Consider the following 56453-nt stretch of genomic DNA (forward strand, 5'->3'; position numbering starts at 1 on the left):
GTGATTAGCTCTGCCGAAGATCTCTGGCACCAAATTTTGGAGCGGTTGCAACTGTTGCTCAGTCGCCCGACGTTTGAAACTTGGATTAAGACAGCAACGGTGCAGTCCTTTGATGGCCAGACCCTGACGATTTGCACCCCCAATCCCTTTGCCCGCAATTGGCTGCAAAAGTACTATTTGAAAACCATTGCCGATGTGGCACGGGAAATTGTCGGTGAGGCGGTGGAGATTGAGCTGGCGATCGCCCAAGGGGCAGAGCATGACACCAGCATTCGCCCCACCAGTCGTGCTGAAGTAGAGGCTACCACCCCGCCCGCTCGTCATCGCGGCAGTGAACTGAATCCCAAGTATGTCTTTTCCCGCTATGTCGTTGGCCCCAATAATCGCATGGCCCATGCGGCCTGCTTGGCAGTGGCGGAATCACCGGGGCGGGAGTTTAATCCTCTCTTTCTCTGTGGCGGCGTTGGCTTGGGCAAGACCCATCTCATGCAGGCGATCGGTCACTATCGCTTGGAAATTGATCCCAATGCCAAGATTTTCTATGTCTCGACCGAGCAGTTTACGAATGATTTGATTGCCGCCATCCGCAAAGACAGTATGCAGAGCTTTCGCGAGCACTATCGGGCGGTGGATGTCATGCTCGTGGATGATATTCAATTTATTGAGGGCAAGGAATACACCCAAGAGGAGTTTTTTCACACCTTCAATACACTGCACGAGGCCGGTAAGCAGGTGGTTTTGGCCAGCGATCGTCCCCCCAGTCAAATTCCCCGCCTGCAAGAGCGCCTCTGCTCCCGCTTTTCCATGGGGCTGATCGCCGATATTCAACCCCCGGACTTGGAAACCCGCATGGCCATTCTCCAGAAAAAAGCGGAGTACGAAAATATCCGCCTGCCCCGCGATGTGATTGAGTATATTGCCGCCAGCTACACTTCCAATATTCGGGAACTAGAGGGGGCACTGATTCGAGCGGTGGCCTACATTTCCATTTCTGGGTTGCCGATGACGGTGGAAAATATTGCCCCCGTTCTGAGTCCAGCCATCCGCAAAATTGAGACCTCCCCAGAGGTGATCCTGAATGTGGTCTCTGAAGCCCTGAATGTGTCTATTAGTGATCTCAAGGGCAACTCCCGCCGTCGCGAAATTAGCATGGCGCGTCAAGTGGGTATGTATCTGATGCGCCAATACACGGGCTTGAGTCTGCCGAAAATTGGTGAAGAGTTTGGCGGCAAGGATCACACCACCGTCATGTATAGCTGTGACAAGGTGGCCGAACTGCAACGTACCGATCCAGAAATGGGCAGCCTGCTGCGACAACTCAGCGATCGCATTAACTTGGCCAGCCGTCCCACAGAGCCATAGTGCGCAGAGCCTTCCTATGCCAAGATAAAAACAGTCTTGAAAGGGGTATGAATGCACATCCTCATTCCCGCCGCCGGCATGGGTAAACGCATGGGGGCAGGCCACAATAAACTGCGCTTGCAACTCTTGGGTAAACCCCTGTTGGCATGGACATTGGCAGCGGTGGCTGCTGCGGAAGCGATTGAATGGATTGGCGTTATTGGCCAGCCAGAGGATTTTCCCACTTGGGAAGCACTCCTTGGGGACTTGAACCTACGGCAGCCCGTCCAGCTCATCGAAGGGGGTGAGACCCGTCAAGCCTCCGTTTTTAATGGGTTACAGGCACTTCCCGAAAGGGCTGAGCAGGTGCTGATCCACGATGGTGCCCGCTGCCTTGCCACCCCCGATCTGATCAACCGCTGTGCCCAAGCCCTAGAGACCTATGCCGGACTCATTGCCGCCGTGCCGGTCAAAGATACGATTAAAATCGTCAACCATGAAGGGGTTGTTGTCCAAACCCCAGAGCGGGACTCCCTGTGGGCGGCTCAAACTCCCCAAGGCTTTCGCGTCGAACCCTTGCGTATTGCCCATGAAATGGCGGTGGTCAAAGGCTGGGAAGTTACAGATGATGCTGCCCTCTTTGAACGCCTAGGCTATGCCGTACATATTGTCTTGGGCGAAGAAACCAATCTCAAGATCACCACTCCCAGCGATCTCCCCCTTGCAGAACGAATCTTGCAGCATCGCCGGGAGCAAGGCCAAGGGGACACGATGCCCTAGGCCAAGGTTTCGGGACAGTAGCCCAAGCCTTGAATGAACTGCTTGCGAAACGCTTCGATGTCATCGTAGTTGGGGTAGCCGTGGGAAACAATCGCCACTTGATAACGGCGCATCACCTCCACCATTGACTGTCCGGTTTCCAGTGCCCACAGTGCCATTTTCAGCGAAATCCCCGGTGTGTAGGGGAATCCCAATTCGTTCAAGAAGGCGCGGAAATTCCCTGCTTGTTCGTTGGAGAGGGGCGAATGCATTTTAATGCGAATCACCCACCCATCCACTTGATGAATGACTGTAACAAACTGTATTGGTAGCTTGGCGTATTCATGCAAGAATTGCACAACCCGCAGGGTAAGGCTGGCATTGCTGAGGTGATAGATGAAATCCATGGTGTTGACCTCTTACCCTTGATACTTTTATTGTCGGTGGCACCTAGAGCGATCGCCTAGGGGAATTGTCCGCGATTTGCTGGGGGAACCCCCCTATCCTCAAGATTGAGATAATCGCTGCTGCGGCGTGCCACTGAGCAGATCATGGGCTGCCTGCAAAATCCTTGGAATCTTCTGCCGATGGGGACTCTTTTGCAAACAGGGGTCTAAATCCAAGTGCTTGACTTGGGCTGCATTGGCTCCAGGAAACCAGTGGCCGCCGTTGCCAAGCAAGTTATAGCGCATCCGCGCATAGTCCAGCAAATCGTAGGCCTGCACCAGATTCCACAGCCAGAGAATGGTGGGGATATTCACCTCACCGGGGGTGTGGCGATAGTCGGGCAATCCCTGATGCCAAGTGTGGTACCAGTCTTCCCCCAACCGCTCAATGGCGGCTTGCTCCAGTCGCGCCAAGATCGGCGGCAAAATTTCATCGGCCCGATCCAACAGATCGAGCACCTTGAGATGCTCATCAAAATCACTGGGGCGAGCAGCACCGACACTCAGGGTATGCACTTGGGGATGGGAGAGGCAAAACAGATCGTTAAAGACCATTGGGCTTAAGGGGGCACACAGTTCCACTAGGCGTTGGGGTGGTTTGTAGAGCATCCCCCCCTTATCCGCAGGGCTAATGATAAAGACGCCCATATCCCGCGCTTGGGCATCGAGGATGGCGGGCCAATTCTGCTGATTGATGTAGTACCAGTGCAGATTGACGTAGTCAAAGGCATCGCTGGCGATCGCCCGGCGGATCACCTCCAGACTGCCGTGGGTAGAAAAGCCAATGAAGCGGATCTTTCCTGCCGCTTGCCAGTCCCGTGCCACCTCTAGGCATCCCCCCGGTCGCAGCACCTGTTCCAGATGCTCTGGCAAATTAAGGCCATGAATCGCCAGCAAATCGATGTAGTCCAGCCGCAGATTACGCAGCGAAGTTTCCAAGGTTGCCCGAAATTCCTTGGCGGTGGGTCGCGGCCCCACTTTGGTTTGCACGATCAGCTTTTCGCGAGGCAGCCGCGGCAGAATTTTGCCCAACTGCACTTCTGAGGTGCCATAGCCACGGGCGGTTTCAATATGATTAATGCCTAGCTCGACGGCTCGGCAAATCGTCGCCTCTAAATTGCGTTGATTTTCTTCTGGAATCGTACTCGGGCTGACATCCTGCCATGAAAACTGATAGCGCATGCCGCCACAGGAAAAGACGGGCATTGGTAATTGGGTGCGACCAAAGCGACGGTAGCGCATAGTCAACTCAATAAACGTTTCTTCATCATTGTCGCGAAATTCCCGATCCTGCGCTAACGGGGGCATGAGGGGCTGAGGCAGCGGCACTGAAGAGAGTATCCCCAACATCCCTTGGTTTGGGCTAGGCTGGAAAAAAATGACAGCAATTATTTTGTATGTTCCAAGGGAAAAGTAATTCTCTCCTGCCTCTACTCCTTTCCTTGCTGGCCACCCTCGGCCTTTTGGGCATTGGTGCAGGGCTGGTGCTTCGCCTCATCAATAACGGCGAAATCATTGGCAATGGTGGTCTCAATCTCGGAACCAAGGGTCAATCCACGTTTACCCAAGTCAAGAATGTCCCCAGTGGTCTTTTTAATTATGGCGGTAGCACCACTTGGGCACCCATTCGCCGCGATGTGGATCCGCTGCTGCAAGCGGCTTGGCCCAATTTTCAACTGCGCTATGTGGATCCGCCCACAGGAACGCCGGGGTCGGGCAGTGGGATCCGCATGTTACTGAATCATCAACTGTCTTTCTCGCAATCTTCCCGTCCCCTCAAGGACGAAGAGCTAGCCAAGGCAGCGGCTCAGGGTATTAAATTAACTGCCATTCCTGTTGCTATTGATGGGCTGGCGATCGCTGTCAATCCGAGGCTAGAAATTCCCGGACTGACGGTGCAACAAGTGGTGGATATTTACACCGGCAAAGTAACCAATTGGCAGCAGGTGGGCGGCCCCAACCAAAAGATTACCCCCTTCTCTCGCCGTCCGGAAGATGGTGGTACCGTTGAATACTTTATTCAGGAAGTGCTAGGGAAGCAGCCTTTTGGTCGCAATGTGGTCATGGTTCGCGATACCACCGATGGCCTACGGCGCGTCGCCGCGACACTGGGGGGTATTTATTATGCCTCTGCGCCGGAGGTCGTGGGTCAGTGCAGCATCCACCCGCTTCCCCTCGGCCGCCAAGCCAATGAGTACGTGCCTCCCTATCAAGACCCCTATGTTCCCCCTGAGCAGTGTCCCCAACAGCGCAACCAACTGAATCAGCGTGCATTTCAAGAGGGGACGTATCCCATCACCCGCCGCCTATTTGTCATTACCAAGGAGGACAATAGCCTCGATGCCCAAGCAGGACGTGCCTACGCTGCACTCTTGCTCACGGATCAAGGGCAAGCCGCCATTGAAAAGGCAGGATTTGTGCGCCTGCGCTAGCGATCGCCCACTGAACAGGGTTTTGGCTGAAATCAATATTCTGGCACCGCCACCCCAGATAATAGATCTGGCCACCTGCTTCTTAATCTGAATCCATGACCTACAAGCGACTCAGTGACAGCGAACGCCAGCGTGTCTTTCAACAGTACACCGCCGGACAAACGATCAAAGCTCTAGCAGCGGAATTTGGTGTGAGTGAAAACACCATTCGGCGTGTGATCAAACAAATGGAAGAAGAAGCGGCTGCCCCTGAAGCTCCCCTATTGGCGGTGGCTGCAACGGATGACATGCCAGAGGAAGAGGATTTAGAAGATGTAGAGACGGCAGAGGCCGTTGTCCTCGATGAGGATGACTACAGTGATGCAGAGGATGACGATCTCGAAGATGACGATGACGAGGAACTTGAGGGGGATATTCCCTTACCGGATCTCGCCGATGTAGAAGTGGTGCAGTCGGTGGAGGTCATTCCCCTTGCAGAAGCAGTGCTGCCCCGTCCTTGTTATGTTGTTGTGGATCGGCGGGCGGAACTGCTCACCCGTCCCCTAGAAGCCTTTCGCGGTTTAGGTGCCCTCTCTAGTGAGGAAGCGCAACAAAGTACCCTACCCATTTTCGATAGCCGCCCCGTGGCTCTACGCTATTCCCAGCAAAATCAACGCCTCTATAAGGCCAGTGATGTCCAGTGGCGCAAGACCGTTGTTAAGGTACCCGACGGCGAAATGCTGCGGAAAGTGCGCAGCTATCTTCAGTCCAAAGGGATTACCCGCTTGCTCTACCATGGACGAGTGTATGCCCTGGATTGAGGTAAGCTAGGGGGGGACAGCCCTTTTCTAAAACGTGGGGTTCCTCAAGGAGTAGTGATCAACCATAGCTTTGGCTCTTTCCAGAGTCTTGCGTACCTTGTGAAAAGGGCTGTTATCACGAGTGGGGGTGTCTCCCTTTCAGTGTTGGTAGATTAGGTAAAACCGATATGAAAGCAATGATCTTGGCGGCTGGAAAAGGCACGCGGGTACGCCCGATTACATACACCATTCCGAAGCCAATGATCCCAATTTTGCAAAAACCGGTGATGGAGTTTTTGGTAGAACTTTTGCGGCAGCATGGGTTTACTGAAATTATGGTGAACGTTAGTCACCTAGCCCACGAAATTGAAAGCTATTTTCAGGATGGCCAACGCTTTGGTGTAGAGATTGCCTACTCCTTTGAGGGCTATATCAAGGATGGCGAACTCGTGGGCAAAGCCCTAGGCTCTGCGGGGGGGATCAAGCGAATTCAAGATTTTCACCCCTTTTTTGATGACACCTTTGTGGTGCTGTGTGGGGATGCCCTCATTGACTTGGATTTGACGGCAGCGGTGGCTTGGCATCGCCAAAAGGGGGCGATCGCTACCGTGATTATGAAAACAGTCCCCAAAGAGGATGTCTCTAGCTATGGCGTCGTCGTCACCGATAAGAGCGATCGCATTATCGCTTTTCAAGAAAAACCTAGCGTTGAAGAAGCCCTGAGCAACAATATCAACACGGGAATTTATATTTTTGAGCCAGAAATTCTCGACTACATTCCCTCCAACCAGGAATACGACATTGGCAGCCAGCTGTTCCCTAAATTGGTGGAAATGGGTGCCCCCTTCTATGGCCTAGCAATGGACTTTGAATGGATTGATATTGGTAAAGTCCCCGATTACTGGCAAGCGGTGCGCGGCGTTCTTGAGGGCACAATTAAAAATGTCTCGATTCCCGGCCATGAGCAGTTCCCCGGCATTTATACCGGGCTGAATGTGGCGGTCAACTGGGATAAAGTCACAATTCAAGGCCCTGTATACATTGGCGGCATGACCAAGATTGAAGATGGGGCAACGATTATTGGGCCGACGATGATTGGCCCCAATTGCCACATTTGCAGTGGTGCTGTCGTCGATAACTGTGTGATTTTTGAGTATTCCCGCCTTGGTTCGGATGTGCGTCTTGTGGATAAGCTGGTCTTTGGCCGCTACTGTGTTGACAAAACAGGGACAACGATTGATCTCAAGGCCGCTGCCCTCGATTGGCTAATTACCGATTCACGGCAAACGGATATTCAGCCGAGTCCCCTCGAGTTGAAGGAGATTGTGTCCTAGACCCCGCTATACACCCATGACATTTGCGAATCAGTTGCAAAGCGGTTTTACCCTTTTTCTGAGCCTACTGGTGGAGGCAGTGCCGTTTCTGCTGCTGGGCATTTTGCTCTCTAGCGTGCTGCTGCTATTTGTAGATGAGCAGGCGCTCATTCGTCGCTTGCCGCGATCGCCCCTGCTGGGAGCCTTGGTCGGCAGTTGCATTGGCTTTCTTTTTCCAGTGTGTGAGTGTGGCAATGTGCCGGTGGCGCGGCGATTATTGGTGCAAGGACTGCCTACATCCGTGGCCATTGGTTTTTTGTTGGCAGCACCGACAATCAACCCGATTGTGATTTGGGCAACGTGGACGGCCTTTCGTGATCAACCGGAAATTGTCGTCTTTCGTGTCCTCTTCTCACTGGCGATCGCCACCATTATTGGCTGGGTTTTTAGTTTCCAAAAGGATCTAACCCCCTTTTTGCAGCCCACCGTCACCAGTCTCATGCGTCGTCCCCAGCCTCAAGCAGCCACTATACCGGCCTTGCTCCAGTCAGGCACCTACCTGTTGGGAACCCCCGGCCAACCCCTTGCCATGGAAACTCTCACGCTTGCGCCACCGACTGCAACGATGCCTTGGCAGCAGCGTCTGCCCCAAGTCCTGGAGAATGTGGTGCAGGAATTTCGCGAATTGGGGGGAATTTTAGTCCTCGGTAGCCTAGTGGCGACTCTTATTCAGGTGGCGGCTCCCCGCGAACTCATTCTCAGCCTTGGCCAAGGGCCGGTGATCTCGATTGTGGCAATGATGATCTTGGGCACAGTGATTTCCATTTGCTCGACGGTTGATGCCTTTTTTGCCCTTGCCTTTGCTGCCACGTTTACGCCGGGGTCAATTCTCGCTTTTCTTGTCCTCGGACCGATGGTGGATCTCAAGGGGCTGGGATTACTGCTGACGATTTTTCGCCCCCGTGCTCTAATTTACCTCTTTCTGTTGGTGGCACAATTGACGTTTTCCCTTTGTTTGTTTTTGAATTTGCAGTGGAGTTAGCCGTGGTTGTTAAGCCAGAGTGGTTACGGGTCAAAGCACCCCAGTGGCAGCGGGTCGGTTCCGTCAAGGAACTGTTGCGGGACTTAAACCTCAATACCGTTTGCGAAGAGGCCTCTTGCCCCAATATTGGTGAATGTTTCCATGAGGGAACGGCGACATTTTTAATGATGGGGCCAGCTTGCACCCGCGCTTGTCCTTACTGCGATATTGATTTTGCGAAAAAGCCACTGCCCTTGGATGCCACTGAACCCCAGCGACTGGCGGAAGCAGTGGTGCGAATGCGGCTCAATCATGTTGTCATTACCTCGGTAAATCGGGATGACTTGGCTGATGGTGGTGCCTCTCAGTTTGTGGCCACGATTCAGGCTGTGCGGGCGCGATCGCCCCAAACAACCATTGAAGTGCTCATTCCCGATCTCTGTGGCAATTGGCAGGCCTTAGATCAAATTCTCGCCGCCAGTCCCGAAGTGCTGAACCACAACACCGAAACCGTGCCCCGTCTCTATCGGCGGGTGCGTCCCCAAGGCAACTATCAGCGCAGTCTGGAACTGCTGCAACGGGTGCGCGATCGCGCCCCTTGGATCTACTCAAAGTCAGGCATGATGGTGGGTTTGGGAGAAACCCCTGAGGAAGTGGCGGCAGTGATGGCGGATCTGCGTCAAGTGGGCTGCGACATTCTCACGATTGGCCAGTATCTGCAGCCGAGTCCGAAACACTTACCCGTGCAGGATTTTATTCCACCAGAGCAATTTGAAGCATGGCGGCAGCTTGGCGAATCCATGGGCTTTTTGCAGGTGGTCTCCTCTCCCCTCACCCGTAGTTCCTACCACGCCGAGCAGGTGCGTGCCCTGATGCAACAGTATCCCCGCCAGCGTCCTGCAACAAACCTCCTCGGATAAATTTATTGCAATTTAATCGCAACTAAGCTAGGCTAAGCAATAGGAAAAATCTGCATTAAAAAACCCCCTTGGGTGGGGGCGTTTTATGGACAACCGTGATCTTGCATTAAGGTTCGTTAACCTAAATTGCGAAAGACTACGCCTTCAGGCTGTCGTTGGCCAAGAAATGACCAATGTGGTAGGCACGCTCCTCCGTTTGCAGCAGGATTTGGTCATAGAGGTAGGCAGTGGCGCGATCGCCCAAACTCTCTGCTTGGGTAGCCTGTTGCCGCAGAACACCAATGATTGCCTGTTCGGCCTGCAAATCATTAGTGAGCATTTGGCGGCAATTAAAAGCCCCCTCCGGTTCAGGGGTAAAGCAGCAGAGCGTGGCCAACTGTTGAAAACCGGCCACAGGCACGCCCCCCAGACCATTCAGACGTTCACCCAAGTCATGGACGTGACCTTGCACCTGTTCATAGCAGTCTTGGAAAAACTGATGCAGTGGATAAAATTCTGCCCCCTCAACCACAAAATGATGCTTTTGGTACTGCAAATACAGGGCTTGAAAACTGGCCAAGAGGCGATTCATCCCCTCACAGATGGGCGTGGTGGTGGCTTTCTCCAGCAGTACAACTGTATCTTTCATCTCGCCAAAGGCTTGGCGCGGCAATGCACTGGTCGTCATAGCACGATGCTCCTTTGCGGACACTAGTGAGCTAACCAACTTAGCTCTGACAGCCCGATCCTAAACTACCTTTCTGTACATTTTCAATAGTGGAGTGCTTATTGAATGTCTATAAACCCCCACCTTATTGCAGTTCAGTGGCAATTACGCTGGCCAATCTACCAACGGTTGATTGATCTAGAGGTGCCCTGTGACTATGCTCCCTATCAACCCCTGAGGGTCGAGGTCAACTCCCCCTTAGCTGCCTTACAGGTGTGGTCAGTGGTGCGCCAAGTCTCTGCCCCTCGCGAGACCTTGATAGACTGGCTCGAAAACTGTTGGCAGTACTCTTTGACCACCTTGAGTGAGTATCACAATCCTGCTGAGTCCTAGGGGAATGTACAACCAGCGGGTGGTGCAGCACTGAATATGGCAGGCGTGATATTGGTAACTGTTCCTGCTCCAGTTGTGTTGATGACTACACCACCATTGTTCGGGGTGAGACTAAGAGCATTAACAACACGGAAGATGACAGGAGCATTCTGGGGTCGTAAGCGGAAACCTGCACCACTTGTTTCGACGTTACTAAATACGTTTGCACACAGTGTTGCATTATTATCAGCCCGCAGCTCTAAACTTCGCGTGGCAGGATTCCCTTGAGTGAGGGTGTTATTGTTGACTGTGGCATTGAGGCGAGAAGTATTCTGAGCACGCAGTCGCACTGCTTCACCACCAGCTGTTGCTTGGATACTGTTATTGCTAACCTCAAGTTGCAAGCTAGCATTGTTAGTGGTATCGATTTCTATCCCGCGATCGCTGACACCAGAAAGCTGATTGCCAACAATTCTGACCCGTGCCGGTGTTGGATTGGCAGCATTCGTGGTGAACTCAATGTCAATGCCGTCATTACCATTGCCAATATTTTGGATTACATTATTTTCAATGTTTAGTACCACTTGTCCTGCACTGTTGGACTCTAGCGTGATGGCATCATCATTGAGGATGTTGCGTATCTCATTGTTGCGAATTATGATGTTTGCGCTGGGAGGTGCAATTGGAGCCGCACTGCTGACAATATCAAACGTCATCCCCGCATCAGAAATATTGTTAACCACGTTATTTTCTAGAACGGCTGTGAGGTTGGCACCATCGCCAATATTGAAGTCAATGCCATCACTGCCGTCGGTACCTGTACCAATGTTGCGAATCTGATTGTTCCGAACGATAACAGTTGCACTCGCGGGAGCCGCACAGTTCGCAAACTGATTGTCACTGAAACGGTCAGCCACAGCAAAGCTATCGCCACGGCAGAGGTTAAATTCAATTCCATCCACACGATTACCTGGCGTCAAGTTGTTTTCAGTCACGTTATCTTCGATGGTAATGTTGGCGTTGCCACGATTGTTGCGAATGAAGATGCTAGCTTCGAGGTTAGTATCTGTTGCTGTTTGGCCAACATTACGGACAGTGTTGCCGCGAATAGTTACATTTCCAAGGGCATTATCTAGGCCAATGCCCTCACCAATACCACCATTAACAGTGTTATTTTCAATCGTTGCGTTGGTGCTTTCAGTAATACTGATGCCACGGCGGTTAAAGGCAGGGGCAGTTGTGCTCGTAATTGTAACGGTATTATTGCGAACCACAGGGGATTGTACATTTTGCAAGATAATACCTGCGGCATTTGTAACGGTGATGGTATTGTTGTTAACCGTAGGCGTCAATACAGAGTTATTTTGACCACGTAAGCGAATTGCTTCGCCTGTATTGGTTAAGGTGTTGTTGCTGATTTCAATTGCTAAGCGAGCATTATTAGTGGTGTCCACTTCAATCCCGCGATCGCTAATGTTATTCAGTTGATTCCCCACAATTCTGACTTGTGCAGGGGTTGGACTTGCAGCCGTTGTTGTGAACTCAATGTCAATGCCGTCATTACCATTGCCAATATTTTGGATCACATTATTTTCAATGTTTAGTACCACCTGTCCCGCACTATTCGACTCTAGGGTGATGGCATCATCATTGAGGATGTTGCGTATCTCATTGTTGCGAATTGTAATGTTTGCGCTAGGAGGTGCAATTGGAGCCGCACTGCTGACAATATCAAACGTCATCCCCGCATCAGAAATATTGTTAACCACGTTATTTTCTAGAACGGCTGTGAGGTTGGCACCATCGCTAATATTGAAGTCAATGCCATCACTGCCGTCGGTACCTGTACCAATGTTGCGAATCTGATTGTTCCGAACGATAACAGTTGCACTCGCGGGAGCCGCACAGTTCGCAAACTGATTGTCACTGAAACGGTCAGCCACAGCAAAGCTATCGCCACGGCAGAGGTTAAATTCAATTCCATCCACACGATTACCTGGCGTCAAGTTGTTTTCAGTCACGTTATCTTCGATGGTAATGTTGGCGTTGCCACGATTGTTGCGAATGAAGATGCTAGCTTCGAGGTTAGTATCTGTTGCTGTTTGGCCAACATTACGGACAGTGTTGCCGCGAATAGTTACATTTCCAAGGGCATTATCTAGGCCAATGCCCTCACCAATACCACCATTAACAGTGTTATTTTCAATCGTTGCGTTGGTGCTTTCAGTAATGCTGATGCCACGGCGGTTAAAGGCAGGGGCAGTTGTGCTCGTAATTGTAACGGTATTATTGCGAACCACAGGGGATTCAGCATTGACTAAAATGATGCCACTGCCATTGGTACTCGTAATTTGATTATTGGTAATTTGTACACCAGTACTATTCGTTATACTGATGCCGTTGGCATTGATGGTTGTAATTTGATTGTTGAGAATACGCGGTGGATTGACGTTATTACCAATAATCGCAGGTTGGCCGGCAGGCGGTGTAATATTGAAGCCATCAATTGTATTATTCTTAGCTAAAACAATAGTGGCAGCTATAATAGGCTGTTGGTTAATCGGTGTGAGCGCAGGAATAGTAATCGTTCCAAGTGTACTAGGAAGTTGTCGATTCACAGTTGCTGAAAGCAGTTGAACTCCATCTTGGAGATTAATAATGCCTTGACCTGCGGTATTGCCATCCGTATCGGCAACACCAACCAAGACAATGTCATTTTGAGCAAGGGGTAAATCATTAATACGGGCAGCGCTACCTGCTCCAGTATCAACTGTAAAAACTCGATAGGGTTGACCTATGGCAGGATTAATTGCTGCAATTTGATCCTGAACCAGTTCGTTATCAACGGTAATAAAGCTGAGACGCTCTGGAGATTCACCTAGACGGGCTGCTACATTTTGACCCTGTTCTGGAGCACGGCGGCGACTACCTGCGACACCGGGAAAAGAAACCCCAATTCCAAACCAAGCTTTCGTGCCAAAGCGATCATCATTTTGCACTGTTGCACTGAGGCTGAGGTACTCAATAGGGCGGGTAGCTAAACGGGCACGGACGCCAACAAAATCAGCAATACTCTCACCGCTGTAGTAGTATAAACCTGCGTAACCCCGCAGATAGTCTTTACCTAATGGAACCAATCGGGTTCCTACTTCAAAGTCAAAACCCGTCAGCGCTTCTTGGAAAAGGCGATCGCGATCAAGAAGAATCTGGTTGTTTTGAATGGTGCCGATTGAACCCACTGCTTGATTGAGAAGGACTTGCCGAGTCCCTAGGGGGATATAGCCGTTTATACGGACATCAACATCTCCCAAGAGTTCCAGACCAAGCCCAAGCTGGTTAAAACCTGCATCTCCCGTGTTGCGAAAATCGTAGGATAGGTAGCCACCAAGGGCAAATTTCTGATTGCCTGTCAGGGCACGGTAGCCAAGGGTCAAATTGTACCCCAAGGCTGTATTGGGCGTGGCCATGAGGAGTTTGCCTTCAAAGAAGCCGACGCTAGCACCCTGCTGTTGAAAGAACGGAATAAATGTTTCTGCACTGAGGTAGTGATCAAAACCAGCGCCTTCACTATTGAAGCGAATCGTTCCACGGGGCTGGATTCGAGGCCCTAACATTTCCTCTGCTGATGACTGGCCAACGGCTGCATTGTTCAATCCCAAAATGATGCCCAAGCCAACTAGGCAGCTTCCTAGAAGCTTCCCCCAAGAACGCATATACACTCCTCAACACACAATTCGGCAGTCACACCTCACCTGCGACTGCTTTTTGTTCCTCGACTCAAGATATTGGCTTGTATTTAAGTGGCGATAAAGATTTGTTTAGCTGAACGTTAAGGAATTAAACGCAACAATCGGCCATTTTGGGGATCATCAGTGAGAACGTACAGGTAACCATCGGGGCCTTGGCGCACATCCCGTACCCGCTGACCTATTGGAATGCGCCCTTGGCTTACAACAGCATTGTTGGTATTGACTCGAATTTTGCGCACATCTTGGGAGACGAGACCGCCGGTAAAAAGGGCACCTTGCCACTGGGGAGCGCGATCGCCCCGATAAACTGCTAGCCCTGAAGGCGCAATGGCCGGTGTCCACACCACCAAAGGATCCACCATTCCCGGCCGGCGCCGCTCTGGGGTAATTTCTGCCCCCCAATACTCACGGCTATAGGTGACCACTGGCCAACCATAGTTGGCACCACGTTCAATGCGATTGAGTTCATCACCACCAAGGGAGCCGTGCTCCGTTGACCACACCGTTTCTGTGACTGGATCAACCACCAGTCCTTGGATATTGCGGTGGCCGTAGCTCCAGAGTTCGGGGGTGGCCGTGGCATCGCCCACAAAAGGATTGTCCTCCGGCACAGTGCCATCGTCCCGCAGGCGAATAATTTTGCCCAAATGACTGCGGCGGTTTTGGGCTTGCTCGCGAATTAATTTGCCTTCCAGTTCAATTGGGGGATTGCCGCCATCGCCAATGGCCATGAGCAATGTGCCGTCGGGGAGCCAAGCCAAGCGGGAGCCAAAATGCTGTGCCCCAGTTTTCGCTTGCGAGACTTCAAAGAGAACTGTCACCTCTTCAAGGCGATCGCCCACCAGACGCCCCCGTGCTAGGCGAGTACGATTCGCGGATGCTGTGCCATGGGCATAGGTAAGATAAACCCAATTGTTTTCAGCAAAGCGGGGGTGAAGGGCGACATCCAATAAGCCCCCTTGGCCTTGGCCAAAGACCGGCGGCACGCCACGAATAGGTGAACCCAAACGCCCTTGGTGAAATCGCCGCAACCGTCCGGGGCGCTCAGTAATCAACGCACTGCCATCCGGCAGCCAAGTTACTGCCCAAGGATGCTCTAACTCTTCAACAACGGTTTCAATGCGTACCGCCAGTGTTGGTGGTGGCTGCGATTCTAACAGGGGTTCAGCGGTTGATAAGGGTAACGGGGTATCCGACTGCGCAATGGGACTACAGCCTAGGAATACCCCGATCGCCCCCATGAGGGGGAGTAATTTGACAAATCGATAACTAGGCAATGGGTGTCACATCTTCAGAACGCTCTGCACCTTCAGACTCCGGCAAGACCACCGGCAGTTCCAAAGAGGCAGCATCAGAAGCAGGGGTCGGGGCATCCGTTTGCTGCCGCCGTTGCCAGAGGGTCACCCCCACTGCCGCTGCTGTAATTGCACCTGCACCCAGTCCAAGGGCGATCGGCAGCTTGCTGCTATCGAAGAATGAGGAATTACTCAGACTTTGATGACTTAACCCTTTGGCATAGGCACAGGCTTGGGCAGAACTGGGTTGCGGCATTGCCACCAAAGTGGCAGACAGACCAACGGTCAGGGCAATGAGGGGACGCAACATAAACGACTCCTTAACGAATGTATTCTTTGAGGACACTGTTGCGGTTGGGATGGCGCAGTTTCCGCAGGGCCTTGGCCTCAATTTGGCGAATGCGCTCACGGGTGACATTAAAGAGTTGACCAATTTCCTCCAACGTTTTCATGCGACCATCGTCCAAGCCATACCGCAGTTTTAACACATCTCGCTCGCGGGGGCTAAGGGTGCACAATACCGTTTCTAAATCTTCGCGCAGCAGGTGCTTGGACACTTGATCTTCAGGGGTTTCACCGTCGGATTCAATGAAGTCCCCCAGACGGGAATCCTCTTCTTTACCGATAGGGGTTTCTAGGGAGATGGGCAGTTGTGCCGATTTGGCAATGAAGCGCAGTTTTTCAATGGTCATTTCCATGCGATCGGCAATTTCTTCCTCAGTGGGTTTGCGCCCCATTTCCTGTGAGAGGAGTTTAGTGGTTTTCTTAATCCGCGAAATGGTTTCGTACAGGTGCACAGGCAGACGAATGGTGCGGGATTGATCGGCAATGGCACGGGTAATGGCTTGGCGAATCCACCAGGTGGCGTAGGTGGAAAATTTATAGCCCTTTTCGTGGTCAAATTTCTCAGCAGCGCGGATGAGCCCTAGGCTGCCCTCTTGAATCAAGTCCTGAAAGGATAGCCCCCGGTTCATGTATTTTTTGGCGATCGAGACCACCAGTCGCAGGTTCGATTGCACCATTTTTTCTTTGGCTTTGCGACCCACAAATAAGCGATGGCGAAAGGCTTGCACCGTCATCCCCAGTTCCTTCGCCCAGGGTTCGGGATTGCGCTCTAGTTCTTCAGGGGTACAGCCCAGTTGTTCGCACAGGCGATCGCGCACTCGCTCCATTTCTAGGAGATCGGCAATTTTGCGCGCCAATTCAATTTCCTCGTCGGCACGCAACAGACGAATGCGGCCAATTTCTTGCAAATAGAGGCGTATCGAGTCCTCGGTGTAGTGTTTCTTCTTGACCTGTGTCCGCCGTCGGCTGGCACGACCTTTTGTGGGCTTGTCGTCAAGATCGTCGCTGACCTCCTCAAAGTCTTCGCTCTCCTCCTCTTCTTCGGCTTCTACAGCATCAAGGCCATAGTCACTGAGTAGAGCCACCTCATCCTCAAGGGGGGCTGTTGCGGGGTCGTAAACGTCAAGTACATTCGCTTGGGTCATGCCGTTGTCCTCGTAAAATCTCCCTAAATGTGTATTGTCAGTGTGTTGTCGGCAACCGTTGCCTTTGGTGACGCTAGAATCGTCAGCCACATTTCAATCATGGAATGTAGCTAAGGAAAGCGGTTGGACGGGGGCATAGGCTCTAGATTCCACATCCTCAGGATCTCTGCCGCTGGATCATCTTGAAAAATTTCCTGTGTGACCCATGGGGTCAGGGAGCAGGCAGTAGCGAGCGGTTGAGACTGTGCAGGAATCTTTTGACTAATTTTAACTAAAACCTCATTGATTGTAGCCTTTCTAACAGAAATCGCCCACAGCAAAGGGATAAATTTTTCGGGAATTCAGGGCTAGCGATCGCTCGCGTCAACAACCGCTAACAAATTCTAATTTGCTGTTCTCAGATAAAATTTCTATCCCTGCTGAGGGAAATTTCTTGCTTCTAGCCTAGCTAATTTATTGCCGTTCCGCCGTACCCGTTACGTTTGATCACGAACGATCACGAAACGCCCGAATCGTGGCTTGCAGTGCCTGAGTGCCCCTGACATCACTGCTGTAATAAAACCGCAGGGGAATTACCTGCCTATTCTGTAACTCCAAGGCCAAACGAGCTGATACTCTGCCCTTCTTACCACGGGAGAGCTGTACGACGACATCCTTGAGGTCATGCCAAGGGAAGGTTTTCTTTTCTGTCCTGAGAAGACTGCTATATTGCAGCGATACCACGCCTGCACTTTTATCAAAAACCAGCACCAGCACCTTGGCTCCGATAAAGATTAGGGGTAAGCCTAGACTCCAGCCAATAGCTAAGATCAAAAATCCCCACCAGTGGTTGTCTTCCACTAATGTTAAAGGGGGATGTTGCGGCTGCTGCAAAAAGCGACGGATGCGTTCGGCAACGGCTTCCCGATTCTGGCGATCGCGGGTAAATTCACCAAAGGCAATAGAACCCGCGGCGGTTTGTAGGTGCACCTGATAGACACGGTAGCGTCGTCCGCGACTAGAGCGCCACTGCTCGATAATGCCCACCCCTTGGAGCCGATTCAGGGGAATTTGGGTGATCTGTACCCCCGTTGCCCCAGAGCGCACCCAGCGACAGCGACTATCAATAACGCGAACCTCATGGCGGCACACCAGCTCATAGCGGGCTGCAAACCAAATCGGTACAGCAGCACCAACACAGAATATCAGACCTGCCAGCCACACCCCCCAAGGGCGACTGCGCAAAATCAGCCGCTGCTGAGACTTCTCGATAATTTCCATGCCCCTATTCTAGGGGGTCGGATTATTGGCATGGGCCTCTTGGAAGATCACCTGACGTCGCAGCACCTCTTCAATCGTCACATCAGGTTCAGGTACCCCCTTGAAGGCAGTCCCCACCTCTAGGCGAATAAACTGAATGCCTGCCAAGCGATAGCCTTCGGGCGTAAGGGGAACATACCCGACCTTGGGAACGACCGTCGGTGCCTGCTGGATGTAGTACTCAACAAACTGTCGCAGCAGGGGCTTGTCTTGGGCATATTTGGCATTGACATAGAGGAAGAGGGGGCGCGAGAGGGGCTGGTATGTACTGTTTTGCACCGTTTCCACTGAAGGCGGAATTGCCCCTCGGCCATCATTGACGGGCACAGCTCGTAGCCGATTCTGGTTGGCCATGTAGTAAGCATAGGGAAGATAACCAAGGGCATTCACATCCCCGGCAATACCCGCTACGATTTCGTTATCGTCTTCGCTGGCTTTGTAGTCGGTGCGAGAGCCGCGCTGATTGCCAAGAATCGCCTCGTTGAAATAATCAAAGGTGCCTGAATCTTGACCTGGTCCCCAGAGCACAATGGGTGCATTGGGAAAGTCGGGACGTAATTGGTTCCAGCGAGTGAGCTTTTGCTCCGCCGCTTTTTCCCAGAGTTTTTTCAGCTCAGCCACAGAAATTTCCTTGAGCCAAGTATTTTGGGGATGGACGGCGATCGTCAGCGCGTCAAAGGCAATGGGCAATTCAATAAAGGGGACACCATTGGCAATGCACTCGTTCATTTCAGTAATGAGGATCGGGCGAGAGGCGTCACTAATATCCGTTTTGCCGCTACAAAAGGCGCGAAAGCCAGCAGATGTCCCTGAAAAAGCAACGGCAATATCGGCCTCTTGACCATTGGGCGTGGTCTTAAACCCTTCGGCGATCGCCCTGGAAATGGGATAAACCGTGCTCGATCCATCCACCCGAATCACCTTGAGCATTGGGTCATTAGATGCCGCCTCCATTGTGCAGCCCACAAAGATGATGGCCAAAAGGGGTAAAACGCCGCGCCTCAATTGCTGAAACTGCATCACTCAAGCCTCACTCTAAAAATGACGGATATTGCATCAATTAGAAAATTGGTGAATTCAACTATTTCCCCACTAAAACAAAATCACTAAAAACGATGAATAACTTGCCAAAACTATTTATAAATAAAACTTCAAAGATGAGTTATTAATATAAATCCTTCTAAAGTTAGTAACTTGAATTCAAAGAATTGAGACTTAAAAAGTCTTATCTTAAGGTATTTCGTTAGCCCTTCTCCCTAGAGAAAGTATTGTTGAGAACACCCTAGCGATAATCTTAGGCTGCCTTTGGTCTCAGGAACCTAGAGATTAAGAAAATTTTTATAAATTGCTTCCTTGAAAGTATTCCTCACTACACCCAGCGGAAAACTAAGTTTAGACTGCCCTACCCAAGCTTTGGTTCAGATCGACAGAGACTGCACAATAATAAAAAAACTTAATTAACAGATGGAGTCGTTCTTAACCTAACCTTTACATCGTTCCCGTATTATCGCCCTAGCTTGTCTTTGAGTCGCGATAGATTTGTCGTTGCTATCGAGCAAGCTGTCATACAGCCCTTGTTCTAAAAACTATGGAGCACATGAACGGGGATGAGAGCCTCGTGCCTGCTGTCAGCGCACAATCGTTCTAACTGTTTGGAGCAGTCTCAATCCTCACGAGAGGGGCTGTAACTACTGATGCATCAATGCATTCGTTCATTGTCCTGACTTGCGATCGCGCTTATGATCTTCAAACTCAGAAAATCTCGAATTCTCATGATCCTCTCCGCTATTATTACCGCTGGCATCGTTGTTGCTTGCGGTCCTCAAGGAGGGGGTGGCCCAAATCAAGCGGGCGAGCCGATAAATATTAATGGTGCCGGCGCCAGTTTTCCTGCCCCCCTTTACCAAAACTGGTTCAAGACCTACGCCCAGCAGGTTGATCCCAACGTCCAAATCAGTTATCAATCCGTTGGCAGTGGTGCTGGTTTGGAGCAGTATATTAACGGCACAGTGGATTTTGCTGGTTCCGATGCACCGATAGCCGGCGATCGCCTGAAGTCCTTTCAGGAAAGATACAAGGCTGACCCCATCCAAGTTCCCATGGTCGGTGGTGCCGTTGTCTTTGCCTATAACCTGCCCGGTGTGGATGAACTGAAATTACCGCGGGCGGTCTATTGCGACATCGTCATGGGCAAAATTACCCGCTGGAATGATCCCAAGCTGGTTGCTGCAAATGAGGGTAAAACGCTTCCCGATAAACCAATTACCTTTGCCCACCGCTCTGACGGCAGTGGCACCACATTTATTTTCACAAACCACATCAACACCGTGTGTCCTGGCTGGCCGGCAGGGGTTGGCACCTCCGTCAATTGGCCTGTGGGTGTTGGTGGCCAAGGCAATGAAGGCGTGGCTGCCCAAATTCAGCAAAACGAAGGCACCATTGGCTACGTCGAGTATGCCTATGCCAAACTCAACAACTTGCCCCGCGCCCTACTGGAAAACAAGGCAGGTAACTTCGTCTATCCTTCCCCGGAAGCTGCCTCCAAAGCCTTTGAGGGCGCTGACGTTCCCGAAGATTTTGCATTGCTAGTGCCGGATCCCGAAAATCCCGAAGCCTTTCCCATCGCTGGCTTGACATGGATCTTGGTGTACCCTGAGTACCAAGATGGCAGAAAATGGCAAGCCCTTGAAAATGTGCTGCTTTGGGCACTGGGCAATGAGGGCAAAAGCATTGCCGAACAACTGGACTATGTTCCCATGCCTGACGACATCGTCGCGCGAGTCAAGGCAACCCTCGATAAGGTGAAAGTCACAGGCTAAATCATGCAACCGCAGGGGGAGTGTTTCCCCCTCGCAATCCCCTAGGATGAAAAAGAGCCAGTTATGGCAATTGAGGCAACTGATCAATATTACCCGTGAAACCCTATGGCTGTTACCAGCACTCCCCCTGAATCACCGGATTTGGCTGCGATTGAGGCACGGAAAAACCTCCGCTACTACCTCGATCAATCCTTCTACTATCTGACAATGGTCTTTGCCTTGGCGGTGGCTGTTGCCCTGCTCTGGATTGTGATTCAAATTGGCCTTGCGGCTATACCTGCAATTACACGATTTGGTCTGCGCTTTCTGGCTAGCACCACATGGGATCCGGTGCAAAATATCTACGGCATCCTACCCCAAATCTACGGTACCCTTGTTAGTGCCCTCATTGCCCTACTGGTGGCAGTTCCCCTAGGACTGGGTATTGCCGTCTTTCTCAGTGAGGACTTTCTACCTACGTACATTCGTACCCCAATTGCCTTTGCGATTGAGCTATTAGCTGCCATTCCTAGTGTGGTCATTGGCCTGTGGGGCATCTTTGTGCTGATTCCCTTTTTGCGGCCATTTTACAATTTCCTGCACGAGTACCTCGGCTGGATTCCTCTCTTTGGTACCAGTCCTCGCGGTAACAGCATCCTCACCTTAGGTCTAGTGCTGGCGTTCATGATTTTGCCCCTGATCACCTCCATTTCACGGGAAACGCTGGTTTCTTTGCCTCCTTACTTACGCCAAGGAGCAATGGCTCTAGGCGCCACCCGCTGGGAGACGATTTTGCGGGTGCTCATTCCTGCTGGCTTCTCTGGAATTGTGGGTTCGATTATGTTGGCTCTCGGTCGGGCGATGGGGGAAACGATGGCCGCAGCTATGCTCGTGGGCAATACCAACCGCATCAGCCTCTCAATCCTTGAGCCGGGTTCGACGATCGCGTCATTGATTGCCTCCCAGTTTGGGGAAGCAGGGCGAGAGCAAGTGGCTGCACTGCTGTATGCCGGTTTAGTGCTCATGATCCTGACACTGCTGGTCAATATCTTGGCAGAAATCATTATTAAGAAGTTTCAAAACGTTGAGCGATAGGTTGCACCATGACAGAGATCAGTAACCGCCTTTCTACCGCAGAGATTCAACTAGGCAAGGTCTGGACTTCGGCACGAAACCTCTTTGGTCTGTTGATGACAGGTGTGACGGGACTGTTTGCTGTCATTGCGGTGATTCCCTTGGCAGCCATTGTCATCAATGTGGCGTCCCAAGGACTGCCTCGGATTAACTTAGATCTGTTTACAAAACTGCCACCGCCGCCGGGTTTGAGTGGGGGGGGCTTGGGAAATGCGATCGTTGGTACGTTAATCGTGCTCGCTGTTGCCATGGCGATTAGTGTTCCCATTGGCGTTTTGGGCGCTGTGTGGCTGTCCGAATTTGGGCGGGGGAGCAAAATCGCCTATTGGGTGCGGTTTTCGGCAAACGTTCTCAGTGGGGTGCCCGCTATCATTGCGGGTTTGTTTTCCTATACGATTGTGGTCATGACGATGGGCACCTTTAGTGCCTTTGCCGGTGGGGTGGCTCTGGCAGTGGTCATGCTGCCCATTGTGATGCGAACCACAGAGGAAGGCTTGGTGCTGGTACCTGAGGAGGTTCGTCTGGCAGCATTGGGATTGGGTGCCACTCGTTTTGAGACGGTAACGCGAGTTGTTCTCCCTGCGGCGTTGCCCTCTATTGCTACTGCGGTAACTCTAGCGGTGGCGCGGGCAGGGGGTGAAGCGGCACCTCTCCTCTTTACGGCTCTGAATAATAATTTCTGGTCAACGGATTTGTTTCGCCCCATTTCCACGCTTTCGGTACAGGTTTATTTCTTTGCCATCATTCCCTACAAACCCCAGCAGGAACTGGCATGGGCAGGCGCGTTGGTGTTGCTGAGCATCATTTTGATCGTCAGTATTGGCTCCCGCTTACTCACTCGTAAGAAACGCTACTAAAGACTTAAAAGGTAACTGTTCTATGACAACTTACCCTAAACCTACTCCTAAAGTGGTTTTCCAAGTGCAGAACGCCTCGATTTTTTATGGCTCATTTCGGGCAGTACGGGATGTGACGATGGACATCTATGCCAATGAAGTAACGGCTCTCATTGGCCCATCGGGTTGTGGCAAGAGCACGCTGCTGCGCTGTTTTAACCGCATGAATGATCTGGTGCCGGGTGCTCGGGTAGAGGGCAAGATTACCTACCACGGCAAGGATCTGTACGCCAAGGAGGTGGATCCCGTGGAGGTGCGGCGGCGTATTGGTATGGTGTTCCAAAAGCCTAATCCCTTTCCCAAGTCAATTTATGACAATGTGGCCTTTGGAGCGCGGGTCAATAAGTATAAGGGGGATTTGGGTGAGCTAGTGGAAACTGCCCTACGGCAGGCGGCTCTTTGGGATGAGGTGAAGGACAAGCTCAAAGAAAATGGTCTGTCGCTCTCTGGCGGACAACAGCAACGGCTATGTATTGCGCGGGCGATCGCCACCAAGCCCGAGGTCATCCTCATGGATGAACCCTGTTCTGCCCTTGACCCCATTTCTACCCTCAAGGTGGAAGAACTGATCCATGAATTGAAGCAGAACTACACGATTGTGATCGTGACCCACAATATGCAACAGGCGACTCGGGTGAGCGATCGCACTGCCTTCTTTAATGCCGAGGCCACAGAACGGGGCAACCGGGTAGGCTACCTCGTTGAGTATGACTATACTAGCATTGTCTTCAATAACCCCAAAGAGCAAGCCACGATGGATTATGTCAGTGGCCGTTTCGGCTAAGGTCTAAAGCGGCGGCTGCTGCTGGTGCCAAGGGGTCGCCTGTTCATAGGCATAGGCAACGTGAAATAGGGTCTCTTCCCCTAGGACGTTGCCAATCAATTGCAGACCAATGGGCAGCCCTTCGTGATCAAAGCCACAGGGGAGGCTCAAGCCTGGTAGCCCGGCAAGGTTGACGGGAATGGTCATCAGATCTGACAGGTACATACTCAGGGGGTCGGCGGTTTTCTCCCCAGCTTTGAAGGCAGTGGTGGGAGCTGTGGGGCAGACCAAAACATCCACCTGTGCAAAGGCTTGGGCAAAGTCTTCTTTGATCAGGGTGCGTACCTTTTGTGCCCGTAGGTAGTAAGCATCATAGTAGCCAGCGGAAAGGGCGTAGGTGCCAATCATGATCCGTCGCTTCACCTCAGCCCCAAAGCCTTGGGCGCGGGTTTTCATGTACATTTCAAGGAGATCGCTGGCTCCTTCAGCGCGAAAACCAAAGTTCACGCCATCATAGCGGGCTAGGTTTGCCGAGGCTTCCGAAGGGGCAATAATGTAGTAGGTGGGCAGGCCGTAGGCAAAGCGGGGACAGGAGAGTTCAACAATCGTGGCTCCCAATTCCTCTAGGGTTTTTAGGGCGGCCTCAAGGGCAGATTTCACTTCTGGTTGGATGCCTTCACTCACTGTTTCTTGAATAACGCCAATGCGCATTCCCTTGAGATCGGGTTTGAGGGCTTGGGTGTAGTCGGGAATCGACACGCTGAGACTGGTGGCATCCTTGGGATCATGCCCCGCGATCGCCCCCAAAAGAATCGCAGCATCAGTAACTGTCGGTGCCAAAGGCCCAATTTGATCCAATGACGACGCATAGGCAACAAGGCCATAGCGCGACACCAAACCATAGGTCGGTTTGAGGCCGACCACCCCACAAAAGGCGGCGGGTTGACGAATGGAACCGCCGGTATCGGAACCAAGGGCAGCCGCACATTCCCCGGCAGCAACGGCGGCAGCAGATCCCCCAGAAGACCCCCCAGAGACCCGCTCTGGATGCCAAGGATTGGCGGTGAAACCAAAGGCAGAATTTTCGGTGGAGCTGCCCATGGCAAATTCATCGAGATTGGTTTTGCCCACCATAATCGCGCCAGCGGCCTGCAATTTTTGGGTCACGGTGGATTCGTAGGGGGGGACAAAGTGCTCCAGCATCTTAGAGGCACAGGTGGTGCGCACACCGTAGGTGCAAAGGTTATCCTTGATGGCCAAGGGAATCCCTGTGAGCACACCAATCTCTTCACCGGCAGCAATGCGCTCATCTACAGCGGCCGCTTGGGCAAGGGCGCGATCGCCCGTCACGGTTAAGAAGCTATGGAGCGTTGGCTCCACTTGGGCAATGCGATCTAAGTAAGCTTGGGTAATTTCAGTGGCGGAGCGTTCTTTGCGAACGAGTTGACGGTGGAGCTCCTGAATCACTGACATAAATGCAGATTCCCTAGTGACAATGCAACACTGGCGATCGCGGGCATGGCCGCAAACAGGCCAATCTTAAGTTTAGCAATGTGGCTGATCATTTATTGCTCCAGATGCAGCGCTTTGGCACAGGGCTGTCTCTGAATCAATCAGCGATATATTAGGAATCAAGAAGCCCTGACGACGGTGCTCATGCCCTTGGGGAGTATTCGATGGAACCGCTCGACCCCGTGGATCGGGAAGCCTTTACCAACCCGACATTGCAGCGATTGTTGTTCTTTGTCTATTTGCTGCCCATTTTTGGCATGATTCCAGCACTGTGGCAGTTGAGTCGCCGGGGGAGCGATCGCCAGACCCGACAAGTGAGCCGCCTCGCTGTTCTCATTGGTCTCATTTGGCTGTTGGGCTATGGCCTGCTGAATGGGGCGGTCAGCGTGAGTGAAGCCCAGTCTCTGCATCATGGCCTATTACTCTTTCTCAATAGTCTCTGGGGATCCGCCTATTTTCTGGTGAACTTGGGGCTGATGGTACAGTTGTGGCAGGGGCGATCGCTGCAATTGCCCTTCCTACAACGTCTGATGAAATACCTGCCATGACCCCCAAGCGCTGGTTTTGGCCCCTGTTGGGATTCAGCGCCATTCTGGTGCTCATCCTCTGGTTGATATCGGCACTCACGTGGCTCTATGTGCAGGTGGCCTTTACTGCCCCCTTTTTGGCCAATCTCTTGGTGCTGATTTTCATTGGTCTATTGGGGGGGCTGCTCTATACCTTCTTTCGTTACCTGTACTTACTTGAGCGCAAGGGCAAGCCCGCCACCGCTACGCCCCAAGCCCCCCTCGATAAAACGGAGGCCGCCGCTGAAAACCTCAAAGCCCTACGGCAGCAACTGAGTCAAATTGAAGATGAGGTGGCACGGCAAGCACTGTTGGCACGGGCACGGGAGCTGGCGGAGGATTTTTACCGCCAAGAATTGCGCATTGTGGTCTTTGGCACCGGTTCGGCGGGTAAAACCTCTCTTGTCAATGCCCTCATGGGGGAGATGGTGGGGGAAGTGGCACCAACAATGGGCACGACGGCGGTGGGGCAAACCTATCGTTTTTGGCTACCTAATACAGAGCGGGAAATTCTGATTACCGATACCCCCGGCATTTTGGAGGCGGGTGTGGCTGGAACCTACCGGGAACAATTAGCGCGACAACTGGCCGCCGAAGCAGACTTACTCCTTTTTGTGCTCGATGATGACCTGCGCCAGTCGGAATATACCCCCTTGGTCAACTTGGTGGAAATGGGCAAGCGATCGCTCTTGGTGCTCAATAAAATTGACTTGCGCTCCGAGGCCGATCAACTGGCTCTTTTGCGCCATCTACGGCAGCGGGTCAAGGGGTTGATTCCACCCCAAGATGTGGTGGGTATTGCCGCCCGTCCCCAACCGATTCGCCTCGACACAGGAGAGTGGTTAGAACCCGAACCCCATATTTGGCCATTGATTCGGCGGCTGAGTGCCATTCTCCGCGAGGAAGGGGATGACCTCGTGGCAGATAATATCCTCTTGCAGTCGCAACGCCTAGGGGAGCAGGCTCGCAAAATCATTGATCAGCAACGGCGCCGCCAAGCCGATAAGGTAGTGGAGCGCTACCAGTGGATCAGTGCGGGTGTGGTCTGTGTCACGCCGATTCCCGGCGTAGATCTACTGGCTGCCGCCGCCGTGAATGCGCAAATGGTGATGGAAATTGGCAAGGTCTATGGCTGTGACCTGAATCGCGATCGCGCCCGCGAGCTAGCTCTTTCCCTAGGCAAAACCCTGGCCAGCTTGGGCATTGTTAAGGGAGCCATGAATCTCGTCGGTACGGCCTTGCAATTGAGCATGGGGGGGCTGGTGGTGGGCAAAGCCGTCCAAGGAATTACAGCCGCCTATCTCACTCGGATTGCGGGCAAAAGTTTTATGGAATATTTTCGCCACAACCAAGACTGGGGCGATGGTGGCATCAGTGAAGTAGTTCAACAGCAATTTGAACTCAATCGCCGCGATGAATTTATTCGCTCCTTTGTGCAGCAGGCGATCGCCCGCTTACCGTCGCACCTTGGCACCATGATGCCTGAAGCAATGAAAACACCCTTATCCCATGAGGAAGAGCTGCCTTAAGGTATTCTTAGGATTCCCCCAAGGGTCTTAGCAAAAACCGCTACTATGTTCAGTAACTATTTTATGTTACCGATTTCGGATGAGTCTCTCGACCCGCAGTCCCGATCTTGAGGTGGAACAACTGCCGCAGTTATTGCAGGCAGCTCGGTCTCGTTATTTGGCCGGGGAGCGATCGCCCGCTGTGACGAAGCCCCTCTCTCAAGCCCTGCGAGCCATCCTCGAGCGCAACATTGATACCCATCTGAGTCAACGCGGCGGCTATCTCCAACGCCTAGTGGAAGCCTATTTTCGCCTCTTTCCTCGCTGCCTAGAAAACTTGAGCGGCGATCAACTCCAACAGCAGGCAGTGCAAAAAACGGTGCAGCGGTTACTGCAAATTCCCGCTACCGTCATTCAAGACGAGTACGATCGCCTCAATCGTGGCCAGTACAATCAACCCCTAAAGCAACTGGTGCTTGCCTTTAGTCGCCCAGCCCTAGCCAACCGTAATCCCTCTCCCGAATTGACAGAGGCCGAGTGTTTCCTTGCCTTCTTTATCCAGTGCCTACGTCAAGAACTCGGCGCAACGGTTCTCCTATCCCCCCAGTTTCGCCAAGAGTACCGCGATCTCCTGCGCACGGTGTGTCTGGGGAGTTCTGATCCCGAGCAATGCCAAAGTAACCTCACGGGCTGGCTCTGGGAAGCAATGAAATCCTTTGACCCCCTCAAGCCCTTTGGTGCCACTGGTCATGGTCGTCCCACCTTTGAAGCATGGGTGCGCACGGTCATCAGCAATAAACTGGCGGATGAAAAACGCAAACTCCTCAAGCGCGAGGCCGATGAACTGCTCTTCTATGACAACCGCGCCCTGCAAGTCTTTCAAGATCGTTATCAAGCAGCACCCCCTGAGGTACAACGGGAGATTGATCCCAAAGCCTGCGCTCAGTTGATTACGATTGTCCAAACGGAAATTACCGATCCCCGTATCCGTGCTTCGACGGCTCGCTTGCGCCAGCACATTGCCCAACTCTTGGGCTGGACGATCGAGTACACCCGCGACATTCATCAACAGGTGCGGCGTATTCTTGGACGTTATGTGCAGTCCACTCGCTCTCTGAACATTTGCTCCACCGACAGCAACCAAGAATGGATTGACAACTATCCCGATACCCGCACACTGCCAACCAGCAATGGCCAAGGGGTGGAGTGCATAGTGGAGTTTCTCAATGATCCGCAGACGCCGACATGGGTCAGGGATTGGTGTGAGCGTCGCCGTACCCAAGCCGAAATTGCCCGTGAACTCTTTGTCAGCCAGCCCACGATTTCTCGCTGCCTCGGTCGTGAATACCGCCTGTGGCTCTACCGTAAATTCTTTCAAGATCCCCAGATTCCGCAATGGATGAGGCGATGGTATGAAACCCAATCAATCCCCAGCCCCCACCAACGACGGCAAACCCGCCGTGAAATTCACCCTGATTATGCCCGTGGCCGCTACACCGCAAAACAAATTGATGAGCAAATAGAGGCCAAACTTGCGCAGTGGTGTGAGCATAACGATATTTACTACCTTCCCTAGGCAGCCTCGCTTTTTCGTACTTGGTTTGGATGACGACGGCTATGACTTCCTTTTTGGCACCGACTGTTCCCATTCGTTCCCTGATATTGGATGCCGCCCATGCGGTGCTTCAGGGATGTCGTCCCAGTCGGCAACGGCAGGTTCTGCCCTATTTGGTTGCCCTCTACGCCTTCATTGACTGGTGGGAAAATGAGGGTGTTCCCAGTAAGCAGGATGATCTGGACGATCTGCCCGATGATCTGACCTTGAGTACCACTTGGTGTGAGCGGCCAGAGGTTCTTGACCTTGTGGACATTGCGGATCTCAACTTGGAAGGGGTGCAGTTATCTATCTATCCTGTCGAGGCGGGAGAGTCTCTGCGGATCCATTGCCCGACATTTTTGGGGGTGATCAACGCCGATTTGGCAGTTGCTGTTGGTTTGGATCGCGATCGCCGTCAGGCACAGATGCTGGGTTTTTGCGATCGCCAGACCCTTCTTGACTACTGGCAACACCATCCAGCGGATGCCCAAGGCTATGGCACCTTTCCCCTAGAGCACCTGCAACCCATCTTCTACTTGCCTGAGCAAATTAGCTTCCTCAACCCGCTGCCCCGAAGCACACCGCTGGCCACCAAGGGCAATACCTACGGTCAACCCCTCGACACTCTACCGCAACTCACCCAGCGCACGGCTGTTGCTGAACCTGAAGGGTTGCCCCTCGACAATGAAACCGCAATCCAACGCCTTTTACAAGCCCTCCAAGGCTACACTGAAACCTCGGAAATTTCCCTCTCCCAAGATTAGGATTGGGCTTCTGGGGGCGATGTGTTTTCGGGTGAGTGCTCGCGGTAGTAGGCCTGTGCTCCCTCTTTGGTATGAATCTGACCGGGTTGAGGACGGCGATGGGTTTGCAGGCCTTGCAGCACTTCTGATAAGGTCAAGCCTTCCGGCAGGGGCGATCGCACTTCCCGCACCTTGTGCCACACCGAGCGCGACATCATTAAACTGCGGCGAACCGGTTCCGCCCAGCTTTCAAGGTAGGCTTCTCGCTCCCCTTGGTAATCCGTCGAAGACAGCAGTAGAGGTACGGGCGGATAGGCCTGCACCAAGCGAGCAATGTGGGTCAGTACCCCTGGATACAGATTTGTATAGGCAGGATGTACTGTTAAGTCTAGCCAGTGGGGCGTGTGTCCATCTTGGCTGGTATGGAGTGTATAGGAGGCGATCGCCACCTTCCGCTGTGGTTCAAACACATAAGCACGATGCACTTGTACCTGTTGCGACCAACTGGCCAAACCGTGGTGTAGCCAATCCAAAAGACTCGTTTGAAAGTCCCGATAGTGGCGATTAAAGACTTGGCGCACCAGTGCCGGCATCGACATCGTATCCAACTCATGCAGCAACCGTGCATCAGCATTCGTGACCTTCAGCAAATTAGGCAAGCAAGGTGTGCCCTGTGCCAGTTCTGCCAACTGATCCGCTGAAATTTGCCAGTAGGTGAGATGCGCCAAGGGTTGAAAGCCATTTTGGCGGTAGAGGTCTAGTGCTTCACGGTGGTCAATATTGATTTCAACCATCCAAGTACGGGCTTCCACAAGGGTACTAAAACAGTGGCGCAGGAGTTGTGTCCCCACCTCCGTAAACTCTTGGGCGGCCAATTGCTGCACCTGCCATGTGGTGCGACTTTCATTAAAGGGAGCCACCTGCACAACGCCCAACACTTGGTTGTCCCGCTCCGCAACATAAATCCGCAGCTTGCTCATCCCCGTTAGCCACTGCAATAGATGCAGCGGTGAGGTCATCAGGCCACCCGCCAAGGACGGCAGACCAAAGGGTTGATCATGTACCCCTTCATGGCACAGCCGCTGTTCCACCACCTCCACATCCCGATAGGCCAAGGGACGGATAATCAAATCACCAGTGGAGGGCAAGTCGGAAACCATCAGCCGGCACCAATCACTACTTCCATCTTAAGGACTCCAGTCCCAAAATAAAGGGGCGATGCCCAACGACAACCGCCCCAGCAACATAAATTGTGCAAAATCGCCTTAGTAAAGTTCTTCCTCTTGGTTGGTGAGGATTTTGCAGTCAGAACGGGGATAGGCGACACAGGTGAGCACAAAGCCCTTCTCGATTTGGTCATCATCCAAGAAGGATTGATCCGACTGATCCACTTCCCCTTCCAGCAGCTTGCCGGCACAGGTCGAGCAAGCACCAGCACGGCAGGAGAAGGGCAGGTCTAAGCCTTGCTCTTCAGCCACATCCAGAATGTACTCATCTTCGGGCACGTCAATTGTTGTTTCGCTTCCATCAGGACGCACTAGCGTTACTTTGTAGGTTGCCATGAATCTTGTCCTCTCATGTATGGAAAAGGCAGGGAGCCATCACGCTCCAATTTAGATACTAGGGGAAAACCCTAACCTTGATGGTTGGATTCAAGTCGCTCCTTGTATCGTTTTCGTAATCTAAGGCTCCCAAGGTATCTGAAATACTTATAGACATTGAACCCTATGGAGAAAATTAAGCAAACTCGATGACTGGCTCTATTCTCCGACTCGATGGCGCGGGGGCACAACCAACTCCCCTGTCCGATACCGATTCACCATGGCCGTTAGGGCTTGCTCCATCTCACGGCTAAAGCGTTGGGGATTCCACAGGGGGGCATAGCGTTTAGCTTGGCGCAGTTTCCAGCTGACCTGCTGCCGCAGCGCTGGCTCCGTCCCGAAACGAATTCCCCAATTCACATACTCCTCATCATTGAAGGCAATCCCCTCCTCAACGCCAACATTTTTCAGGAAAGTATAGGTATGGCGTGCCACAAACTGCTGGCCTACCTTTGTAACAATTGGCACCTCCAACCAGAGGGCTTCAAGACTCATTGCTCCCCCAGCATAGGGATAGGTATCCAGCACCACATCCACATCATAGAGATTGGCACGGTGGATCTCTGGCAGATTTGATGTCAAGAAATAGAGTTTGCTTAAATCAAATCCGGCAGCTTCCGCCACACTGCGGCACCACTCCTCAAAAATCGAGCTACTAGCGTGGTACTTGACAATGAGTACAGCATTTGGCACCGCTTCAACAATGGCAAATAGCAGCTTGAGCATTTCGGGTTGAATTTTACTGGCTCGCTGGGCACACAGAAAGATCACCGTATCGGCACTCAGCCCCAATTGATCGCGAATCCCAGTTTTGTTGGCCACCTCATAGCCATCAAGGGAGAGATAACAATCCGGCAGGCGCCACAGGGTTTCTGTGTACCATGCCTGCGCTCCCTCGGGAAGAATATACGGGTCAACAATAAAGTAATCTACTGTTGGCAAGCCAATGGCATCAAAGCCCACCCATGTCGCTTGTACAGGTGCTGGCTTGAGGGTGAGAACTTGATAGGTAAGGTCACTGGTGCAGCTATCTAAGTCAATGAGAAGATCAATTTTATCGTCATAAATCTGCTGAGCAATCTCATTGACTTTTGTGTCACAACTGCGAAAGTAATCGAAACTAGCTTGAAACCAGCGAGAAAGTTGGTCTTCCTTACTGGTACGAAACCATGGATTATAACCATAAAATTCAAACTGCTGGCGATCGTACAACCGAATAAAGGCACGAACCTGATGACCCGCAGGATGCTCGTGAAAACAATTGCCAATAAATCCAACCTTAATTTTCTCAGTAGATGAACTCTCTATAGAAGAATGTAAAGATCGTTGATAATTAGCATAGTAATTATTGACGGGTAGAAAGTACTGAGCATTTTCATAAAAGACTTTATTACGCCTGTTATAGATTGGTTTAATCTTAGAAGGTTCATCAAATTGATGTGTCAGATGAAAGTAAGAAGAGATAGCATAAAAGATGCTGCCAAAGTCAATTTGTTGACTGCTGATATTCTCTGCAAGAAATTGATTACAGCGATCGGCGTTCTCAAGCCATCTCTTCCACAGATTTGCAACTTCTTCAGAATAATTGAGATCATACTTAAACGTTTGTAGCACGTGCAGTTTAGAAGTGGGGCTGACATCCTCCCCCAAAAGTGTCAGTGGATAATCAAAGAGCTTATTTGCACAGTAAAGTGCCAACTCATGTAACTTGCTCTTAGCACAAATACGAGAAAGAAACTCGTACAATCCCCATTTTTCCTCAGCAATTTTTAGATAAACCTCAGCTAGGGAAGGAGCTAGGTTAGCAGGATGATTATTGAGCATTTCAAACACTGCCTTCTCAAGCGCAGGTTGCAGTGATGGATATTGGCCTAGCGCTTTGATAAACTCAGGCAACCCCTCTAGCTCACTGTTGTCACCCACTAAGTGCTGCACTGTATTAACAACATCATCAGGGTTAATTTCCTCTAAGCCTTCATTTGGTGGCAATAAAGCAGTGAGTTGATGTAACAAGTGAGTAATTTCTTCTGTGCCGAATCGTAATTGAAGTGAGAGGTTAATTAATTTCAACCCTATCTTGAGGTTAGGGGTAAATTCGTAGGCGTAGCTTGTGAGAGCAAATTGCAATTCTAAGGTGTTGCAGGGTAAATTTGCAAGCTCCAATAAGATGGGTGCCCATGTTGCCGTAATTTCTACTTGCTCTTCTTCAGTAAAGTCACTGAGATACGCTGACCACAGCAGCTGTGCCTCTGTCTCCTTGCCCTGAAAAATGTACGTGGCGCCTTGATAGGCAACCCAGTAGTGCTCTGCAGGAAACTGCTCGCTCAATGTCTCGCAGGCAGCTAGTACATCCTCATATCGTCCCTGTTCAAGATAATAGCGAAGTCGCTGCTGCCAGTTGCCCAACATTACCACAGACTCTGTCAACACCTGTTCTAGAAATGCTTCCCATTCGCGGGCACGAACTGACCATGTGCAGTGGCAATTGATGTAGTCCACTTGAGCACGGAGATGGGCATCGAGGGCGGCATGGGCTTGAGGGTCTTTAAACCGTTGAATCACCTGATCAAGCACGCAGCCATAGGCAGCCAGATAGTCCTCGTGGGGAAGAGGGATGAGGTCAGCAAAGCCCGCTGTTGTTTCAGGGAGTGCCCCCAGTTCACTAGTAATGACGTAGCAACCACTGGCCATAGCCTCCATTGCGGCAATGCAGGAGGTTTCAGCAAAGGCATTCGTATAAGCCCAAATGGCAGTGGATTTAAGGGCTTGAGCTAGTTCTGGTTGGGGGAGTGAGCCAATATAATTAACATTGGCCAAGTCATGGCAGCGTTGGTAAAGGTTCCCATACCGCTGTTGATCCTCAGCCTCGCTGGCTTGATAAACCTTCATGCTGGAATAAACATTGAGACGTACTGCGGGATGGCTCGCCTGCAGCGAAGGCATGAGATCAAGAAGTAGATGCAAACCGCGAAAGGGGGTACTCGTATAGGCCAGCGTCAAGGGTTGCGCCTTTGCCTTAAGGATAGATTCTGTAGGATCAAAAAGGTTTTCAAAACAAGGGGCAATGGCATTACGCAGGACAGCGGTTTTCTCAACAGGAATCTTGAATACTTCAATATATTGCTCTTGCTGCCATTGACTAATTAAGATAATCCGTTGATAGACCTCTTGATGTTCAGGGGATTGCAAAGATTCAACGGCAGGTTGATCGGCAGCGTGTTGTGTCCATAGTAATAGGGGAGTCTGGGGTGGCAACACTAAACGAAGCTGGTCAGCCGCAGCGGTACTATTTAAAATAATGGCCACATCAGGTTGCAGTTGCTCAAGGAATGGCAGCGTCAGCCAAGCTAGGGGCAGATGGGGAACCTGCCGAATACATTCAATATGCCGCGTGTTATTGAAGAGCCAGACCTCGTGCCCTCGCTGTTGCAATTGCTCCGCCAGATAACACAACGCCGACTGTGACCCCCCTAAGGGAGCTTCATAGGGTGTGTTGAGTGTGTACTGCCAACCAATCCGATCAATAAAGAGAATGCGCATAGGAGCAGAGGGTAACTGACCAGACTAATTTTCTCTTAAGGTAATAGTTTTTGGTGAAAAAAGCCAAGAATACCTCGTTTTAGCTCTAATTTGGTTTGACTGAGTAAAGCCAACTTTGACTTAAAACTTAACTTAAGACTAATATAGCTATTCCAATCAAGAATGAGACATTATCCAGCACAATACTCGCGAATCATCTCATCCATAGAACAGTTTGACCCCGCATACATCCGCGCTTGCTTCAGCGCACTAAAGTCATGCTCAATCACATTCAAAATAAAATCTAGATATAAATAAAAGGCCAAGAATACAGAATTCTTGGCACTTCAGGTTTTATCAGTAAAACTCTGCAAAAAAACTTAGGCAGTCCTACTGCATTGACCTAAGAAGGGCAGTTAGGAAGAAGGGCAGCTAGGAGCATTATTATTGGCGCCTGTCACAATTGTAGAGGTCGTGATACCGTTGTTCACCGTCACACAACCTGTGACCCCTGTCCCTTGGTCGTCAATAGAGGTCGTTTGGGCGATAGCACTTGCCCCAGCATTAACCGTAATTCCAGGCGTGTTGTATCCATCAGGTGTCGAGACCCCTAGCTTCAGGGTTGTGACATCAGGTGCAAAATTTGTGTTTTCCAAACGATAGGCCTGTTGGGCACGGTTGATGGCACCGATCGTGTTCTTGGCGCTAGAGAGACGAGCTTTAGCCGCCTGGTTGAGCATGGAGGGCAGGGCAATGGCGGCCAAGATACCGATGATGATCACCACCACCAGCAGTTCAATCAGGGTGAAGCCTTCGTTGGCTTTTTTCTTGGCCAGCAGGTGCTGGAGGAATTTCGCTTTCAGTTCGGTTTTCATATTTTTGAGACTCCTTAAGTCAAGAGATATTCGCCTCTAGGCATAACATACCCACCCCCTGCGGCAAAATTAACACCCCTGCTAAAAAGTTTCCGATTTTTTCCCCGCTACTACTGGAGTGCCCTCGGTAGGCGTCATTCCCAATCTGCTAAATTTGCGGTAGCTGGCTCGCGTGGTATCTTCGCCTCATGTGCAGTAGGCTAGTCTATAGTTATCAAGCCTGATCAGTCTCTTTATGAATAACCGTGGCAATGGCTTTGGCTGGGGATTTCTTGCAGGTGCCCTTTTTGGGGGCATTGCGGGTTCCCTTGTCACGCTTTTAGTCAAGGACAGACTGCGGCAAGCAGCTACGGGTGAATCCAGACGGCTGCGGGGGGATAAAGCCACTCCTCTCAACGGCAGTGATGACAACTTAATGGAGTCGATGCGCCTAGAGCTAGAGGCCAAAATTGCCCAAATTAATGAAGCGGTGGATGACCTGCAAAACCGCCTCAGCAACGAGGATCAGCCTTGAGCGGTAGGTAGAGTACGGCCGCTAAAACAAATAAAAGACTTGAGACGTAGGGATATTGCCTCAAGCCCAATCAAGGATTTACCGAAGGTTTCACGAAAATAGGGGACTAGTAGGCTAGACCCATGCTGCGGGTGGTTTCGGCACCCAAATAGACACGAATGCTCAAAAAGTCCGTCGGACAGGCCGTTTCGCAGCGTTTGCAGCCAACGCAATCTTCTGTGCGAGGGGAGGAGGCAATTTGACCCGCTTTGCAACCATCCCAAGGCACCATTTCCAGCACATCGGTGGGGCAGGCTCGCACACACTGGGTGCAGCCAATGCAGGTATCGTAGATTTTGACAGTGTGAGCCATGTGGTAACCGCTCCTAAAACGATCAGGATGACAGGTGGATGCCCTGCCGCCAACTCAGGAAGCCCCTAAGCTACGACAATAAGGGCAGTCTGGAGATAAATACCGAGATTTAGGATACCGCAGTGGTTGGTTGCGCGGCGGGGTGGATGAGCAAACTTCAAAGAATGTAACTTTTTTGTAAAGTCTGGTAAATTTACCTACTGTGGGGTCAATCTTAGTCATTTAATCCGTGGCGCTTGCTTGAGTTGCGGAACTTGAAAGGGTTCTAGGGATTCCAAGTACAGTGTAGTCGGATGCGTTGTGTGTGGTGGTCAATGTCTTGGAAGTGGTTGCCCCTTGCTGTGTGTAGTGCAGGCCTACTGCTGGTGCCTGTGCCTTCACCTCATTCCTTGGCTCAAACTTCCCCGCGCACAGATGCGATCGCTCCGTGGGAGATCATGAACTATGCCCGCGTGGTTCTGGAAATTGAACCCATTCGTCAAAAATACTATCGTCAAGCTCAGGTGGCTTTCCAAGGTCAAGTGCCCCGCAACTCTTGCTTTGGCATGAATCCCCAAAATATCCCCAGTGGCTTGGAGACCATCTGTGCTAACTATGTGCGTGAGGCAATGCAGGTGCTGAGGAAATATAATATGTCTTTAGAGCGATTCAATGCGATTACACTGCGGGCACAGCAGGACAGCGCCTTGAGTCAGCGTATTCAGGCCGAGATGGTGCGATTGCAGCGACCTTGAACCCATGAAACCCACTCAACCAACTCTAAGTATTATTACTGCGACCTATAATGCTGAGGAACACCTGCCACGGTTGATTGCGTCGTTGATTGCTCAAACCGATCCAGACTTTGAGTGGGTCGTTGCCGACGGTGGTTCTACAGATCGCACTTTAGAGCTAATAGAAGCAGCAACAGCTAAACTCAAGGCAGTCGTTGTCGACTCGCGACCTGACTTTGGGATCTATGATGCCCTCAACCGTGCTATTCGCCTAGCCTCAGGAGACTATTATCTGGTGATGGGTGCAGATGACGAGCTCTTTCCTGAGGCAGTTGCCCAATACAAGATCGCTTGCGAGGAAACAGGGGCGGATTTTGTTACTGCTAACTATTACATAGGAGAGCGTGACATAGCGTCTGTTTCGCAGCCAGCATGGGAATGGCGGAGGGGAATGCATGCTCACGTAACTAGTCATGCTGTTGGCTTGGCAATTCGACGCACATTACACCAAAGGGTTGGTCAATACTCCCGCCATTTTCCTATCGCAGCGGATGAGCTTTTTGTTATGCAAGCAATTCGTTCAGGCGCAAGGGTTGCTAGGAGAGATTTTATTGCTGGGCGTTTCCATCCCCATGGAACCAGTGGTAGCGATCTTTTGGGATCGATTGTTGAGATGTATCGGGTTCAAGTTCGTTTAGGACACTCCCTCCTTGTCCAAACTTTGCTACTCTTTTGTCGGATTATCAGATATTGGCTCCGCATTCAACAACAGAGATCAAAATTTCTGTTGTAATTCCTTTGTATAACAAAGCTAGGCATATTGCTCATACGCTGAGGAGCGTTTTGCAGCAAGCCAGCCCAGCAGCTGAGATTCTTGTGGTTGATGATGGGTCAACTGATGCTGGAGCTGAAATTGTTCGCGGCTTTTTGGATCAGGGTGTGCGTTTGATTCAACAGCCAAACCAAGGGGTGAGCGCCGCCCGTAATCGCGGATTACAGGAAGCCAGTTATCCCTATGGGAACTACTATTTGCCACCAAGCGGGTTGCCATGGTCAAGTGCCCCGCAACTCTTGCTTTGGCATGAATCCCCAAAATATCCCCAGTGGCTTGGAGACCATCTGTGCTAACTATGTGCGTGAGGCAATGCAGGTGCTGAGGAAATATAATATGTCTTTAGAGCGATTCAATGCGATTACACTGCGAGCACAGCAGGACAGCGCCTTTAGCCAACGCATCCAAGCCGAAATGTTGCGATTGCAACAACCTTGATCATCAAGTCCATGTTTTGCCTAGCTTTCTTAACAAGCCATCAACAGTACCCTTAAGGCAAGCATAGATTTTTAGGCATTTTTCAGAGTCCTCAAATAATAAAATCACAAAGATTTTCCTCAAGCACTTAAAAACTCGATAAAAAGTACCAATGATAAAAAAGAAATAATTTTTAGACAATCGTGTTTCTAAGTAAGTGTGATTTCTATGAACGTAAAAATATCGTAGGGAGGAATATAAGTAAATAGTTTTACTTTTTTTGAATAACTGAATAGATTTTGAGTTACCAAATCGATGATTTATTTTTCCATTGCAAATAGTAAATATTTTATAGTTCTTTTCTCTTAGCTTCATGCAGTAATCAAAATCAACAGCATCGATAAATAGGGATTCATTAGGCAAACTGATCTTTTTTGCGGCATGACAATTAAGTAATGTCCCTGAAGTAATGACAGCATCACATTCATAAACCATATTTGAAGAATTTATCTTATGCCTACAAAATCGATAATTTTTATAAATAAATCCACAATCAATCTGGCCTGTTTCTTGATCCTTTACTAAGCAAGAGAGAATACCAATCTCGGATTTATTATTATAATTCTCATAAAAATTAATTAGATTCTCTAGAGCATTGTCATAGGGAGTGCTATCCTGATCAAATAACCAAATGAAGTCAAATTTATTTTGAATTGCGTATTGAATTCCAAGGGCTAAACCACCAGCGACACCAATGTTTTCAGGATGATGCTTAACCTCTATAGATAGATTATTTCCTAATGTCTGAATAGTAAGAGGTTTGGATGAGTTATCAACAATTAATAGCTGGTCGATCTTATATGTTTGATTGATCAGGCTGTCTATACATCTATTGAGGGCAGAAGAATCATTATAGGCAGTAATATAGGCTAAGATTCTATAATCCATCTAGAGGTAACGGTAATTTTTGATCAATCGATAAATCAGCAATAATAGCTGAATGTATTTTGGAAAAAACTCTTTTTGAATAAGAAATAGCTCACAGAGAAGATTTGATTTATAGCGATGGGATAATCCTTTGGTATTGTATTGGCCAGCAATAAATTTGGCGATCGCAGTCTTGCCACCCCCCTGTTGAACTTTGAGGATAAACGCTGCATCCGCAGCCGTAGGGTAGTAGTGCGAGTAATAGCCATACCGCTCATGTAGATTTCGTTTGATAAGTGTACCGACAGATTGAGCAGTGGTAAATGCTTGCACACCATGATGCCAAACAGCTCCCCCTGTTGGTTTAATGATTTCTTTTTTTTCTGAGTAGATATAGGCTGAAATTAGATCAGCTTCAGAAGTGGCGGCTGCTTGTTTGTAATGGGCGATCGCTAGGGGGTCGAGGCGATCGTCGGCACCAACGACGAGATAATAGTCCCCGGATGCCCGTTGAATTCCTTTATTCAAGGCATGGAAAATACCAAAATCTGGCTCACTCACATAGTCAGTAATGACATCTCGTGCAGCTTGAATCAACTCAAGGGTGCCATCTTGGGAAGCTCCATCTATAACGATCCATTCAAAGGCGCGATCGCTCTGTTGGCGCACAGACTCAATCAGCCCCGGTAAGTGATCCGCAGCGTTATAGGTGGCTGTAATCAAGGAGATAGATGGGAAGGCTACCACACTGGATCGCAATTAATGGGAAATGACGAGACTAATCTCCACCTTTTGATTGTATAGAGTGGGTGGGGCGATCGCCTCGTCGTTATCTATGTGTTAAAAATTGTGATTGCTAGGCGCAGCCACAGCCTGTATGGCCACAGCCACCGCTTTCTTTGCAGGTGCCGTTGGCACAGGCTTCGGAGCAGTAGGGTTTGCCTTCAACCATGATGGCCTCGCTGAGGGAGACAATGCAGAGACAGTGGGGGCAGGCGCATTTCATTTGGGTAACGGTTGTCATGGCTTTTTTCTCCAAATGGGTGACACAAGGGAGGTATGCTTCACCTCTCCTTTAATATATCTGAACAGTTGTTCAAATGTCAATTAGTTAGCACCTGATCAACGCCTATGATGGAAGTATGAATACTAAAATTTTTGCTCCTTCTCATCCTCATCATCCAGAGGCTTTGGCACGAGCGAGCGATCGCCTGCTCTCTACAGAAAAAGCCCAACGGATGGCGCAATTTTTTGGCCTGCTAGCCGATGCCAACCGACTGCGGATTGTAGCCTTGCTCGCCCAAGGGGAGTTTTGTGTTGGCGATATTGCCGTGGCACTGGAAATGAGCGAGTCTGCCGTCTCCCACCAATTGCGGATGCTTAAGGCCATGCGACTGGTCAAGTTTCGTCGCCAAGGGCGGCATATCTTTTATCAATTGCTAGATCACCATGTCCTCGCTCTTTATGAGGCGGTCGCAGAACACTTAGATGAAGACGCATCAGACACTTCAGGGAGTGGGAACGGGGCAAGATGAGGGTGAGGCAATTCCTGAACCAGCGGGGGCAGCTTCTAAAATTTGGGTTGTGGTTAGTGTTGTAAACGTAGCATAGGTGCAGCCCGTAAATGCTTTCAATTCTGAACGCTCAGGGGTGGCTTGGAATTCAGCATAGTTACTATTCGCAGCGGTGATTGCGTAATCATAGTCGGGCGTATCACTAAAGCCGATTTGTAAACTTGCGATGTCAGTGGTGAATGTGGGATTGGCCAAACGGTAGGCCTGTTGCGCACGGTTGACCGCACCAACGTTTGTTTTGGCTTGGGATTCGCGGGCTTTGGTGGCTTGATTTAACATGGAGGGCAGGGCGATCGCGGCCAAAATCGCAATAATGATGACGACGACGAGCAGTTCAATCAGGGTAAAGCCTTTCGAGAGGATGAGCGATCGGTAGAACCAAGGCAAATTAAGACGGTAAGGAGACATAGGGCGGCTCTCAGGTTAGACTCGTCTTCACTCTCAAGTGTTCCCACAGATCTCCGTAAAATTACAGGCAGCTCCCCTATAGCCCCAGTAGTTTTTTCTTGGCCGCTTGGAACTCCGCTTCTGAGAGTAGCCCCTGCTGGTACATGGCCATGAGTTGTTGCAGTTGCTCTAAGCCAGAGGAACTCGCCGAAGCACTGGTTTCAGGTGTTGGTTCGGGTTGGGATGGAGGTGGTTCAGGAGCAGGGGACGTTGGTGTGGGGCTAGGGGCTGGTGTGCCTTGAGCCAATTGATAGGTTTGGATCACCTCTTGGAGAATGGCGGCTTCTCGCTTATATTCAAGGCTGTCGCGTCCTCCAGCTTTGTGGAGTTCTTCCTCGCGTCGCTTCAAGTAGTTCAGTAGATGCTCATAGAGGACTTGCTTTTGTTCTGGGGTTTCGGCTGCTTTGAGAATAACGGTCACTTGGCGCTGAATTTCCTCTAAGTCGGGACGGCAGGCCAACACCTCTAGGACTTGGGTCACTTCCTCCCAGTTGGCGGCAATATCCACATCTTCAAGACCAACGGCGGTATGGCGGGTGTAGCGGATGGTGGCTTCGCGGGTGGCGCGGTTTTCTGCTTGTTTAAGGACATCAAGGGCGCGAGCAATCACCACCAGTTTTAGAATTTGGGGGTTTTCTGGAAAGACATCCCAGAAGGGGGGATCCTTTTGCAGATGTACGGGGATGGGCAAATCGCGGTTTTCTCCCCGCAGGCGGGCGCGTTTGGCGGTAATCATTTGGCCTCGCCAATCTTGGTAGGACTGGCGCAGTTCGGGCATGCCCTCAATACAGCGTAGGGAAAAGCCCCCCATCTCTTGGACAAAGACAATGCGGTGCCGCTCGCGATCGCCCAAAGGCTTAATGTCATCACTGGTAATGCTCTGGCCATTCGGTTTGACGAGGTTCTTGAGCAGGGGAATCAGTTTTTTGGCAGCCAAATCGGTAGTATTTTCACCGCCGACAATGGCGATATTGGTATTCACTGAAGGAGTAAAGCCAGCATCACGACCACTCATGACCGCTTGGGAGAGCAATAGCAGTGGCTTTGATTTCTGATAGGCCATGCGCAGGACACTGAGGATTTCCCCTTCATCATTGCGATAAACCTGCAACAGGCGATCGCAGGCAGTGAGATCCCGCACAAGGCGGCTCTCTTCTGGGGCATTTTGCACGGTGCGCCGTACGGTTTCTTGGATAATCTCCCGCAGGTCACTTTCTTGGACATCCGCTAGTTGTGCCAAATCCAAGAGACGCATCACCTCATTGGCGGCGCGGGTTTCCTTCCAGAGGGGACTGGCCTCCTGCAACACCGTTGCTGCCGTTGTGGTACAGAGTTGGTTCAGACCAATGGCAAATGTGGACTGCACCCCGGTATTGGCACCCGCATAGCGTTCCACCAAGTCTTGATAGAGGCCATTGAGTTCTTGGCGATCGTAGAGCTTCACCCCATTGATTCGCAGGGCATCGGCACTATCCGCTTGACTATCGGCCATCGCCTTGAAACCATCCCGTAAATTGAGGAGCCGCTGGTTGAGCTTGGCAAGACGTGCCTCCATCCCTTGCAGCCATTCCTCCAGTTTGCCCATCACCTCTTTGGCCAGAATGCGGGCTTTGGCTTGAATGATGGCATTGAAACTGCCCTCAATCCCCTCTAGAGCCTGCTGGCAAAATTCCTCCATTTTGGCTTGCTTGGAGATGCCAAAGAGAGTGCTAAAGTGCTGGATGTCCTGCAGGGCATTTTCGTATTGTCGCTGACGGTTGGTGATATTGGGTTGCCAAGTATGCTGAATTTCGCGGTCGTACTTTTCTGCTTGGCTCATAAAAATTTGGCGAATTTGCAGCAGAAAGGCATTGGCAAACTTGGGTCCGCGATTGCGATCTTCAACAATGCGGTAGAACTCCTCCTCAAGACTTTGGCGAGCCTGCTGGATAATTTGATTGCGGTTGTCGTACATGCGCTGCAAAAAGTCACCGTGGAGACGCTCATCGGGGCTAAGTTCGCGCAAGTGGGCAGCACGGTAATTGTCCACCTGTTCACTCAGCCAAGGCACAAATTGCAAAATTTTGCCTCTTTCCGCACCAATCATGCCCGCCACCCCCTGTTGGGTACATTCAAGGCGGTTTTCACGGCTAATTTGATTGCGTAGATCGTTAACCCAGCGGGAAATTTCCTGCATGTAGGGGCGATCGCCCGCTGCTGCTAAGGCCAGTACCAAATCCACATCCAGCAAGTTCATGGGTTTCAGGAGACTCTGGGTCACCTCTAAAAGCTGGGGTGGCAATTGCACCGATTCGTTCAGCCACCAGTGAATAAAGTCTTGGCAAAGGCGATAGGTCAAGGAGGCGCGAATTTGGGCAATGGGAATTTCGACACTGGAGAGGCCAAAGGCCATAAAGCTCTTGGGATAGCCTCGCCCCCCGGCATCCTGAGAGGCCCAAGCCGCCTTAATGTTGTCGCGAATCGAGCGTTTGTGGGGGGCAAAGTCAGAAGTGAGATCCAAAAAGATATTTTGGGCAATCATCTCGCGGATCTCATCGAGCTTGAATTCATTCTCGCCATTTTTGGTGCCCACGAGGTAGGTAAAGTCAAAGGGAGGACAATTGTAGCGCACTTCGTCGCTGAGGCTGCTACTAAATTGCGCCACGTACTCGGTGCGGTAGTCGGCAAAGTAACTGAGTTCCATGAGGGCGGCATAGCCATTGGCCAGCACGCGATCGCCGACACTAATGGCGGCAAAGGCATTGGGCATGGGCACAATTGCCGTGATCAGAGGACTCGACTGCCCCTTGAGCCAATGGCGCACACAATAGCCCAAGTCAATGAGCATACCGCTACCGGTGCCCCCAGAGAGGGAGCCCGTAATAAAGACATTTAAGCTGCTGTTGTTGACCTTGACCCCATAGCGGCTTTGCATATAACTTTCGTGGCCTTTAACGCGATCGCTGGCCGCTTGGAACTTTTGTTGAATCGCATGGTAGTTGCAAAAGAAGGCAAACCGACCACAGGCACGGATTTGACCCGCCCCGGCCTCTAGGGCGGTAATGTTGCGCTCCAGTTCCTTGGGAAACCAAGAGGCAATCCACGGGTAGTTGTCGAGGTTTTGAATGATTTGCTGCACGTTTTTGCCACTGACACTGGCCCAGTGCTTTTCGTTGTCCTTGAGGGGAGAGCCAGCGGCGAGGGGGTTACTCACTTTGTAGTCGCGATCGGTGTCAATGGCAAGGAAGCTAATCACGGGAAACTGTTTCAGACTGCCGTAGGTTTCTTCCACCAGTCGCCGCACCCGCGATAGCACCTCAATGCCTGTACCTCCCACGCCAACAATTACTGTCGGAACAATGGACTTTTCCTCCACCTGTGCAGGCATGATTCCCGTCTCCGTGACCAGTCATCCCCATCCTAGCAAGGATGTCTACCAAGTCTGGAGTGGCCTGTCCATGAATACCATCCCTCAGGAGAGCAGAGAACCGTGGTAGTAGGAGACTCATTGACTGGGAACTGGTACGAATCCTCTCACGGCAGTACCCTGTGGATTTCGGGGCTGGTTCATTCCCTGATCGGCAGCAGGGAGCAGCCGCAGTTGCCAAAATTTGAGGCGCCTTCACGATAGATTGAAAGATGTTTGCGCCCTGAGTATCGTCATGACAGCTTCTTCTCCGGTTTCGACAACAACTGCCCCTTCCCTAACACCGGTGGCGGTACCCCGCCAGGATCTGACTGTGCCGCTGTGGTTAGCGCTGGCGATCGCTGCCGTTGCTACGGTGATCCTTTACATTTTCTTTTTGCCCCTTCAGGGCACCTACCTTGGCCAACTGCTCCTCAATCGTGGCTGGACGCAACCCGTGGCTGTCTTTTTTGCGTGGACAGTTTTGGTGTTTACGATTTTGAAGGCGATCGCCCTCTTTCAACAAGCACCCAGCCTGCGGCAAATCTGGATTCCCGCCAACTACCCCTTCACCTCAATGCGGGATATTTTGCAATTACAGCAAACCCTTGCCCAACGGCGGACACTGCTGCCCAATCGCTGTGCCCGTGTTTTAGGCGCGTTTCTCAGTAGTGGCCAGCGAGAGATTGCCGTTGAAGCCGCCGCAGAAGAGAGTGGCAGTGCCGCAGCCGCCACTGATGCCTCCTATACGATTCCCCGTGTTCTCGTCTGGGCGATTCCCCTGCTGGGCTTTATTGGCACCGTGGTTGGGATTAGCCAAGCGGTCAGTGGCTTTTCCAGCTTTTTGGAGACGGCTCAGGACGTGAACCAAATCAAGGAGGGGATTGGCGGTGTGACGACGGGGCTAGCAGTGGCCTTTGATACGACCCTCGTGGCCTTGGTGCTGAGTGTGCTGGTGATGATTCCGATGGTGATCGTTGAACGCTGGGAGAATAAGCTGCTGCTGCAAATTGACACCTACATTAACGATCAACTGCTGCCCCGCCTCCCCGTTACGAATACGTCCGCAGGGGTGGATCGCGACACTCTCCAAGACGTGATTCAGGAAACGATTCGCACGGAGCTGCCCACGGAGGAACGGCTGCAACAACTCTTGGACAACTTAAATCAACTGGCCCGTGCCGTGGTCAGGGATCGGCAGCAATTTGTGGCCACACTGGAGGAGCGCCAGCAACAGTCCATTGAGCAGTTTGAGCGCCTCGTGACCCAGATTCAGCACAGCCAAGGGGAACTACTGGCGCACGTCAATCAGGAACAGACCGCCATTGCCCAAGAACTGCGGCAACAAAGTCAGTACATTGCTCAACTCTTGGCCGAGAGCGATCGCACCCTACAACAGCGGTTACAACTGTTAGAAACCCTCAACCAAGCCCTGCAAGCCCTCGCCGATACGGGTAATCTGCAACTGCTGCTCGATCGCCTCAACCACACGCTGGGGAATTTGCAACCGGTACTACGGCAACTGGCGCAACCTCGACGGGTGACGCTGGTGGAGCAGCCCAGTTCCTTGGAGGGGGGCAATCCCTAGACTGCGAGGAACCGCTGAATCCCGTCTTGGCTGAGATCACCGGTGGGGTCAGAGGCCACAATGCCCCCCTTTTGTATCGCATAGCACCAGTCTGCCCCCCGCACAACGTGGAGGTGCTGCTCCACTAGAAGGACCGAAATGCCTCTTGGCTGAGATCTGCACCCATGGGGTAGAGCATTTTCTTCAGCACAGGAAAGAGTTCAAAATCTCCTTAACCCGGTGGCCATTGCATGGCTCGCCCGCCCAACAGGTGCAGGTGCAGATGATAGACGGTTTGACCGCCATCGGGGCCATTGTTAATGACAATCCGATAGCCATTGGTTAAACCCTCTGCCTCAGCAATGCGTTTGGCCGTCAGCAGCAGGTGCCCCAGCACACGGTGATCTTCCGGTTCTGCCAAGCTCAGTTGGGGAATCGGCTTTTTGGGGATGACCAGAATATGCACGGGGGCTTGGGGGTTGATATCACGAAAGGCCAAGCAAAGGTCATCCTCATGGACAATATCCGCTGGGATCTCGCGGCGAATGATGCGGCTAAAAATGGTTTCCGTGGTCATGGTTTCACTCCTCACAGAGGTCTAATGGTTTAGGGATCCACCCAGCGGCCATCGGCTTTGATTAATTCCACAAGGGCAGCCACCCCTTCAGATTCCGGCACCTTTTTCACTTCCTCACGACCGCGATAGAGCGAGATATAGCCAGGTTGTTTGCCCACATAGCCATAGTCGGCGTCGGCCATTTCCCCTGGCCCATTGACAATGCAGCCCATGACAGCAATATTCAGACCCGTGAGGTGTTTGGTGGCTTCGCGGACTTTGTGCAGGACTTCCTCAAGGTTAAAGAGGGTACGGCCACAGGAGGGACAGGCCACATACTCCACCATGGTGCGCCGCAGACCCAAGGCTTGCAAAATGCCGTAGCAGACGGGAATTTCTTTTTCGGGGGCTTCGGTGAGGGAGACACGAATCGTATCGCCAATACCTTCGGCAAGGAGGGTGGCAATGCCAGCAGTGGATTTGATGCGGCCATACTCGCCATCGCCGGCTTCAGTGACTCCCAAGTGGAGGGGGTAGTCCATGCCCAGTTCATCCATGCGCTTGACCATAAGGCGGTTGGCGGCAATCATCACGGGTACCCGTGAGGCCTTGAGGGAAATTTCAAGGTTGTAGAAATTCAAAGACTCGCAGATGCGGATAAATTCTAGAGCCGATTCCACCATGCCTTCTGGGGTGTCCCCATACGTAAAGAGCATCCGCTCAGCAAGAGAACCGTGATTGACGCCAATGCGCATGGATTTGCCCTGATCCCGCAGCGAGATCACCAGTGGCTCAAGGGTTTCGCGAATTTTGGCACCAATTTCCTCAAACTCGGCTTGGGTGTATTCAGTGCGATCGGGCTTGGGTTTCTCAAAGACGTATAGCCCCGGATTGATGCGTACATTGTCCACATACTTGGCAACTTCGAGGGCAATTTTCATGCCGTTGTGGTGAACATCGGCAACCAAGGGCACAGGTTTGTAGGTTTGGTAGAGGCGATCGCGAATCTCTTCCATGGCTTTAGCATGGGCAAGGCTAGGCACTGTCACCCGCACAATTTCACAGCCAATTTCATGGAGACGACGAATGGCGGCTACTGAGCCTTCAATATCTAGCGTGTCTTCATTGATCATCGATTGCACCGCCACAGGATGACCGCCCCCAATGATGACAGAGCCAACGGGCACAGGACGGGTTTTGCGACGGACAATGGCGGTTTCTGTCGGAGTAGCTTGAACAGGACTCGGCAGCGTTTGCATAGGATGTAAGTGGCCAAATTGCGCAACTTCTCCCTTTCAGGATGCCATAGAAGCGGCAAGCTGCGGCAGGCGATCGCCTCCCAAGAGATTTGCTATAATTTTCTCGGAACCTAAAAAATACTCAAATGTCCCCTTCATTGTTAGCGGCAGCCTTTAACAACCCTAACGCTGTTTCTAGCACCCGAACTGCTGTCGCCAGAGGTAAGTGACGCAATTTGCCAAGAATCTCAGTCACCAGTTGTTCTTCTTCGCGGTTGGTGACATCTGTTTGGTTGAGGTAGGCGATAAAACTTTCTAAATCCTCAAAGCCAAAAACACGACATAACTTTAATAGATTTTCAGCATTTGGAAATGAAGCCATATTTTCCCATTTTTGCAAGCAGGTATAGGAGATTCCCAGCTCGGCGGCAAAGGCACGTTGACTGCGTATCCCCCGTTTTTGGCGTAGCAGCCTAGAGAGTTGTTTTCGAGAGAGTGGACTAACCATGCGGAACCTAAATAGACCCTTGGAAAGGGCACTGCGTCTTTCAATAACTTTACATGTCAAGCTCATCAATGAATACCGCCACTACCTTGTCAAAAGTTGTCGCTTGACAACCTTATTGCCCGCAATTAACATTGAATTGTTGGGCACAGATTTATAACAGCACTATGCATCCTGAGGACATTAAGGCAGAATTGCGGAAACGGGGCTGGAATGGCGCTAAAATTGGCCAAAAGCTAGGGGTTTCGCGTCATTGTGTATCGGCAGTGATTCGTGGCTGCTCCCGCTCGGCAATGATTGAGAAAGAAATAGCAACGATTCTTGAAAAGCCCCTTTACGTTGTTTTCCCCGACTACTACAGTTGTCGATCGCCCTCGGATTAACTTTTCGCTCTAATTATCTATTTTTTAGTATAGCCTAACAATTATAAAAATTTTACTTTGACAACTAACCTTTAATTTTTTGGTGTGTTCCTGAAATATTTCTTATTAGTACAACCATTCCTTTGATAGGCTCAAACGAAACAAATGAGGGGGACACTTGCTGAATATATTTGCCTTTTCCCTGAGCCGATCGCGATCGTGAACAGTAGCGGTGAAATTCTAGCAATCAACGATGGTGCCTCGCTCTTTTGGCAACAGGATGCAGAAGCCTTAATTGGTAAATCCCTCGCAGCGCTGCTGCAACAATCGCCGGAGCAGGTACAGGCATGGTTAAAGCTCTGTCAAAGCAATGCCCAGATGTTGGCTGCCCATTTTCCGATTCCCAACCCTGAGACGGATCAGTGGGTTATTGAAGGCATTGGCGTCAATCTGGATGATGAACCTGCGATTTTGACGCGGATTGTTCCTAGCTTTTGCCACAATCAGCAGTTACTCGCTGCCCAGTTGCAACAACTACAGGCCGAACTGGCTCGGCAAATTGCCCTTGTGACGGAATTGCAACAATGCCAACAAGCCCTAGAGCAGGAAAAACAGCACCTCCAGATCCTTGCGGAACGGGATCCCTTAACGGGGTTAGGCAATCGTCGCTTTTTTGACACAGCATTGAATCAGCTCTGGCAGCAGGCTCAAGACCAAGGCCATACTTTGACGCTGGCTATCATTGATATTGATGACTTCAAGGCCTATAACGACTGCTGTGGTCACTTAGCGGGCGATCGCGCCCTGCAACAGGTGGCTCAAACCCTTAAGACCCATCTGCGCTCCAACGATATCATTGCTCGCTACGGCGGTGAGGAGTTTGCCCTTGTGCTCTCCCATGTTTCTGCTGATACGGCTCTACACATTGTTGAACGAATGCTCCATCATGTCCGAGAGATGAAAATCCCCCAAGGGGAGAGGGCACACCATCCCTACATAACAGTCAGTGCTGGCTTATGCTTTGTTCCTGCCAAGGCAAGTGAGGGCACCTTAACGGAGATTTTTGCCATTGCTGATGCCGCCCTTTATCAGGCCAAGCAACAGGGGCGCGATCGCTGTGTTCTGCTTGAGTGGTCACACAATGGGTCTTCATAATCTTGGGGCTTGTGATACTGGTTGGCGATCGCCCCCGCCTCCGCTAGGATAAACTTGAGTTGCGTTTCCGCCAATGGCTATGAATACTGCACCGAACTACTTTATTGCCAGCCAAATGACGATTGAGCCGCAGATTATTGTGGCGCAGAAATTCAAAGATACCTTGGGGGAAGACGTTTCTAAGGCGTGGGCAAACTTTGTCGATTCTGGCCAACTGTGGGCACTGATTATTGGTCTGGCCATTGGCTGGATCTTTGGCAAGCTCCTGAATTTTTAGCCCTGAGAATCGCCCGTGACTGCCCAACCTCAGCCTTGGAGCCAGCGCTTTGAACAAGCCCTCCATCCGGCGATCGCCCGCTTTAATGCCAGTATTGGCTTTGACATTCGCCTCATTGAATACGACCTCAGCGGCTCCCAAGCCCATGCCCGCATGCTGGCAAAAACGGGGATTATTTCCCCTGAGGAAGCCGAAACGCTGATTCAAGGCCTAGAGCAAATTCGCCAAGAATACCGGGATGGCCAGTTTACCCCCGGTATTGATGCCGAGGATGTGCACTTTGCCGTCGAACGCCGCCTCACAGAATTGGTTGGGGATGTGGGTAAGAAACTGCATACGGCGCGATCGCGCAACGATCAGGTGGCCACCGATATTCGCCTCTATTTGCGAGCGGAAATTGATCAACTCCTTCAACAACTGCGACAGTGGCAGCGCACGCTTCTGGATCTTGCAGAGTCCCACATTGCAACCTTGATTCCTGGCTACACCCACTTGCAACGGGCACAACCCCTGAGCTTGGCGCACCATCTACTGGCCTACGTGGAAATGGCCGAGCGGGACAGCGAGCGACTGCGGCAAATTCGTGAGCGGGTGAATGTCTCTCCCTTAGGAGCTGGGGCACTGGCGGGCACAACGTTTCCCATCGATCGCCACTACACAGCAGCATTGTTGGGTTTTCGCGAACCCTATCGTAATAGCCTCGATGCCGTCAGCGATCGCGATTTTGCCATTGAATTTCTCTGTGCCGCTAGCTTGATCATGGTGCATCTATCGCGGCTCTCGGAGGAGATTATTCTGTGGGCCTCTGAGGAATTTGCCTTTGTCAAGCTCACCGACACCTGTGCCACGGGTTCTAGCATCATGCCCCAAAAGAAAAATCCCGATGTGCCGGAGTTGGTGCGGGGCAAAACAGGACGGGTGTTTGGCCATTTGCAAGCCCTCTTGGTGATTATGAAGGGGCTGCCCTTGGCCTACAACAAAGACTTGCAAGAGGATAAAGAGGCGCTTTTTGATGCTGTGGATACCGTCCGTGCCTGCCTAGAGGCAATGACGATCTTGATGGCCGAGGGGGTGGTGTTTCAACCGCAACGCTTGGCGGCGGCTGTGGAGAGCGATTTTGCCAATGCCACCGATGTGGCGGATTACTTGGCCAGTAAGGGGGTGCCCTTCCGTGAGGCTTATAACTTGGTGGGGCAGGTGGTGAAAACCTGTCTTGCTGAAGGGAAATTCCTCAAAGACCTCACCCTTGAAGAATGGCAAGCCCTGCACCCCGCCTTTGCAGCGGATATTTACGAACGCATTGCACCGCGACAGGTGGTGGCTGCCCGCAATAGCTACGGGGGCACAGGGTTTGATCAGGTGCGCCAAGCCCTCGCAGCGGCTCGCGATCGCCTTAATGATTTTTAATGAAAAATGGTGTCATTTACCCTTAGCCTGAAAAATAGACTGTACTGACGGTCGCTTTTAGAAACAAAACGTTGCAAATTTTTAAGAAGGATCTCGTGATGACGACGTCTCTAGCGACGAAATTGCGTGAAGGCACCAAAAAAGCCCACACCATGGCCGAGAACGTTGGCTTTGTGCGCTGCTTCCTCAAAGGCACCGTGGAAAAAAGCTCCTACCGCAAACTCGTTGCCAGCCTCTATCACGTTTACAGTGCCATGGAGCAGGAAATGGAACAGCTCAAAGACCATCCCATTGTTGGCAAAATTTACTTTCCGGAGCTGAACCGCAAAAATAGCCTTGAGCGAGATCTGACCTACTACTTTGGTTCCAATTGGCGGGAAGAAATTACGCCCTCGCCAGCCACACAGGCCTATGTTGCCCGCATCCATGAAGTGGCCAATACCGCACCCGAACTGTTGGTGGCGCACTCCTACACCCGTTACCTTGGCGATCTTTCGGGCGGCCAAATCCTCAAGGGGATTGCTGAGCGGGCGATGAACCTACAAAATGGCGAAGGTACGGCGTTTTATCGCTTTGAGGCCATTAGTGACGAAAAGGCCTTTAAGCAACTCTATCGCCAACGCTTGGATGAATTGGCCGTAGATGAAGCAACAGCGGAGCGGATTGTGGATGAGGCCAATGCCGCCTTTGGCATGAATATGAAGATCTTCCAAGAACTGGAGGGCAACCTCATCAGAGCCATTGGCCAGTTGCTCTTTAATAGCCTCACCCGCCGCAGACAGCGCGGCAGTACTGAACTTGCCACCGCTGAGTAGCCTAGAGGGTAAAGTTAAAGGCCTTGACGAGCATCCCCGGCACCGTAATACCTCCAAGGGAGCGGCGTTCATAGGTGTCGGTGTTGGCAATCCAAAGCGGGGTATCTGTCAAGGCTTCGAGGTTGTCTCCCCAAAACTCATAGAGACTGTCATCAAAGCGCAGGTCTGTAATGGGTGCAACGATTTTGCCCTGCTCTACCCAAAAGCAGGCGTAGCGGGTCATGCCGGTCATGCGGCCATTGGGGCGATCGCTCCAGTTGAGGTAGTGTAAATTGCCCACATAGAGACCCGTATCGAGGGCAGCCAGCACCTCCTGCTCTGGTAGCGTGCCCGGCAAGAGGAGGGGCGATCGCAGAGTTTCTTGGCGGTTGGCACCATTGGCCACAAGGTGGTATTCCTGAGCGGTGCGCCGACTAATGAGTAACGTTTGCAATTTGCCGCGATCAATCAATGCCAAGCAAGGGGGCGCAATATCGCCATCGGCATTAAAGCGGGGCACCGTTCCGGTGGTAAAGTCCTCCTGCAAACTAAAGAGGGGAGAGAGGGTTGCCCCTTCCCGTAATTTGGCGAGGGCACTGCCGCCTTGACGATAGGCCGCTTCACTCACAGCTCCCCAAGAGAGCATGCCCACCAGTTCAGCCACCGCTGCCGGGGCAAAGTAGGTGCGATAGCGTCCCGCTGCTAACTGACGGGGAGGCTGTTCCAATTGTGCTAACTGCTGGCGATCGCCCTCAATTTGAGCTTGATAGATGACAGTGTCCCAATGGGTACTGGCATAGCTATTTTTCACCGCCTTGCCCGCCGCTGTAAAGAGAGAATAATCCAAGCAAAACGTTTCCGTAGCAAACCAGTGCTCCTGCCCAGCGGAGTTAAAGCTCCCACGAGCGATCGTCCCCCCACTGTAAATGCCCACAAAATCAAGGCCTTGAACGGGTGTCAGAATTGTCTCTACCACTGAGTCAGGATCAGGTAAGCGGCCAAGGTAAGTGTCTTGAATCGAACCGGTATCCGTTGGCGGTACAAGGTAAGGATCCACAGGGAGTTGCACCGTTTCTGAACGCAATGCGGCCAACTGCTCTAGGGCAGCCGCTAGATCCGTCGTTCCCGTATAGGGAAACGAGGTGCTTGCCGTCCGTTGCTGCGATTGCAACCGCAGGGTCACCACCGTATCTTCTACGGTGCCAATTTGCCGCACCCGCGCCCGATTGAAGCGAATAAACTGGCTGGATTCACTGGCAATTTCAACGAAAAGCGCCTCTGTCGGTTTCAGGGCAGCAAACAGCTCATGGCTCAGGTGCTGAGCAGCAGAAAAGTCAAGGGTCATGCGGCGCAGAGTTTTTGTGAAGATTCTCAAAGGTATTCCTTGGTATTCCTTAGGTTAGCGCATTCCCCCCCTGCATATTCTTCAAGCGTCTTGCATTGTGGCTCTGCCTAGGGCACGCTGAGACAAGAATCCCTTAATAGTTCCGCTGCATGTACTTGGTCACGGGTGCCACAGGACAATTGGGTTTGCGGGTGGTGCGCCGCTGTATCACGTTGGGGCTGCCGGTACGAGCCTTTGTGCGCCTGACGAGCCAATACGATCTCCTCAAGGAATGGGGTGCCGAGATTTTCATTGGCGATCTGCAACAGCCCCGCGATATTCAGGCTGCCATGGCGGGCGTGGAGGCGGTGATTTGCTGCCATGGTAGTCAGTTACTCAGCCGTGCTATTCAGGCCATTGATTACCGTGCTACGTTGGATGTGATTCAGGCGGCTCAGGAACAGGGGGTACGCCATATAACCTTGATTTCTCCTTTGGCGGTGACGGGCGATCGCCAGCAGTCCCCCTTTCTCAAGGCCAAGTACGAAGTCGAGCAGGTGCTCATCAGCAGTGGCCTCAACTATGCCATTTTCCGCTGCCCCACCCTTATGTCTAGTTTGCTGCCCCTTGCGGAGCGCTTTCAGCAGACGGGGGTTTACATTGTCCTTGGAGATCCCCAGCACCGCCTGCAACTGCTCAGTCCCGAGGATTTAGCCCGCTGTATTCTCGTGGCTAGTCAAGCCAGCCAACCGGCCATTTTTAGCTTGGCACATCCAGAGGTCTTAACCCGCCAAGAGATTGCCGATCGCCTTGGTCGCTTTTTCAATAAACGCCCCTTTGTCATGACGGTTCCCCTAGCCGTGATTGACGGCGCTCGTCAGTTTTTGGGAGTGATGAATCGGGATCTTGAGGCCAGCCTAGGAACGCTGCGAACCCTATTGGCCTATGAAAGTCTCTGCCCTGCCAGTGAAATTGAACGTGCCCAAACCTATTTTCAACTCTCCTTTGAGTCTTTAGAGACATTCTTGGATCGCTACTTCTAGCCGCGAATATCCCCACAGGGGCGATCGCGATAGGCCTGCCAATAGCGATTAAACGTGGCCCAGTCAAAACTACGCGGATCCATGCGCTCGCCAGAACGATCCACCGCCGCATGGGTGGTTACCCGTTGGAGATCAATGCCCGTTTGCGCCACCAGCCATGCCAAGGTACGGTACTGAGCATCGGTATAGCCCGCATGGGTAGAACCATTATGGCGACCTTCAGGAGGGGTTTCTAGGGAAAAGTGGAGGGCAAAATTGTTCACCGAAGGGGCAAGGCGGAGGTTGGTCTGCACCGTTTCCCTGCCAAAGACAGAGTTGCCCGCACCATAGGCACGCTTGGACCAAGGCACTAAGTGCAGCAGCCAACCCCTGAGGGTAATCAGTTCATGGTAGCTGGCTTGATCTTCATCGCGGGGATGCGGTGTTTGGAAAAAATCCAGCGTAGATTGGGCAGAGGCCACAGTTTCATGCAAAACAATCAGCGGTGCATTGTCCACCACTTGACCCCGAATATCGGTACGGTAGCGATCGCCAAAATTGGTGCGGTCGATGGGGACACTGTACCAAGGGGGCGTAAATAAACACTGTTGATGAACTTGGCGGACTTGAGCAAAAAGGCGTTCATAGGGGGCGCCATCACTGCGTTGTAGAGGCAGCAGGGTATTCTCTGGCAGCGGGGGTGAGGGCGATGAGTCCGTTGGCGGATCAAATTGGGGATCATCAATGGAGACCGCTTGACTCAAATCAAGGGGGCGATCGCCACTGGGGATAGAGCCAATCATCACACTCCACAGGGACAGCACAACCACGGTAGCGATCGCCAGCGAAATCATCAACCGCAGGCCTCGGAAACGACGCAGCATAGGCAGAACGGAACCAATTTGGCACAATACAATCAAACCCTAAGCCAAAAATTTGGGATCAGCAAGCGGATGATTATTGTTCTAAAAAGTGGCACCCCCGGTGAAGAAATTGAACGGGTCAGTAGTGAGATGCGCACTTGGGGACTCACCCCCGAAAAAATTGTGGGCAAGCACAAAGTCGTTATTGGTCTTGTCGGCGAAACTGCGGAACTCGATCCCCTGCGAATTCAGGAAATTAGCCCTTGGATTGAGCATGTGCTGCGGGTTGAGCAGCCCTTCAAGCGAGCCAGTCGCGAGTATCGCCACGGTGAACCCAGTGAAGTGGTGGTGCCAACGCCCAACGGCGAAGTTATTTTCGGCGAAGGCCATGAGGTAGTGGTGGTGGCAGGACCTTGCTCCGTTGAAAATGAAGCGATGATCCTTGAAACGGCGCAGCGGGTGAAAGCGGCGGGTGCCAAGTTTCTCCGCGGTGGTGCCTATAAACCCCGTACCTCCCCCTATGCCTTCCAAGGCCATGGTGAAAGTGCCCTTGATCTGTTGGCAGCAGCAAAAGAAAAAACGGGCTTGGGCATCATTACCGAAGTCATGGACGCAGCGGATCTAGACAAAATTGCTGAAGTGGCCGATGTGCTGCAAATTGGTGCCCGTAACATGCAAAACTTTTCGCTTCTCAAGCGGGTGGGTGCCCAACCCAAACCCGTGCTTTTGAAACGGGGGATGTCTGCCACCATCGAGGAATGGCTGATGGCTGCTGAGTACATTTTGGCGGCAGGGAACCCCAATGTAATTCTCTGTGAACGGGGCATTCGCACCTTTGACCGTGAATA

The 56453-nt window shown here is 51.5% G+C and carries 55 protein-coding genes and 2 pseudogenes (1 of these 57 running past the window's edge); 30 read left to right on the forward strand and 27 right to left on the reverse strand.

What is annotated here, in order from left to right:
- Both dnaA and ispD read left to right on the forward strand, forming a co-directional pair.
- Complete coding sequence (dnaA, locus tag RHH27_RS00005; RefSeq protein ID WP_206200529.1) at positions 1–1362, forward strand: chromosomal replication initiator protein DnaA; 1362 nt, start codon at positions 1–3, stop codon at positions 1360–1362.
- A 51-nt stretch (positions 1363–1413) separates the two neighbouring features.
- Complete coding sequence (gene ispD / locus RHH27_RS00010) at positions 1414–2121, forward strand: 2-C-methyl-D-erythritol 4-phosphate cytidylyltransferase (protein ID WP_302678509.1); 708 nt, start codon at positions 1414–1416, stop codon at positions 2119–2121.
- Here ispD and RHH27_RS00015 read toward each other — a convergent pair.
- Both RHH27_RS00015 and RHH27_RS00020 read right to left on the reverse strand, forming a co-directional pair.
- Positions 2118–2507 carry a hypothetical protein gene (locus RHH27_RS00015; protein ID WP_302678510.1) on the reverse strand — a complete coding sequence of 130 codons (390 nt, stop codon included), beginning with the start codon at positions 2505–2507 and terminating at the stop codon, positions 2118–2120. The two genes, ispD and RHH27_RS00015, sit on opposite strands and share 4 nt — an antisense overlap.
- A gap of 99 nt (positions 2508–2606) precedes the next feature.
- Positions 2607–3788 carry an aldo/keto reductase gene (locus RHH27_RS00020; protein ID WP_206201545.1) on the reverse strand — a complete coding sequence of 394 codons (1182 nt, stop codon included), beginning with the start codon at positions 3786–3788 and terminating at the stop codon, positions 2607–2609.
- Positions 3789–3943: 155 nt separating this feature from the next.
- Between RHH27_RS00020 and RHH27_RS00025 the strand changes: the two genes are divergently transcribed.
- From RHH27_RS00025 to lipA, 5 genes are all read left to right on the forward strand, one after another.
- Positions 3944–4978, forward strand: coding sequence for a PstS family phosphate ABC transporter substrate-binding protein (locus RHH27_RS00025; RefSeq protein WP_302678511.1), 1035 nt, complete (start codon positions 3944–3946; stop codon positions 4976–4978).
- Positions 4979–5073: 95 nt separating this feature from the next.
- Positions 5074–5778, forward strand: a complete 705-nt coding sequence (locus tag RHH27_RS00030) for a helix-turn-helix domain-containing protein (protein ID WP_206200533.1) — start codon at positions 5074–5076, stop codon at positions 5776–5778.
- A gap of 167 nt (positions 5779–5945) precedes the next feature.
- Positions 5946–7091: a sugar phosphate nucleotidyltransferase gene (locus RHH27_RS00035; protein WP_206200534.1), complete on the forward strand. Its 1146-nt coding sequence runs from the start codon at positions 5946–5948 to the stop codon at positions 7089–7091.
- A 16-nt stretch (positions 7092–7107) separates the two neighbouring features.
- On the forward strand, positions 7108–8112 hold the full coding sequence (locus RHH27_RS00040; RefSeq protein WP_206200535.1) for a permease: 1005 nt from the start codon (positions 7108–7110) through the stop codon (positions 8110–8112).
- 2 nt (positions 8113–8114) lie between these two features.
- On the forward strand, positions 8115–9011 hold the full coding sequence (gene lipA, locus RHH27_RS00045; RefSeq protein ID WP_302678512.1) for a lipoyl synthase: 897 nt from the start codon (positions 8115–8117) through the stop codon (positions 9009–9011).
- Positions 9012–9147: 136 nt separating this feature from the next.
- On the opposite strand, the gene RHH27_RS00050 is transcribed toward lipA, so the two are convergent.
- Complete coding sequence (locus RHH27_RS00050; protein ID WP_206200536.1) at positions 9148–9678, reverse strand: Dps family protein; 531 nt, start codon at positions 9676–9678, stop codon at positions 9148–9150.
- 105 nt (positions 9679–9783) lie between these two features.
- Between RHH27_RS00050 and RHH27_RS00055 the strand changes: the two genes are divergently transcribed.
- Positions 9784–10050 (forward strand): Asr1405/Asl0597 family protein, encoded by a 267-nt coding sequence (locus RHH27_RS00055; protein ID WP_302678513.1) that lies wholly within the window; start codon positions 9784–9786, stop codon positions 10048–10050.
- Here RHH27_RS00055 and RHH27_RS00060 read toward each other — a convergent pair.
- The 6 genes from RHH27_RS00060 to RHH27_RS00085 all read right to left on the reverse strand — a co-directional run bounded on the left by RHH27_RS00060 (position 10047) and on the right by RHH27_RS00085 (position 18885).
- Complete coding sequence (locus RHH27_RS00060; RefSeq protein WP_310742749.1) at positions 10047–13700, reverse strand: right-handed parallel beta-helix repeat-containing protein; 3654 nt, start codon at positions 13698–13700, stop codon at positions 10047–10049. The genes RHH27_RS00055 and RHH27_RS00060 overlap by 4 nt on opposite strands.
- Positions 13701–13858: 158 nt before the next feature.
- Positions 13859–15019, reverse strand: coding sequence for a PQQ-dependent sugar dehydrogenase (locus tag RHH27_RS00065; RefSeq protein WP_399373413.1), 1161 nt, complete (start codon positions 15017–15019; stop codon positions 13859–13861).
- Positions 15020–15047: 28 nt separating this feature from the next.
- Positions 15048–15383, reverse strand: a complete 336-nt coding sequence (locus RHH27_RS00070) for a hypothetical protein (RefSeq protein ID WP_206200539.1) — start codon at positions 15381–15383, stop codon at positions 15048–15050.
- Between the two features lie 10 nt (positions 15384–15393).
- Positions 15394–16563, reverse strand: coding sequence for an RNA polymerase sigma factor RpoD (rpoD, locus tag RHH27_RS00075; protein WP_302678516.1), 1170 nt, complete (start codon positions 16561–16563; stop codon positions 15394–15396).
- Positions 16564–17049: 486 nt separating this feature from the next.
- Positions 17050–17823 (reverse strand): PH domain-containing protein, encoded by a 774-nt coding sequence (locus RHH27_RS00080; RefSeq protein ID WP_302678517.1) that lies wholly within the window; start codon positions 17821–17823, stop codon positions 17050–17052.
- Positions 17824–17832: 9 nt separating this feature from the next.
- Positions 17833–18885 (reverse strand): PstS family phosphate ABC transporter substrate-binding protein, encoded by a 1053-nt coding sequence (locus RHH27_RS00085; RefSeq protein ID WP_399373003.1) that lies wholly within the window; start codon positions 18883–18885, stop codon positions 17833–17835.
- A gap of 749 nt (positions 18886–19634) precedes the next feature.
- Here RHH27_RS00085 and pstS point away from each other — a divergent pair.
- From pstS to pstB, 4 genes are all read left to right on the forward strand, one after another.
- Positions 19635–20681, forward strand: a complete 1047-nt coding sequence (gene pstS, locus RHH27_RS00090; protein ID WP_225901600.1) for a phosphate ABC transporter substrate-binding protein PstS — start codon at positions 19635–19637, stop codon at positions 20679–20681.
- A gap of 105 nt (positions 20682–20786) precedes the next feature.
- Positions 20787–21755 (forward strand): phosphate ABC transporter permease subunit PstC, encoded by a 969-nt coding sequence (pstC, locus tag RHH27_RS00095; RefSeq protein ID WP_206200544.1) that lies wholly within the window; start codon positions 20787–20789, stop codon positions 21753–21755.
- Between the two features lie 8 nt (positions 21756–21763).
- Complete coding sequence (pstA, locus tag RHH27_RS00100; protein WP_302678519.1) at positions 21764–22651, forward strand: phosphate ABC transporter permease PstA; 888 nt, start codon at positions 21764–21766, stop codon at positions 22649–22651.
- A gap of 22 nt (positions 22652–22673) precedes the next feature.
- Positions 22674–23474 (forward strand): phosphate ABC transporter ATP-binding protein PstB, encoded by an 801-nt coding sequence (pstB, locus tag RHH27_RS00105; protein ID WP_206200546.1) that lies wholly within the window; start codon positions 22674–22676, stop codon positions 23472–23474.
- A gap of 3 nt (positions 23475–23477) precedes the next feature.
- On the opposite strand, the gene gatA is transcribed toward pstB, so the two are convergent.
- Entirely contained in the window at positions 23478–24926 is a 1449-nt protein-coding gene (gene gatA / locus RHH27_RS00110) for an Asp-tRNA(Asn)/Glu-tRNA(Gln) amidotransferase subunit GatA (RefSeq protein WP_302678520.1), read from the reverse strand.
- A gap of 203 nt (positions 24927–25129) precedes the next feature.
- Here gatA and RHH27_RS00115 point away from each other — a divergent pair, with 203 nt between their 5' ends.
- The 4 genes from RHH27_RS00115 (at position 25130) to RHH27_RS00130 (ending at position 29400) form a co-directional block, all read left to right on the forward strand.
- Entirely contained in the window at positions 25130–25513 is a 384-nt protein-coding gene (locus RHH27_RS00115; protein WP_302678521.1) for a hypothetical protein, read from the forward strand.
- Entirely contained in the window at positions 25510–27060 is a 1551-nt protein-coding gene (locus RHH27_RS00120) for a DUF697 domain-containing protein (RefSeq protein ID WP_302678522.1), read from the forward strand. The genes RHH27_RS00115 and RHH27_RS00120 overlap by 4 nt, the downstream gene beginning before the upstream one ends.
- A 79-nt stretch (positions 27061–27139) precedes the next feature.
- Positions 27140–28615: a hypothetical protein gene (locus tag RHH27_RS00125; protein WP_302678523.1), complete on the forward strand. Its 1476-nt coding sequence runs from the start codon at positions 27140–27142 to the stop codon at positions 28613–28615.
- 41 nt (positions 28616–28656) lie between these two features.
- Complete coding sequence (locus RHH27_RS00130) at positions 28657–29400, forward strand: hypothetical protein (protein ID WP_310437778.1); 744 nt, start codon at positions 28657–28659, stop codon at positions 29398–29400.
- On the opposite strand, the gene RHH27_RS00135 is transcribed toward RHH27_RS00130, so the two are convergent.
- The 5 genes and pseudogenes from RHH27_RS00135 to RHH27_RS00155 form a co-directional block, all read right to left on the reverse strand.
- On the reverse strand, positions 29397–30539 hold the full coding sequence (locus tag RHH27_RS00135; protein ID WP_206200552.1) for a GNAT family N-acetyltransferase: 1143 nt from the start codon (positions 30537–30539) through the stop codon (positions 29397–29399). The two genes, RHH27_RS00130 and RHH27_RS00135, sit on opposite strands and share 4 nt — an antisense overlap.
- Positions 30540–30644: 105 nt before the next feature.
- Complete coding sequence (gene petF1, locus RHH27_RS00140; protein WP_011056851.1) at positions 30645–30941, reverse strand: ferredoxin PetF1; 297 nt, start codon at positions 30939–30941, stop codon at positions 30645–30647.
- A 198-nt stretch (positions 30942–31139) separates the two neighbouring features.
- Entirely contained in the window at positions 31140–34520 is a 3381-nt protein-coding gene (locus tag RHH27_RS00145) for a glycosyltransferase (protein ID WP_302678525.1), read from the reverse strand.
- A 170-nt stretch (positions 34521–34690) separates the two neighbouring features.
- A pseudogene (locus RHH27_RS00150) lies at positions 34691–34795 on the reverse strand (IS630 family transposase); the annotation flags it as partial.
- A gap of 120 nt (positions 34796–34915) precedes the next feature.
- Entirely contained in the window at positions 34916–35374 is a 459-nt protein-coding gene (locus RHH27_RS00155; protein ID WP_302678526.1) for a type IV pilin-like G/H family protein, read from the reverse strand.
- A gap of 235 nt (positions 35375–35609) precedes the next feature.
- Here RHH27_RS00155 and RHH27_RS00160 point away from each other — a divergent pair, with 235 nt between their 5' ends.
- Complete coding sequence (locus RHH27_RS00160) at positions 35610–35888, forward strand: hypothetical protein (protein WP_149817044.1); 279 nt, start codon at positions 35610–35612, stop codon at positions 35886–35888.
- A gap of 106 nt (positions 35889–35994) precedes the next feature.
- Here RHH27_RS00160 and psaC read toward each other — a convergent pair whose 3' ends face one another.
- On the reverse strand, positions 35995–36240 hold the full coding sequence (psaC, locus tag RHH27_RS00165; protein ID WP_011056855.1) for a photosystem I iron-sulfur center protein PsaC: 246 nt from the start codon (positions 36238–36240) through the stop codon (positions 35995–35997).
- Between the two features lie 314 nt (positions 36241–36554).
- Between psaC and RHH27_RS00170 the strand changes: the two genes are divergently transcribed.
- From RHH27_RS00170 to RHH27_RS00180, 4 genes are read left to right on the forward strand one after another with little or no spacing between them, the layout of a single operon-like run.
- Positions 36555–36974: a DUF4168 domain-containing protein gene (locus RHH27_RS00170; protein ID WP_302678527.1), complete on the forward strand. Its 420-nt coding sequence runs from the start codon at positions 36555–36557 to the stop codon at positions 36972–36974.
- Positions 36975–36978: 4 nt separating this feature from the next.
- Entirely contained in the window at positions 36979–37746 is a 768-nt protein-coding gene (locus tag RHH27_RS00175) for a glycosyltransferase (protein WP_302678528.1), read from the forward strand.
- Between the two features lie 50 nt (positions 37747–37796).
- Entirely contained in the window at positions 37797–38081 is a 285-nt protein-coding gene (locus RHH27_RS13250) for a glycosyltransferase family 2 protein (protein ID WP_399373011.1), read from the forward strand.
- Entirely contained in the window at positions 37969–38223 is a 255-nt protein-coding gene (locus tag RHH27_RS00180; protein WP_302678529.1) for a DUF4168 domain-containing protein, read from the forward strand. Before RHH27_RS13250 ends, RHH27_RS00180 begins: the two co-directional genes overlap by 113 nt.
- Positions 38224–38226: 3 nt before the next feature.
- Here RHH27_RS00180 and RHH27_RS00185 read toward each other — a convergent pair whose 3' ends face one another.
- The 3 genes from RHH27_RS00185 to RHH27_RS00195 all read right to left on the reverse strand — a co-directional run bounded on the left by RHH27_RS00185 (position 38227) and on the right by RHH27_RS00195 (position 40153).
- The gene (locus RHH27_RS00185) at positions 38227–39150 is read right to left on the reverse strand and encodes a glycosyltransferase family 2 protein (RefSeq protein ID WP_302678530.1); all 924 of its coding nucleotides are present in this window, start codon (positions 39148–39150) and stop codon (positions 38227–38229) included.
- Positions 39151–39852, reverse strand: a complete 702-nt coding sequence (locus RHH27_RS00190) for a glycosyltransferase (RefSeq protein WP_302678531.1) — start codon at positions 39850–39852, stop codon at positions 39151–39153.
- Positions 39853–39985: 133 nt separating this feature from the next.
- Positions 39986–40153, reverse strand: coding sequence for a metallothionein (locus RHH27_RS00195; RefSeq protein ID WP_302678532.1), 168 nt, complete (start codon positions 40151–40153; stop codon positions 39986–39988).
- 118 nt (positions 40154–40271) lie between these two features.
- Here RHH27_RS00195 and RHH27_RS00200 point away from each other — a divergent pair, with 118 nt between their 5' ends.
- Complete coding sequence (locus RHH27_RS00200) at positions 40272–40664, forward strand: helix-turn-helix transcriptional regulator (protein WP_286626074.1); 393 nt, start codon at positions 40272–40274, stop codon at positions 40662–40664.
- On the opposite strand, the gene RHH27_RS00205 is transcribed toward RHH27_RS00200, so the two are convergent.
- Positions 40638–41111, reverse strand: a complete 474-nt coding sequence (locus RHH27_RS00205) for a type IV pilin-like G/H family protein (RefSeq protein ID WP_302678533.1) — start codon at positions 41109–41111, stop codon at positions 40638–40640. The genes RHH27_RS00200 and RHH27_RS00205 overlap by 27 nt on opposite strands.
- A gap of 76 nt (positions 41112–41187) precedes the next feature.
- Positions 41188–44517, reverse strand: a complete 3330-nt coding sequence (locus RHH27_RS00210) for a tubulin-like doman-containing protein (RefSeq protein WP_302678534.1) — start codon at positions 44515–44517, stop codon at positions 41188–41190.
- A gap of 274 nt (positions 44518–44791) precedes the next feature.
- Here RHH27_RS00210 and RHH27_RS00215 point away from each other — a divergent pair, with 274 nt between their 5' ends.
- Complete coding sequence (locus RHH27_RS00215; protein WP_302678535.1) at positions 44792–46123, forward strand: MotA/TolQ/ExbB proton channel family protein; 1332 nt, start codon at positions 44792–44794, stop codon at positions 46121–46123.
- Here RHH27_RS00215 and RHH27_RS13255 read toward each other — a convergent pair.
- The 4 genes and pseudogenes from RHH27_RS13255 to RHH27_RS00235 form a co-directional block, all read right to left on the reverse strand.
- A pseudogene (locus RHH27_RS13255) lies at positions 46120–46266 on the reverse strand (ABC transporter ATP-binding protein); the annotation flags it as partial. The gene RHH27_RS00215 and the pseudogene RHH27_RS13255 overlap by 4 nt on opposite strands.
- A 68-nt stretch (positions 46267–46334) precedes the next feature.
- Positions 46335–46679, reverse strand: a complete 345-nt coding sequence (locus RHH27_RS00225; protein ID WP_181496625.1) for a histidine triad nucleotide-binding protein — start codon at positions 46677–46679, stop codon at positions 46335–46337.
- A 29-nt stretch (positions 46680–46708) separates the two neighbouring features.
- Positions 46709–47917, reverse strand: a complete 1209-nt coding sequence (gene ispG / locus RHH27_RS00230; RefSeq protein WP_206200565.1) for a (E)-4-hydroxy-3-methylbut-2-enyl-diphosphate synthase — start codon at positions 47915–47917, stop codon at positions 46709–46711.
- A 121-nt stretch (positions 47918–48038) separates the two neighbouring features.
- Entirely contained in the window at positions 48039–48470 is a 432-nt protein-coding gene (locus RHH27_RS00235; protein ID WP_302679174.1) for a helix-turn-helix domain-containing protein, read from the reverse strand.
- A 98-nt stretch (positions 48471–48568) separates the two neighbouring features.
- Between RHH27_RS00235 and RHH27_RS00240 the strand changes: the two genes are divergently transcribed.
- The 5 genes from RHH27_RS00240 (at position 48569) to RHH27_RS00260 (ending at position 52417) form a co-directional block, all read left to right on the forward strand.
- A complete protein-coding gene (locus RHH27_RS00240) occupies positions 48569–48784 on the forward strand; it encodes a helix-turn-helix domain-containing protein (RefSeq protein WP_302678536.1) in 216 nt (71 codons plus the stop codon).
- Between the two features lie 144 nt (positions 48785–48928).
- On the forward strand, positions 48929–49918 hold the full coding sequence (locus RHH27_RS00245) for a GGDEF domain-containing protein (protein ID WP_302678537.1): 990 nt from the start codon (positions 48929–48931) through the stop codon (positions 49916–49918).
- A 79-nt stretch (positions 49919–49997) separates the two neighbouring features.
- A complete protein-coding gene (locus tag RHH27_RS00250) occupies positions 49998–50195 on the forward strand; it encodes a hypothetical protein (RefSeq protein ID WP_225901602.1) in 198 nt (65 codons plus the stop codon).
- A gap of 15 nt (positions 50196–50210) precedes the next feature.
- On the forward strand, positions 50211–51602 hold the full coding sequence (gene argH, locus RHH27_RS00255) for an argininosuccinate lyase (RefSeq protein WP_302678538.1): 1392 nt from the start codon (positions 50211–50213) through the stop codon (positions 51600–51602).
- A gap of 98 nt (positions 51603–51700) precedes the next feature.
- Positions 51701–52417: a heme oxygenase (biliverdin-producing) gene (locus RHH27_RS00260; RefSeq protein ID WP_302678539.1), complete on the forward strand. Its 717-nt coding sequence runs from the start codon at positions 51701–51703 to the stop codon at positions 52415–52417.
- Between the two features lies 1 nt (position 52418).
- Here RHH27_RS00260 and RHH27_RS00265 read toward each other — a convergent pair whose 3' ends face one another.
- Positions 52419–53741 (reverse strand): TldD/PmbA family protein, encoded by a 1323-nt coding sequence (locus RHH27_RS00265; protein ID WP_302678540.1) that lies wholly within the window; start codon positions 53739–53741, stop codon positions 52419–52421.
- Positions 53742–53890: 149 nt separating this feature from the next.
- Between RHH27_RS00265 and RHH27_RS00270 the strand changes: the two genes are divergently transcribed.
- Entirely contained in the window at positions 53891–54763 is an 873-nt protein-coding gene (locus tag RHH27_RS00270; RefSeq protein ID WP_302676930.1) for an SDR family oxidoreductase, read from the forward strand.
- Here RHH27_RS00270 and RHH27_RS00275 read toward each other — a convergent pair.
- Positions 54760–55626, reverse strand: coding sequence for a peptidoglycan recognition family protein (locus RHH27_RS00275; RefSeq protein ID WP_302678541.1), 867 nt, complete (start codon positions 55624–55626; stop codon positions 54760–54762). The two genes, RHH27_RS00270 and RHH27_RS00275, sit on opposite strands and share 4 nt — an antisense overlap.
- Positions 55627–55695: 69 nt before the next feature.
- On the opposite strand from RHH27_RS00275, the gene aroF reads away from it, so the two are divergent.
- A protein-coding gene (gene aroF / locus RHH27_RS00280) for a 3-deoxy-7-phosphoheptulonate synthase (protein ID WP_302678542.1) crosses the window boundary here: on the forward strand, positions 55696–56453 show its 5' portion. Its footprint extends 274 nt past the window's final position; only the first 758 of its 1032 coding nucleotides appear in the window; the start codon lies at positions 55696–55698; its stop codon lies off the right edge, out of view.

This window comes from Thermosynechococcus sp. PP555, assembly GCF_031583225.1.
Classification (GTDB): domain Bacteria; phylum Cyanobacteriota; class Cyanobacteriia; order Thermosynechococcales; family Thermosynechococcaceae; genus Thermosynechococcus.

Coding starts and splice junctions, on each gene's coding strand:
- ispD (WP_302678509.1), top strand. CDS start 1,414: ATGCACATCCTCATTCCCGCCGCCGGCATGGGTAAACGCATGGGGGCA.
- RHH27_RS00015 (WP_302678510.1), bottom strand. CDS start 2,507: ATGGATTTCATCTATCACCTCAGCAATGCCAGCCTTACCCTGCGGGTT.
- RHH27_RS00020 (WP_206201545.1), bottom strand. CDS start 3,788: ATGCGCTACCGTCGCTTTGGTCGCACCCAATTACCAATGCCCGTCTTT.
- RHH27_RS00025 (WP_302678511.1), top strand. CDS start 3,944: ATGTTCCAAGGGAAAAGTAATTCTCTCCTGCCTCTACTCCTTTCCTTG.
- RHH27_RS00030 (WP_206200533.1), top strand. CDS start 5,074: ATGACCTACAAGCGACTCAGTGACAGCGAACGCCAGCGTGTCTTTCAA.
- RHH27_RS00035 (WP_206200534.1), top strand. CDS start 5,946: ATGAAAGCAATGATCTTGGCGGCTGGAAAAGGCACGCGGGTACGCCCG.
- RHH27_RS00040 (WP_206200535.1), top strand. CDS start 7,108: ATGACATTTGCGAATCAGTTGCAAAGCGGTTTTACCCTTTTTCTGAGC.
- RHH27_RS00050 (WP_206200536.1), bottom strand. CDS start 9,678: ATGACGACCAGTGCATTGCCGCGCCAAGCCTTTGGCGAGATGAAAGAT.
- RHH27_RS00055 (WP_302678513.1), top strand. CDS start 9,784: ATGTCTATAAACCCCCACCTTATTGCAGTTCAGTGGCAATTACGCTGG.
- RHH27_RS00065 (WP_399373413.1), bottom strand. CDS start 15,019: ATGGGGGCGATCGGGGTATTCCTAGGCTGTAGTCCCATTGCGCAGTCG.
- RHH27_RS00070 (WP_206200539.1), bottom strand. CDS start 15,383: ATGTTGCGTCCCCTCATTGCCCTGACCGTTGGTCTGTCTGCCACTTTG.
- rpoD (WP_302678516.1), bottom strand. CDS start 16,563: ATGACCCAAGCGAATGTACTTGACGTTTACGACCCCGCAACAGCCCCC.
- RHH27_RS00080 (WP_302678517.1), bottom strand. CDS start 17,823: ATGGAAATTATCGAGAAGTCTCAGCAGCGGCTGATTTTGCGCAGTCGC.
- pstS (WP_225901600.1), top strand. CDS start 19,635: ATGATCCTCTCCGCTATTATTACCGCTGGCATCGTTGTTGCTTGCGGT.
- pstC (WP_206200544.1), top strand. CDS start 20,787: ATGGCTGTTACCAGCACTCCCCCTGAATCACCGGATTTGGCTGCGATT.
- pstA (WP_302678519.1), top strand. CDS start 21,764: ATGACAGAGATCAGTAACCGCCTTTCTACCGCAGAGATTCAACTAGGC.
- pstB (WP_206200546.1), top strand. CDS start 22,674: ATGACAACTTACCCTAAACCTACTCCTAAAGTGGTTTTCCAAGTGCAG.
- gatA (WP_302678520.1), bottom strand. CDS start 24,926: ATGTCAGTGATTCAGGAGCTCCACCGTCAACTCGTTCGCAAAGAACGC.
- RHH27_RS00115 (WP_302678521.1), top strand. CDS start 25,130: ATGGAACCGCTCGACCCCGTGGATCGGGAAGCCTTTACCAACCCGACA.
- RHH27_RS00120 (WP_302678522.1), top strand. CDS start 25,510: ATGACCCCCAAGCGCTGGTTTTGGCCCCTGTTGGGATTCAGCGCCATT.
- RHH27_RS00125 (WP_302678523.1), top strand. CDS start 27,140: ATGAGTCTCTCGACCCGCAGTCCCGATCTTGAGGTGGAACAACTGCCG.
- RHH27_RS00130 (WP_310437778.1), top strand. CDS start 28,657: ATGACTTCCTTTTTGGCACCGACTGTTCCCATTCGTTCCCTGATATTG.
- RHH27_RS00135 (WP_206200552.1), bottom strand. CDS start 30,539: ATGGTTTCCGACTTGCCCTCCACTGGTGATTTGATTATCCGTCCCTTG.
- petF1 (WP_011056851.1), bottom strand. CDS start 30,941: ATGGCAACCTACAAAGTAACGCTAGTGCGTCCTGATGGAAGCGAAACA.
- RHH27_RS00145 (WP_302678525.1), bottom strand. CDS start 34,520: ATGCGCATTCTCTTTATTGATCGGATTGGTTGGCAGTACACACTCAAC.
- RHH27_RS00155 (WP_302678526.1), bottom strand. CDS start 35,374: ATGAAAACCGAACTGAAAGCGAAATTCCTCCAGCACCTGCTGGCCAAG.
- RHH27_RS00160 (WP_149817044.1), top strand. CDS start 35,610: ATGAATAACCGTGGCAATGGCTTTGGCTGGGGATTTCTTGCAGGTGCC.
- psaC (WP_011056855.1), bottom strand. CDS start 36,240: ATGGCTCACACTGTCAAAATCTACGATACCTGCATTGGCTGCACCCAG.
- RHH27_RS00170 (WP_302678527.1), top strand. CDS start 36,555: ATGTCTTGGAAGTGGTTGCCCCTTGCTGTGTGTAGTGCAGGCCTACTG.
- RHH27_RS00175 (WP_302678528.1), top strand. CDS start 36,979: ATGAAACCCACTCAACCAACTCTAAGTATTATTACTGCGACCTATAAT.
- RHH27_RS00180 (WP_302678529.1), top strand. CDS start 37,969: ATGGGAACTACTATTTGCCACCAAGCGGGTTGCCATGGTCAAGTGCCC.
- RHH27_RS00185 (WP_302678530.1), bottom strand. CDS start 39,150: ATGGATTATAGAATCTTAGCCTATATTACTGCCTATAATGATTCTTCT.
- RHH27_RS00195 (WP_302678532.1), bottom strand. CDS start 40,153: ATGACAACCGTTACCCAAATGAAATGCGCCTGCCCCCACTGTCTCTGC.
- RHH27_RS00200 (WP_286626074.1), top strand. CDS start 40,272: ATGAATACTAAAATTTTTGCTCCTTCTCATCCTCATCATCCAGAGGCT.
- RHH27_RS00205 (WP_302678533.1), bottom strand. CDS start 41,111: ATGTCTCCTTACCGTCTTAATTTGCCTTGGTTCTACCGATCGCTCATC.
- RHH27_RS00210 (WP_302678534.1), bottom strand. CDS start 44,517: ATGCCTGCACAGGTGGAGGAAAAGTCCATTGTTCCGACAGTAATTGTT.
- RHH27_RS00215 (WP_302678535.1), top strand. CDS start 44,792: ATGACAGCTTCTTCTCCGGTTTCGACAACAACTGCCCCTTCCCTAACA.
- RHH27_RS00225 (WP_181496625.1), bottom strand. CDS start 46,679: ATGACCACGGAAACCATTTTTAGCCGCATCATTCGCCGCGAGATCCCA.
- ispG (WP_206200565.1), bottom strand. CDS start 47,917: ATGCAAACGCTGCCGAGTCCTGTTCAAGCTACTCCGACAGAAACCGCC.
- RHH27_RS00235 (WP_302679174.1), bottom strand. CDS start 48,470: ATGAGCTTGACATGTAAAGTTATTGAAAGACGCAGTGCCCTTTCCAAG.
- RHH27_RS00240 (WP_302678536.1), top strand. CDS start 48,569: ATGCATCCTGAGGACATTAAGGCAGAATTGCGGAAACGGGGCTGGAAT.
- RHH27_RS00245 (WP_302678537.1), top strand. CDS start 48,929: ATGAGGGGGACACTTGCTGAATATATTTGCCTTTTCCCTGAGCCGATC.
- RHH27_RS00250 (WP_225901602.1), top strand. CDS start 49,998: ATGAATACTGCACCGAACTACTTTATTGCCAGCCAAATGACGATTGAG.
- RHH27_RS00260 (WP_302678539.1), top strand. CDS start 51,701: ATGACGACGTCTCTAGCGACGAAATTGCGTGAAGGCACCAAAAAAGCC.
- RHH27_RS00265 (WP_302678540.1), bottom strand. CDS start 53,741: ATGACCCTTGACTTTTCTGCTGCTCAGCACCTGAGCCATGAGCTGTTT.
- RHH27_RS00270 (WP_302676930.1), top strand. CDS start 53,891: ATGTACTTGGTCACGGGTGCCACAGGACAATTGGGTTTGCGGGTGGTG.
- RHH27_RS00275 (WP_302678541.1), bottom strand. CDS start 55,626: ATGCTGCGTCGTTTCCGAGGCCTGCGGTTGATGATTTCGCTGGCGATC.